Genomic DNA, 57,116 nt, shown 5'->3' with positions numbered 1-57,116 from the left:
GCAGCGGGCGGCCATCGCGAGGTCGGTTCCGGGGCCGGGGCTGCGGCGTCGGCGGATTTCGTCGGGGTACCAGTCGGCGTACGCCGGGACCAGCGCCGGCACCGGCGTGCCGTCGATGCTGGCGTAGCACCAGTCGACCAGCACCACGCCGTGCTGGTCGGGCTCGATGAGGACGTGGTCGGGTAGCACCGCGCCGTGGACCAGCCCGGCGCGGTGGGCGAAGCCGAGCGCGACCAGCAGCCGCCGCCACATCCAGGCCGCGTCCCGGGCGTCGACCCCGTCGGGGTACGCCCGACGGACCTCGGCGAGGCTGCGCAGCCCGGCGGCGGTGCCCAGCGCGGTGACCTGCCGGACGGCGCCGGTGCCGGTGTCGCGGTGCCGGAACTCGTCCACCACCCGGGGCACGTACGGCAGGTAGCGGGCGTCGCCCCGCTCGGCGAGCCGGGTCAGCGCGGTCGCCTCCCGGGCGATCAGGTCGTTGTTGGCCGGATCCCGGGGCACCTTCACCAGTTGGTCGTCGCCGTGCCGGTACAGGTCGGCGAGGTCGCCGGTGTAGCGGGCAGTCCGGTCCACGACGTACCGGTGCCGACCGGTGTCGATGGTGACGGTGTCCCGGCCGTCGGCGAGGTGCTCCCGCCACAGCTCGGTCAGCTGCATGAACGCGGCGGTGGCGCGCGGGTCGGGTGTGGCCGCCCCGGCGGTGTCCGGGTGCAGCAGCCGGGCCAGCTGGTGGTAGCGCCGAGTCGTCTGGTCGGTGCCGAAGACCTCGGCCGGGTGGTGCGCGGTCAGGACGAGTTTGATCGCCTCGGTCACGGTCATCTGACCTCCTCCTCCCGGGCGGGTCGCAGCAGCGCCGGGTGCAGCAGCCGGGCGTCGCCGGCCCGGTAGATGCGCGAGCGGGGTCCGCCGCGCGGGCCACCGCGTTCGGTGGTGGCGCCGACGCTTTCCAGGAAGCCGGGTACGGAGAGCACCTTGCGGTGGAAGTTGCCGGCGTGCAGTTCGACACCCCAGACGGTCTGGTAGACGCTGCGCAGCTCGCTGACGGTGAACTCGTCGCCGACGAACCGGGTGGCCAGTGGGGTGTACTCGAGCTTGGCGCGGGCCCGGTCCAGGCCGTCGACGACGATCCGGGCGTGGTCGAAGGCGAGTCGCCGGCTGGTGCCGGGTCGTTGCCGCACCGGCCGGTCGGGGTCGGCCCGTTCGGGTAGGCCGAGCGCGTCCACCGGCACCCAGGCCGCGGCGGCGGCGTCGCTGCCGGCCGCCGGGTGGGGCAGCTCGGGCGCGAAGGCGAGGTACGCCACGGAGACCACCCGCATCCGTGGGTCCCGCTCGGGTGCGCCGTAGCTGGCCAGCTGCTCCAGATGCACCCGGTCCATCGCGGCGGCCCGGCCGGGCCGGGTGTCCAGCCCGGTCTCCTCGGCCAGCTCCCGGGCGGCGGCGGTGGGCAGGTCCTCGTTGGGCTGGACGAAGCCGCCGGGTAGCGCCCAGGCCCCTTCGTGCGGCGGCGCGCCCCGCCGCACGAGCAGCACGTGCAGCTGTGCGTCGCGGATGGTCAGCGCCACCACGTCGACGGTCACGGCGACCGGCGGGAACGCCCGGGGGTCGTAGCTGGCGAGGAACTCGGCCTCCGACATCGCGGTCCTTCTCGTTACTAGAAAGTCTCTGATCAAGAACTACTCAATCTGAGAGTAACCTATCTCATGGTGGACCGGATGTCACCCCAACGTGGCGACTGTCATGTCCGGTGCCGGTGATCGACGATGGAGCCCGGTCGCGGCTTAGGTTAGCCTCGGCTCACCGGTAGCCGGTCGGTGAGCCGGCCCGTCACCGACCCCGCCGGAGAGAGACCCGCCGTGCCCGTACCCCGTCCCGCCCCGCTGACCGCGGCCCGGCTGCTGCGGCGCACCCTGCGCCGGCACCGCGGCCGGCTCACCGCCGGCGTCGTACTGCTCAGTCTGCACCAGGCGGCCGAAGCGGCGGTACCGCTGGCCATCGGACTGATCGTCGAGCAGGCCGTCGCGACCGGCGACTGGACCGCGCTCGCGGTCTCGGTGGCCGGACTGGCCGCTCTGTTCACCGTCCTTACCTTCGCCTGGCGGTTCGGTGCCCGGCTGACCGAGACCGCGATCCACCGGGAGACCCACCGGCTCCGGGTGGAGGTCGCCGGGCGGGCACTCGACCCACGCGGGCACCGCACCGGGCTTCGCTCCGGCGAGCTGCTCGCCATCGCCGCCGCCGACGCCGAACGGACCGCGTTGATCATCCGGGCCGCCACGGTCGCCGTCGCCGCCGTGGCGGCGCTGGCGGTCTCGTCCGTGGTCCTGCTCACCATCGACGTGCCGCTCGGCCTTGGTGTCCTGCTCGGCGTGCCGGCGCTGGTGCTGGCCCTGCAGGCGCTCGCCCCAGTGGTCACCCGACGTACCGGCGCGCAGCAGGCCGCCGCCGGGGCGACCACCGCGCTCGCCACCGACCTGGTCGACGGGCTACGCGCGCTGCGCGGGTTCGGCGCGCAGCGCAACGCGGCCCGGCGCTACCGCGAGTCGAGCCGGCACACCCTCCAGGTGACCCTGCGGGCGACCACCATGGCCGGCGTCTACCAGGGAGTCACCGCTGGCGCCAGCGGGCTGCTCCTGGCCGGCGTCGCTGGCGCGGCCGGCGTGATGGCGGTCCGGGGCCGGATCGGCGTCGGTGAGTTCATCACCGTGGTTGGTCTGGCTCAGTTCATCGCCGAGCCGGTCCGTGTACTCGGCTTCTGTGGCCAGCTCGCCGCCGCCGCGCGGGCCTCGGCCGAACGGGTCGCCCGGGTGCTCGCCGCGCCGCCCGCCGTGCTGCCCGGTCAGCGTCCGGCGCCCCGGCCGCAGCCGGCGCGCCTGGCTCTGACCGCGGTCAGCTACCGCTCGCTGCGCGACGTCGATCTGCGGCTGGCAGCGGGGGAGCTGCTCGCAGTGGTGGCGTACGAGCCGCGCGACGCCGAAGCGCTGCTCGACCTGCTGCGCGGCGCCGTCGCCGCCGACGACCATCGGGGATCGGTGGCGGTGGACGGCGTACCGGTCGCTGAGCTGACCCTCGACGGCCTGCGCGAACGGGTCCTGGTCGAACCGCACGACACGGCGCTGTTCGCCGGCACGCTACGCAGTAACCTGCTGATCCGACCCGGCCAGGCAGCGGATCCGTTGCCTGCTGCGATCGGCGCGGCGTGCGCGGACGACATCGTCGCGGCGCATCACGCCGGGCTCGACCATCCGGTCACCGACCGGGGCGCCAGTCTCTCCGGCGGCCAGCGACAGCGGATCGGGCTGGCCCGGGCGCTGGCCGCCGACCCGCCGATCCTGGTGCTGCACGACCCGACGACGGCGGTCGACGCGACCACCGAGGAACGGCTGGCGGCCGGTCTGCGAGCGGCCCGCCACGGCGGTCGTACGGTGGATCCGACCGTCCCGGCCGAGGCCCCGGCCACCCTGGTGGTGACCAGCAGCCCGGCGCTGCTCAGCCGGGCCGACCGGGTCTGCGTCCTGGCCGCTGGTCGGGTGGTGGGCACCGCGCCGCACCACGATCTCGTTCGGACCGATCCGACCTACCGCGCGGCGGTGCTGCGATGACCGGCCGCGCCCGCGACCGGCTGCCGACCGCCACCGGCGGGCGCACCTGGGCGGTGCTCGGCGGGCAGCTGCGCCGCGCCGGTGCGCTGAGCGGATCCGCGCTGGTGACCGTCCTGGCGGCCAGCGCCTCTGGGCTGGTCGCGCCCTGGGTGCTCGGCGTCATGGTCGACGACATCCGGGCCGGCACCGGCACCGGGCAGGTGGTCCGTTCGGTGGTGCTGATCGTGCTCGCGGCCACGGTCGGCGCCGTACTGACCGGTCTAGGCGCCGCGCTGGTCGCCCGGACCGGCGAGACCGTGCTGGCCCGGTTGCGCGAACGGGTGCTCGACCGGGCCCTGCACCTGCCCGGCCGGACGCTGGACCGCACCGGCACCGGCGACCTGCTGGCCCGGGTCGGTGACGACGTGTCGGTGGTGACCCGGGTCATCACCGACACCGCGCCGGTGCTGGTGTCCGCGCTGCTGACCGTCGGGCTCACCATCGCCGGACTGTTCGCGCTGGACTGGCGGCTTGGCCTGGCCGGGTTGACCGCGGTGCCGATGTACCTGCTCGCGTTGCGCTGGTACCTGCCCCGCTCCGGGCCGAACTACGCGCGGGAACGGGTGGTCACCGGGGAACGGTCCGAGGCGATGATCGGCGCGTTGCGCGGCGCGGCGACGGTCCGCGCGTACCGGCTGGAGGCGGCACACCTCGCCGCGATCGAGCAGCGCTCGGCGGCGTCGCGCGACCTGTCGGTGTCCGTGCTGCGGATGTTCACCCGGTTCGGCTCCCGGCTCAACCGGGCCGAGTGCGTCGGTCTGACCTCGGTGCTGGTGGTCGGCTTCCTGTTGGTGCGGGCGGACCTGGTGACGGTCGGGGCTACCACGGCCGCTGCGCTGTACTTCCACCGGCTGTTCAATCCTCTCGGCGCGCTGGTCGCCGAGTTCGACCAGGTCCAGCAGGCCGGGGCCAGCCTGGCGCGCCTGGTGGGGGTGGCCGATCTGCCCCCGGCACCGGCCGTGACCGGGCCGGTCGTGTCAGCCGACACCGGGCTCGAGATCGACGGCGTCAGCCACCGGTACGACGACGGCCCGTTGGTGCTGTGCGACGTGACGCTGCGGGTCGAGCCGGGGCAACGGGTGGCGCTGGTCGGGGTCAGCGGCGCGGGCAAGAGCACCCTGGCCGGCGTGGTCGCCGGGCTGCTCCGGCCGACCGCGGGCACGGTCCGGCTCGGCGGGGTGCCGGTCGCCGGGCCGGATCGTGCCGGTCACCCGGGGCTCGCCGGTCGGATCGCGCTGGTCAGTCAGGACGTGCACGTGTTCGCCGGTCCGTTGACCGAGGATCTGCGGCTGGCCCGCGCCGACGCCACCACCGACGAGATCACCGATGCGCTGGCCACGGTGGGCGCGCTCGGTTGGGTCCGGGCATTGCCCGACGGCGTCGACAGCGTAGTCGGTGAGGGCGGTCACCAGCCGACCGCCGCTCAGGCGCAGCAGCTCGCTCTGGCCCGGTTGGTGCTGGCCGATCCGGACGTGGCGATCCTCGACGAGGCGACGGCGGAGGCGGGCAGCGCCGGCGCGCGGGACCTGGAACGGGCCGCGTTCGCCGCGACCGCCGGTCGGACGACTCTGATCGTCGCGCACCGGCTCACCCAGGCCCGGCGGGCCGACCGGATCGTGGTGCTCGACGCCGGCCGGGTCGTGGCCTCGGGTACGCACGACGAGCTGATCGCCGCCGGCAGCGACTACCGGCGGCTGTGGGACAGCTGGACCGGTGGTCCCACCTTGTCGGTTGACCCTACTGAGAATCTTGTTTAACGTCGCACGTCGATGTGTTGTGCCCGCTGACCTGAGGGAGGGCGTCGTGCGCCGTTGGAGTTTCGTCGTCGCGGCCGGAGGGCTCGCGGCGGCCGTCGTCGGGGCGGTGGCCCTGCTCGCACCGTCGGCCAGTGCCGCCACCGCGGCCTTCGTGAAGGTCAACGACTGGGGCAGCGGCTACGAGGGCCGGTTCACCGTCACCAACGACACGGCCGGCACCATCACCTCCTGGCAGGTGGGCTTCGACCTGCCGACCGGCAGCCGGATCAGTTCGTCGTGGAACGCGCGGTCGGCCGCCGTCGGCAACCGGTACACGTTCGACAACGCCAGCTGGAACGGCACCATCGCGGCCGGCGGCAGCACGACGTTCGGGTTCATCGTCGTCGGCAGCGGCACACCCGGCAACTGTACGGTCAACGGGGCCGACTGCGCGGGTGGACCGGCTCCGACCACCCCACCGCCGACCACTGTGGCTCCGACCACGCCACCGCCGACCACCCCGCCGCCGACGACGGCTCCGCCGACCGGCACCACGCCGGTCGCGATCAACGGTCAGTTGCGGGTCTGCGGAGTCAACCTGTGCAACCAGCACGGCCGCCCGATCCAGTTGCGCGGCATGAGCACGCACGGACTGCAGTGGTACGCCCACTGCCTCGACGACACCTCGCTGGACACGCTCGCCACCGACTGGCGGGCCGACGTCCTGCGGATCTCGATGTACATCCAGGAGGACGGCTACGAGACCGATCCGCGCGGCTTCACCGACCGGGTGCACGGACTGATCGACGAGGCGACCGCCCGCGGCATGTACGCCATTGTCGACTGGCACCTGCTGACCCCGGGTGACCCAAACTACAACCTGGACCGGGCCAGGACCTTCTTCGCTGAGATCGCCCAGCGGCACGCCGGCAAGCCAAACGTGCTCTACGAGATCGCCAATGAGCCGAACGGGGTCGACTGGGCCGGTATCAAGATCTACGCCGAGCAGGTCATCCCGGTGATCAGGGCGGCCGACCCGGACGGCGTCGTGCTGGTCGGCACACGGGCCTGGTCGTCGCTGGGTGTGTCGGAAGGCGGCAGCGAGGCCGAGGTCATCGCCAATCCGGTGAACGCGACCAACATCATGTACACCTTCCACTTCTACGCCGGCTCGCATCACGACGCGTACCGCTCGGCGCTGTCGCGGGCGGCGGATCAGCTACCGATGTTCGTCACCGAATTCGGCGTCCAGACCTACACCGGAGACGGGGCCAACGATCTGGTCAACGCCCAGTTGTGGATCGACCTGCTGGAATCGCGCAAAATCAGCTGGGTGAACTGGAACTATTCCGACGACTTCCGGTCCGGGGCGGTCTTCCGAACCGGGGTGTGCGGCAGCGGCTCCTACGCCGGTACCGCCCCGCTCAAGGAGGCAGGTGTCTGGATTCGGGAACGGATTCGCAGTGCGGACGACTTCCCGACCCACTGAAAGCCGGCATTAGCCACCGAGCGGGAGTATTCGCGTCGGTCGGTGGGGTGCCGTGAGGCCGAACCGGAAGGTCGGCACGGTGCCCCACCGCCTTTCCGGCATGTGCCGCATAGGAACTATGCGGCGTAGGGGAGCGGGAGTACCTGTTGTCGGAAATAGTCGTCACGCAAAGTTAGATGTTTCCACCTCTGCCTATTTGACATAGCCTCTCTGGGTGATGGTCCGATCGCGGTGAGTTTGTGGTCGTGTCGATCGGCGGCGCGCCGTCGCCAGGGGAGGACAGCGGAATGGCATCCGAACGTGTCCAGGCCGGCGACGGGACGGCGGCATCCACCCGGGTGGCCCCGACCGTGGCGACCTACCGCACGTCCTGTGTCGGCGCCCGGACGTCGATCGACGAAGCCCAGGCGGTCGTCTTCGGAGCGCTCGCCGCGCTGGAGACCGCGGCCCGGTTGGACCGGCCGGTGCCGATCCGGTCGACCACGGCGACGCTCGGCCTCGACCTGATCGACCCCCCTGAGCAGCTGCGCCATCTGGCTGGACCGGCGGTCCGCTCCTGGCTGTCCCGGCGGCTGCGCCCGGTGGATCTGCTGCCGGAGCGGCGGGACGCCCTGCTGGTGCGGGCGACCACCGGGGTGGCGGCTCCGCCCGGCCCACCCACGGCCCGCATCGACTGGCGGGTCACCGCGAACCACCTGACCATCCACGCCAGCTGCCCCGGCGGGGACCCGTGGCGGCGCTGCCTGCCGGCGGTCGCCGAGCTGTACGCGGAGGTGCTGCGCGAGCTGGTCGACGAACCCGGCCAGGCCAGCTGGCGTACCGCCGGCGTCAGCGGTACCTCGCGTGACCTGTTGCTCGACCGGTACGCCGGTCGTCGGGTGGACCGCGGGCCGTTCCGTCCGCTGCACCTGCTGGTCGAGCAGGCGGTGGACCGGCATCCCCAGCGGGTCGCGGTCAGTGGCGCGGGAGGCCGCCTCACCTACCGTGAACTGGACGACGCCGCCAACGGACTGGCTGCGACCCTGGCCGACGTCGGCGTCCGGCCCGGCGACCCGGTGCCGGTACTGCTCGCCGCCGGCCCGGCGCTGCCGGTGGCCAGTCTCGCGCTGCTCAAGATCGGGGCCGTCCATGTCACCATCGATCCACGCTGGTCACCGGCCAGGCTGCGGCCTGTGCTGGCATCGGTACCCGGTGCGCCTGTGCTCGCCGCCGCGCCGTCCGGGGACCCAGCGCTGTCCGGCGCCCGCGTGATCGACGTACGGCCGGGTCAGGTCCCCTCATCCCGCCGGCGCCCGGAACCGGCGGCGACGCCCGACGACCTGGCGCACGCGCTGGTCACCGCCGACGCGGACGGGGTACCGCGCTGCACCGTCAGTCGGCATGTCGCCCTGACGGACCGGGTGCACTTCATGACCCGCTTCTTCGCCGCCACCGGCGGTGAGGTCGTGCTGCCGGGCGGCCCCGGGCCCGCTCCGTCGGTCGGCAACCTCATCTGGCCGTTGACCACCGGCGGGCGGCTGGTGCTGGCGTCCCCCGGCTCCGGCCGGCCGGATCTGTCCACCATGGTCGCCGTCATCGCGGCCGAGCAGGTGACGATGATCGACACGGAGCCGGACACGTTCGACACGATGGTGGCGGCGATCGAGCGGGACGCCGCGGTCGCCGGGCGTCTCGCCAGTCTGCGCCATGTCGTGGTGCCGGGTCCGGGGCTGCGGCCGGCCAGTGCCCGCCGACTGCGACGCCTGCTGCCGCAGGTCGAGGTCAGCACCGGGTACGGCCCGGTCGGGACGGTCGCCGTCGCCTACCACCGGGTGGGTGAGACCGACGGCGACGCCATCCCGGTCGGCCAGCCGGTCGACAACTGCCACCTGCTCGTCGCCGACGACCGGCTGCGGCTGCTACCGCCCGGTGCCACCGGCGCCATCCTGATCGGCGGGGCGGGTGTCGGCGCCGGCCGGCACGGCACGCCGTGGCGCGCCGCCGCTGGGTACGTTGCCAACCCGTTTCCGGAGATCCCGGGTGACCTGCTATACCGCAGCGGGGACCTGGGCCGCTTCGACGAGGACGGCCGGCTGCATCTGGTCGGCCGCGGTGACCGCCGGACCGACGGCGACGAGACACCCGAACGGTCCGGGGCGGCCCGGGCCGGCGAGCCGGCGCCTGACGTCCGGCTGCGCGGCGAGAACCGGGTGGTGGCGGCCAGCGCGGGTGTCGCCGGTCGTGGTGGCGGCCCCGGGCCGGGGTGACCCCCGCCGACATCGATCGGCAGGCGGGCTACCGCTCGGCGGCCGCGTACCGGATGATCGACACCGGTGGACCGGACACGGAACGCGGACGGGAGGGCGGCCACGGTGACGGTACGGCAGACCGGCGGCGACGGGGAGGCCACGGGGACGGCCCCGACGCTGTGGGCGATCAGCGATCTGCACATCGCGTACCCGGAGAACCGCCAGATCGTCGCCGACCTGGCGGCGCCGGCGCCGCAGGACTGGCTGATCGTCGCCGGCGACGTCGCCGAGACGATCGCCGACGTGCGGTGGGCGCTGGCCACGCTGCGCGAGCGGTTCGCCGAGGTGATCTGGTCGCCGGGCAACCACGAACTGTGGACCACCGCGCACGACCCGGTACAGCTGCGCGGCGTGGAGCGCTACGCGCACCTGGTGGACCTCTGCCGGTCGCTCGACGTGCGGACCCCGGAGGACCCGTACCTGATCTGGTCCGGTGCCGGCGGACCGGCGGCGGTGGCACCGTTGTTCACCCTGTACGACTACAGCTTCCTGCCGCCGGGCACCAGCACCAAGGCGGAAGGGCTCGCGTACGCACACCGCACCGGCATCGTCTGCACCGACGAGGCGATGCTGCATCCGGACCCGTTCCCGACCCGGGAGCAGTGGTGCTGGCGACGGCTGGCGGAGACCGAAGAGCGTCTCGCCGAGTTGGGACCGCAACTGCCCACCGTCCTGATCAACCACTACCCGCTGGTCCGGACACCGATGGACGTGCTGCGCTACCCGGAGTTCGCCATGTGGTGCGGCACCGACCGGACCGCCGACTGGCACCTGCGGTACCGGGCGGCGGTGATGGTCTACGGCCACCTGCACATCCCGCGCACCACCGTCTACGACGGCGTGCGCTTCGAGGAGGTGTCGGTCGGCTACCCCCGGGAGTGGCGTCGCCGCCTGGCGGTGCCCGGCCAGCTGCGCCGGATCCTGCCCGGCCCGCAGCCGGGCTGATCAGCGTCCGGTCGCCCGGGCTGGTCAGCTGCCGGTCAGCCTTGGCCGCTCGACCGGTCGGTGCCGCCGTCGGCCGGGCCGGTGAACGCCGCCAGCAACTGCGCCGCAGCCTGCGCGGGGGTGATTTCCCCGGCGAGCACCCGTTTCTCGGTCTGCGGGGTCAGCGCGACCACCGCCGGATGCCCGCGCAACTGGTCCAGCAACCCGTCGCGCACCATCGCCCAGACCCAGCGCAGCTGCTGCTGCCGGCGGTGCCGGTCCAGCTCACCGCTGGCCCGCCGCCGGTCCTGGTGGGCGGTCACCTGCTGCCACACCTCGGCCAGCCCGGTCCCGTCCCGGCCGCTGGCGGTGAGCACCGGGACGGCCCAGTCGTCGTGCCCGCCGCGTAGCATCCGTAACGCCCCGGCCAGCTCACGTGCGGCGGAACGGGCCTCCGCCGCGTGCGCGCCGTCGGCCTTGTTGACCACCACGACGTCGGCGAGCTCCAGCACACCCTTCTTGATGCCCTGCAACTGGTCACCGGTGCGGGCCAGGGTAAGCAGCAGGAACGTGTCGACCATCTCGGCAACGGTGGTCTCGGACTGTCCCACCCCGACGGTCTCCACCAGCACCACGTCGTAGCCAGCGGCCTCCACCACCACCATCGCTTCCCGGGTGGCGCGGGCCACCCCGCCGAGCGTGCCGGCGGTCGGCGAGGGGCGGACGAACGCGGCCGGGTCGGCGGCCAGCCGAGCCATCCGGGTCTTGTCACCGAGGATGCTGCCGCCGCTGCGGGCCGACGACGGGTCGACGGCCAGCACCGCGACCCGGTGCCCGTCGCCGGTCAGCCGGGACCCGAGCGCGTCGATGAAGGTGGACTTGCCGACCCCGGGGACGCCGGTCACCCCGACCCGCCGGGCCAGCCCGGCGTACGGTGTCAGCGCGACCAGCAAGTGCTGGGCGTGCGTCCGGTGGTCGGGCCGGGTCGACTCGACCAGGGTGATCGCCCGGGCCAGCCATGCGGGTGCCGCCGCCCGTACCCCGGCGACATAGTCGGCCACCGGGGGCAGCCCGCGCCGTACGCCGGTCATCCGGCCTCGGCGGTGTCGTGCCCCAGCCGATGGGACAGCTCGGCGAGCAGGTCCACCGCGGCGTCGGCCAGCACCGTGCCGGGTGGGAAAATCGCCGCCGCACCGGCGGCGCGCAGCGCGTCGAAGTCCTGCGGCGGCACCACCCCGCCGACGATCACCATGATGTCGTCCCGGTCGAGGGCAGCCAGTTCATCGCGCAGCGCCGGCACCAGGGTCAGGTGACCGGCGGCGAGGGAGTTGACGCCGACCAGGTGCACGTCGGCCTCGACGGCCTGCCGGGCGACCTCGGCCGGGGTCTGGAACAGCGGACCCACGTCGACGTCGAAGCCCAGGTCGGCGAAGGCGGTGGCGACCACCTTCTGCCCCCGGTCGTGCCCGTCCTGGCCCATCTTCGCGACCAGGATCCGGGGCCGGCGTCCCTCGGCGACGGCGAACGCGTCGGTTGCGGCCCGGGCACGGTCGATCCCGGCCACCGCGCCCGCCTCCTGTCGGTACACCCCGCTGATGGTACGGATCTGCGCGGCGTGCCGGCCGTACACCTGCTCCAGCGCGGTGGAGATCTCCCCGACGGTGGCACCGGCCCGCGCGGCGTCGACCGCCAACGCGAGCAGGTTGCCGGACAGCCCGTCACCGCCGGCGTCGGGTCCGGCGTCGGCGGCGCGGGTCAGCGCCGCCAGCGCCGCGTCGCACGCCGGCCCGTCCCGCTCGGCGCGCAGCCGCCGCAGCTTGTCCAGCTGCGCGGCCCGTACCGCGGTGTTGTCGACCTTGAGCACCTCGATCGGCTCGTCGGCGTCCGGCCGGAACCGGTTGACGCCGATCACCGGCTGGCGACCGGAGTCGATTCGGGCCTGGGCGCGGGCGGCGGCCTCCTCGATCCGCAGCTTGGGCAGCCCTTCGTCGATTGCCCGTGCCATGCCACCGGCGGCCTCCACCTCCTGGATGTGCTGCCACGCCCGGTGCGCCAGGTCGTGGGTGAGCCGCTCCAGGTAGTAGCTGCCGCCCCACGGGTCGATCACCCGGTTGGTCCCGGACTCCTGGGCCAGCAGCAACTGGGTGTTGCGGGCGATCCTCGCGGAGAAATCGGTGGGCAGGGCCAGTGCCTCGTCCAACGCGTTGGTGTGCAGCGACTGGGTGTGCCCCTGGGTGGCCGCCATCGCCTCGACGCAGGTGCGGACCACGTTGGTGAACACGTCCTGCGCGGTCAGCGACCAGCCGGAGGTCTGGCAGTGGGTGCGCAGACTCAACGACTTCGGGTTGGTGGCGCCGGAGTCGCGGACCAGCCGGGCCCACAGCAGCCGGGCGGCCCGCAACTTGGCGACCTCCATGAAGAAGTTCATCCCGATCGCCCAGAAGAACGACAGCCGGGGCGCGAAGGTGTCCACTGCCAGCCCGGCGGTCTGCCCGGCCCGCAGGTACTCGACGCCGTCGGCGAGGGTGTACGCCAGCTCCAGATCGGCGGTCGCCCCGGCCTCCTGGATGTGGTAGCCGGAGATGGAGATCGAGTTGAACCGGGGCATCCGTGCCGAGGTGTAGGCGAAGATGTCGGAGATGATCCGCATCGACGGCCCCGGCGGGTAGATGTAGGTGTTGCGGACCATGAACTCCTTGAGGATGTCGTTCTGGATGGTCCCGGTGAGTTTCTCCGGCGGTACGCCCTGCTCCTCGGCGGCGACGATGTACAACGCCAGGACCGGCAGCACCGCACCGTTCATGGTCATCGACACGCTCATCCGGTCCAGCGGGATGCCGTCGAACAGCTGCCGCATGTCGTAGATGGAGTCCACCGCGACCCCGGCCATCCCCACGTCCCCGGCGACCCGGGGGTGGTCGGAGTCGTACCCCCGGTGGGTGGCCAGGTCGAAGGCGATGGACAGGCCCTTTTGCCCGGCGGCCAGGTTGCGCCGGTAGAAGGCGTTGGACTCCTCGGCGGTGGAGAACCCGGCGTACTGGCGAATCGTCCACGGCTGGGTGGTGTACATCGTCGGGTACGGTCCGCGCAGGTACGGCGGGACGCCGGGCACCGTGTCGAGGAAGGTCAGGTCGGCGGTGTCCGCCGCGGTGTACAGCGGCGCGACCTCGATCCCCTCCGGCGTGTGCCAGGTCGGACCGGGCGGCTGCGCACCCGACGCCGCGGCCGGCCCGCCGTCGCCGCACCGACCGTCCTGCGGCAGCAGTGTGGCCTGCGAGAAGTCCGGGATCATCGGGGGACCTCCAGGTCGTCGAACGTGGCGTCGAGGACGGCCATCGCGTCGCAGCCGGTGTATAGGTAGCCGTCGACGTGGTCGTGGCCGGCTGGCCGGCCGGCCAGCCAGACCCGCCGGGCCCCGGCGGCGGTCAGCGCGGCGGCCAGCGGCGCTGCGGCCGCCGGGTAGCTGGCGTCGGTGCCGCAGATGCAGGCCACGGTGGACGGATCGGCGGCGAAGGCGGCGGCGATCGCCGCCGGGTCGTCGGCCGGGTCGCCACCCCGGGTGGTGGCGATCCCACCGGCGGCGAAGAGGTTGCCGGCGAACCCGGCGCGGGCGCTGTGCGCCGCGAGTGGCCCCAGGGTGGCCAGGAAGACGCTCGGCCGGGCGCCGGTGGCCGCCAGGTACGCGTCGGCCCGGTCCCGCCGAGCCTCGAACCCCCCGGCGTGGAACCGTCGCGGCAGGCCTCCGCCGGGCGTTACGGGCGCCGGGGTACGGGCGGGCAGCCGCTCGTCCAGATTGGGGAACTCGCTGACCCCGGTCACCGGGTCCCGTCGGTGCGCCAGATTGCCGGCCCGACGTTGCCAGGTCGCGTCGATCCGGTCGGCGATCAGCCCGGCGGACAGCGCGGCGGCGGCACCGCCGACCCGCTCGATCTCGGTGAACCAGTCCCAGGCGGTCGCCGCCAGATCCGAAGTGATCTGTTCGACGTACCAGGACCCGCCGGCCGGGTCCAGTACCCGACCGAGGTGAGTCTCGGCGAGCAGCACCGACTGGGTGTTGCGGGCGATCCGCCGGGCGAAGCCGTCCGGCAGCCCCAGCCGGGCGTCGAACGGCGCGACGGTGACCGCGTCCGCCCCGCCGACCCCGGCCGCGAAGCAGGCCACTGTGGTGCGCAGCATGTTCACCCACGGGTCCCGGGCGGTCATCATCGCTGCGGAGGTGACCGCGTGCTGCCGCTGCCGACCCGCCTCGGGTACGCCGCAGAGCTGCCCGACGCGGGCCCAGGCCTGCCGGGCGGCGCGCAGCTTGGCGATGGTGGCGAACTGGTCGGTGGTGGCGGCGAAGCGGAACTCCAGCTGCCCGAAGGCGGCCGGCAGGTCGAGCCCGGCGTCGGTGAGGGCCCGGAGATAGGCCAGCCCGGTGGCCAGGGCACAGCCGATCTCTTGGGCGTCGCTACCGCCCGCGTCGTGGTACGCGGTGGCGTCCACAGTGACCGCGCGCAGGCCCGGTGACCGGGCGGCGTACCCGGCGAGGACGCCGAGCTGCGCGAGGTCACCGGCCTGGCCGGTGCGGGCCTGCCAGCCGAGCGGGTCGGCGCCCAGACAGCCGGCCAGAGCGCCGCGTTCGACGCCCCGGTCGTCGGCGAGCGTGAGCAGCGCCTTGGCCGCGGCGACGCTGACCGCGCCGGCGTCAAGCACCACTGGGGCCAGCTCGAGGTGGACCCCGTCGAGCACCTCCGGCAGGTCGGACGGGTGCAGGCCACCGGCGGTCAGGTCGATCCAGACCGAGGTGCAACCGTTGGCGAGGTCGGTCAGCACCGCCTCGCGGACCGCCTTCGGATCCGGGTCGGCGTACCGCTGCCGGACGTCCCAGCCGGCCACCGTCTCGGCCGGGTCGGTGCCGCCCGCGCCGCCGCCGTCGCGTCGGGCCTGGGCCCCGCGCACGTACGGTGCCGTCCCGGGCACCCCGACGTCCGGTGGGGCCGCCGGCCGGGTGTGCAGCGGGGCGACCCGGATGCCGTCGTAGGTGGTGGTGGCCAGCAGTTCGTCCACGGATCCGGCCGGGGTGTCCGGGCCTGCGGCGCCCGACTTGCGCAGGACGCCGAGCGCGAGCCGTCGCCAGTCGTCCGGCGTGGCCGGTGGGAATCCAGCGGCCGGGTCGAGGCTCTCGGATGGCACCGTCATGCACGGGATGTTAAGGGTGCGTCGCACTGATGGTCGGACTCGTACCCGGACTGTGACCACATCCACCGAACGTGATCGACTCAGTGTGCCTGCTCGACTACGACGATTCCTGGGTGTGGCGGCCGGGTTGCGTCGTGACCGGGCCGAGCCGGGTGATGTCGTACCCGTCCGGATACGTGGGTGTGCGGATACCGTCGGCGAACAGCGGGGTCCGCCGCGGTCGGCCGGCCCAGCGCAGCAGCGCGGCGCGTAGCAGCAGCCCGGCGTGCAGACCCGCGCGTACCGCCGGGTTCGGCGTGGCCACCCCGGTCGCGGCCCGCAGTCGGTCGTCGTAGATGGCGGCGACCAACGCGTCACCGAACGGCGCGAGTGACCGTGGGATTTTCCCGCGCAGCAGCGCCCGGGTGGCCCGCTCGATTGACGCGGCGTCGTCGTTGTAGCGCAGGTGCGTCCGGTCGTGGTCGTCGAACCAGGTGTCGAACTCGCGGAAGGAGCCCGGGATGTCCCGGATGCCCATCCGTCGACCCAGTTCGCGATAGTAGTGGTAGGTGGCGTTCCGTTCATGGCAGCAGGGCCGCCGCCAGCCGTACCGCTCCAGCCAGCGGATCGGGACGACCACCAGACAACCGAGGACGTAGCGATAGTCGTCGTCGGCGATGTCGTAGTGGCGGTGGATCTGATTGGTCCGCCGGATCGCGTCGCGACCGCGCGGGGCGTCGAGACCGTGCAGGATCATCTCGTACATCAGCAGTCCGGTGTCGTCGATCCGCTTGCGGGTGTGGTGCAGCAGCTCCCCGGTGCGCACGTGCAGGGCGGCGACCCGGGGCAGCGAGAATGACCGGTTGAACGCCAGGTTCAGGCCGAGTTTGCTGTCCCACGGAAACTCGTATCGCACCATCGTCTGATAGATCTCGAGGTAGTCGAGTTGCGGATCGAGGGTGCGGATCCGCCGCAGGTTGGCGTATCGGTTACGTCGGAGGTTGGCGTAGCGGTGCGGCTGCACGAAGGCCCCGTTCAGGATCGGTGTGGCGGTGGTGGCGCGGACCGTGGCTCGGGCGACGACGCGACGGCGGCCAGCACCTGGTCGACCAGCGGGGAGCGGCTGAACCATTCGGTCACCCGACTCAACCAGGCGACTTCGCCAGGATAGCCGTTCGGCGGATCGTGCGGCTCGGAGAAGTCCGGCTCCCGCACCGGCCTGCCGGTTGCGGCCCGCCGCGCTCCGGCGGCGATCATCGCCGCCTCGACCAGCGCCGCACGGTCGGGGCCGGTCAGGCCGGCGGCTGCGGCCAGCCGGTCGGCCGTCGGCGCGATCCGGCGGTCGATGTACGGGCGCAGCGCCAGTCGGCTGTCCCGAATCTCGGTGATCCGACGGTGCAGCGCGTAGTCGATGTCGCGTAGGGCCACCCGCCGGTGGTGGGCCCGGTCGTCGAGGACCAGGTGCGGTTGCGCCGCGCTGACCGCCCGCCACAGTGGTGCCAACCGGTGCCACGACCGGTGCCGCCGCAACCAGGCCTGCCCGGTGTCCATGGTGGGACCCCAGGTCGGCAGGGTGAGACCGATCAGCATGCTGAGCGCACCGACGGTCACCAGGACCGCCGCGATCTGCGGCTCGCCGGCCGGTTCCCGGCCGACCAGGTAGGCGACCAGGTAGCCGGCCTTGGTGGCGCAGTACAGCAGCGCGGCGGCCGCGCCGAACGCGGTGATCCGCAATCCACGACGGAGCCACCGACGTGGCGTGACCAGGGAGAAGCGCCAGCAGAGCCGGGCCAGGTCGGCGGCATAGCAGACAGAGACGATCAGGTAGACGACCAGGTAGCCGGCGACCGCCGGATGAGTGGCGTCCTCGACCACCAACCGGACCGGTGCGGCACCGGCCAACGTGGTCGCCCAGAGTACGGTGAGCAGCCCGAACGCGGTCATCGAGGCGATCACCCGACGCCGGACCCGGTGGGCCGCGACCGCTGGCGGCAGGGCCAGGAACAGCAGCAGGATCTCGGAGTTGGCCGCGACCCCCATCACTCCGGCGTGCGCCAGCAGCTTGGCGAGGTTAGGCAGCCCGGTGATCCGGTCCACCGCCTCGGCGACCGGGCGGACGGCGACGGTCACTCCGGCGGCGAACGAACAGAAGGCGTACACCATCGCTCGCAGCACCCGGTTGTCGCGGTCCCGCCGCAGGTCACCCAGTTTGTAGCCGAAGGCGAGCCAGCCGGCGGCGGCGCAGACCGCGTACAGCGGGATGTCCATCGGCGCTCACCGGGGCGGTGGTTCGAGCCCGTGCCGCAGCCGGGCCTCCAGCGCGGCGTCGGTGACCGGCCCGGCATCGTCGCGGGCGGGTGCCGATCCGAGGTCGGTCTCGCGGGCGGCGGCCTCCAGCAGGATGGTCGCCATCATCTCGGCTTCCTGCTCCTCGCCCCGGCCGTACACCCCGGTGCGGGCGAGTACCCGGTGCACCAGAGTGGGGCGCAGCGCCGGCATCAGCAGCTGGCTGGCCTGTTGGTCGTCGAGGGCAAGGGCGCGGTGGCCGAGCAGGATGTGGCCGATCTCGTGGGCGATGATGTGGTCCCGGTGCACCCGGCTGGTGCGTTCCTCGTAGGCGACGACGTGACCGGCGTCGGTGAAGAAGGTCAGCCCGAACGGCGCACCGGCGGGCATCGGCACGCCGACCAGGGTGATCCGCTGGCCGAGCACCACACCGACCCGCTGGCACAGTTGTGGCGCGTTGAACGGCCGGGGCATCCGCAGGCCCTGTTCCCCGAGCTGACGTAGCCGGTCGCGGCAGGTCCGGCGCAGCGGGGATGACTTCATGTCCGTGCTTCCCTCAGCTTGGTCCGTCCGTCGCCACTGCATGACGATCACAGGTTCTGCTGTCCGTCGGCGCCGTGTCCGCCCTCGGCGTGACGGTTCTCCAGCGCCTGGACCACCCGGTCGAGGATGTCGCCGACCGCGTCGAGTTGTGCCTCGGGCAGCGCGCTCAGCCGGGTCGCCACCGCGCGTACCTTGAGGTTGCGCATTGCCTGCAGCGAATGCAGGTCCCGCTCGATCTCGCTGGAACGGCGCCGGTCGAAGAAGTACGCCGGGTCCACGTCGAAGAAGTCAGCGAGCGCCTCCAGATGCTCCTTGGTCGGGTTGGTCCGCCGCCCGGTGCGCAGCTGCCAGATGTACACGTCGGAGATGGAGCCGCCCCGGTCCCGGATGGCGTCGGCCACCTCCCGTGAGGTGTACGGGGCGCGGCGGGCTGGCCGGACCGTCTCGAAGAGCAGGTTGAGCTTGTCGGCCAGGCTTGATCCCGATCCGGCAGGGGGGGTGGTGCCGCCCGTCACGGCTACCTCCGTCGGATGTGCAGCTGAGATCTGGGGAACTACAGCTAAGATCTGATTGGGAACTGCAGCTAAGATTAGCCACGTTGGCGCTGTGGTTAATTTCGGTTGACGACCATACGCCGAGTCAGTATACGATCACGACCTGAGGCTGACCAACCCGTTGGAGTGGCCGACCTGGAGTGGCCGACCTCGATGCCGCCGGTGGGGTGAGGGGCGCGGAACGGGGGCGCCCCTCACCCCACCGGCCAGCGGCCACCCGGACGGCTGTCACATCGCCCGGGCCACCGCGATCCGGGTGCTGTCCCGCTGGCCGGCTTCGTAGCACAGATACCACCGGCTGCGGTCGGTGCCGAGTTGGAGGAGGCGGCCCGGGCCGACGGGCTCGGCCGGTTCGCCACCTTCTGGCGGATCGCGTTGCCGTAGGCCCGCCCGGCGTTGGGCGCGGTGGCGATCTTTACCTTCCTGCACCGCTGGAACCTCTACCTGGAGCCGGTCGTCTTCCTGTCCGCCCCGGAGAAGTTCACCCTGCCGCAGGCGTTGACCCAGTTCGTCCACGTGTAGAGCGGTCCGATGTAGATCGTGCCGTTGTCCGCGGCGTCGCTGACCGCGTTCCCGGTGCTGATTGTCCTCGTCATCGCCCAGCGGCAGTTTCATATCGAGGGCCTGGCGCACTGCCCTCAAGGGGTGACGCCGTCGTCCCGGGTCCTGTCCGACTGGCCGAGGACGGCTCGGGCTGCGGCGATCGCCTCCGGTGTGTCGGGAAAGACCCGGCCGAGTCCGTCCAGCCGGGGCAGCAGTCCGAACGCGGTGAGCGCCTTGTGATGTCCGGGTCGCAACCCGGAGAGGTAGACGACGATGCCGCGCCGCTCCAATCGCTCCACCACGTCGCACAGCACCAACGCGCCGGAGGCATCGATGGTGGACACCCGCGACATCCGCAGGATCACTACCCGTACGTCGGCGACCTCGGAAAGCTCCAGCAGGAACCGGTGCGCGGCGGCGAAGAACAACGGCCCGTCCAGCCGGTACGCCACGATGTGCTCGGCCAGCAGCGCCTGCTCCTCGGCGTGGTGGTCGCCGGTGTCCAGCGGCACCCGGTCCAGCCGTACCGCCTGGGCGATCCTGCGCAGCGCCAGCCCGCCAGCCAGGACCAGACCCACCAGCACCGCGGTAACCAGGTCCAGCAGTACGGTGGTCGCTGCAGTGAGTGCCATTACCAGCCCGTCGGAACGCGAGGCTCGGGCCAGCGCGGCCAGCGCGCTCACCTCGACCATCCGAATGGCGGTGGCGATCAGCACCCCGGCCAGCGCGGCCAGTGGAATGTGGCTGACCAGCGGAGCCGCCACGACCATGAGTAGCGCGAGGATCAGCGCGTGTGACAGCGCGGCCAGTCGGGAACCGGCACCTGCTCGGACGTTGACCGCCGTTCGGGCGATCGCCGCGGTGGCCGGCACCCCGCCGAACAGCGGCGTCACCAGGTTGGCCACGCCCTGGCCGAACAGCTCCCGGTCGGGATCGTGTCGCTGACCGACCGACATGCCGTCCGCCACCGTGGCCGAGAGCAGGCTCTCCAAGGCGGCCAAGGCGGCGACCGCGATCGCCGAGGTCGCCAGCGCCGGCACCGCCGCCAGGTCCAGGAAGGCCAGCGACGGTGCCGGCAGGCTGGCCGGCAGTACGCCGATGGTCGGCACCGGCAACCCGGACAACGCCGTCGTCACGGTCGCTGCGGCGACAGCCAGCAGCGAGAACGGCACGGTTGGCCGCCACCGTGCTCCGGCCAGCATCGCAGCGGCGACGGCGGTGGCGATCAGCAGCGACGGCCACTGCGGCTGTCGGACGAACGCCGCCACCGCCTGCCCGGTCAGCGCAAGCACCCGCTCGCCCTGGACGTGCACGCCGAGCGCCGTCGGGATCTGCTGCAGCAGGATCACCCCGGCGATGCCGGCGGTGAAGCCCTCGATCACCGGGGCCGGCATGTACCGGGCGACCTGACCTGCCCGCACCAGCGCCAGCAGGATCAGGATCAGCCCGGCCAGCAGCCCGACGGTGAGTACCCCGCCGGGCCCGAACTGGGCCACGATCGGCACCAGTACCACCGTCATCGCGCCGGTGGGTCCGGAGACCTGCAGGTTCGATCCGCCGAAGACCGCAGCGAGGGCACCGGCGACGACGGCGGTGACCAGCCCGGCGGCGGCGCCCAACCCGGAGGCGACACCGAAGCCGAGGGCGAGCGGCAGGGCCACGACCGCCACGGTGAGCCCGGCCAGCAGATCCCGGCCCGGTTGCCGGCGGACGGCCCGCCAGTCTGCGGTCTGCGGCAGCAGCCGGCGCGCCCCGGCCCCGGTGCTCATCCGCGCCCCGACGGGGCGTGGGCCGACGCGTCCCGCAGTTCGGCCAGCAACTCGGTCTGGTCGACCAGCATCTCGGTGAGGATTCGCCGGGCCGCCCGCATCAGGTCCGCGACGTCCGGCCCGGCCAGGGCGTAGGTGACGGCGGAGCCGTCCCGGCTGGAGACCACGATCCCGGCCCGGCGCAGCACCGCGAGCTGTTGGGACAGGTTCGACGCCTCGACGTCGATCTCGGCGAGCAGTTCGCGGACCTGGCGGGGGCGCTCGCCGAGCAGTTCGAGCACCCGGATCCGCACCGGGTGGCCGAGCATCCGGAAAAACTCGGCCTTCTTCTGGTAGAGCGGCACTGGCATGTGTGCAATTGAAGACTTCTTCAAGTCATCATCTGCTGGCGGGGGCCCGTGCTGTGCGAGTCGTCACGTTGGGTCCGGCCTGCTGGGTGCGCCGCGAGGCTCGGCCAGCGGGACGCGCTATGAGCGAAATGGGATAGGTGTACATCGATTAAGTTGCCCTACGGTGAGCGATACCAGTCGATACCGACCGGTATCGCGGCCCGTTCCCAAGGAGCCATGCCATGCCGAGACAACGCACCGTCCGGGCGATCCTCGCGACGGTCACCGTCATCCTGTCGCTGATCGGTGTCCAGGTCGTGGCCACCGCGCCGGCCTCGGCCGCAGTGACCACGATCTACTACGACGCGAGCCGCGCCGGCCAGTTCGCGACCAACTTCGCCCAGGCCGCGCAGATCTGGAACAGCAGCGTGGACAACGTCCGGCTGCAGCCGGGCAGCCCGGCGTCGGTCGTGATCTACGTCGACAGCGGCTGGCCCCGGGCGTACGTCACCCGGCTGGGCGCCGGCCGGATCTACATGGGTACCCAGGCAGTGGATCAGGGCTACGACCGGACCCGGATCGCCACCCACGAGTGGGGACACATCCTCGGGCTGCCGGACCGGCGTACCGGGCTCTGCTCCGACCTGATGTCCGGCAGCAGCGCGCCGGTGTCCTGCCGCAATGCCTACCCGAGTGCAGCCGAGGCGGCCCGGGTCGACCAACTGTTCGTCCGCGCCGCCGCGACGGCCACCGACGCCGCCACCACCGGCAGGTCCTACGTGTGGGCCGGCAACTGAACCGACTGCGGTCCCGCCACCGGCCCCGCCGGTGGCGGGACCGTCGCCGATCAGGCGCCGAGCGGTAACCGGCCCAGCACGACCGGTGTGACATCCGGGGTACGCACGTCGTAGCGGTAGCTGGTCACCTCACCGGTGCCGGTGTCCAGGACGCTGAACACCGAGTAGTCGTTGCTCTGCACGAACGGCAACGGCGGACCGGCCGGGACCGACCCGACAGCGGGTGGAACGCGCCGCACGAGTTGCCCACGTTGGAAGTCTCCAGGTATAATGGGTGCCGGCGACGTCACGGGCCAGCACGTTGTCCGCCGCGGGTAGTCGTACCGGACCAGGGTGTTGCCGTCGACCGTCGGTCTGCTCGGTGCGCACCGGGTCGGCGAACAGCGGGTTGACGTTGTCGCCCAGCCCGTGCGGGCCCTCGTGCAGCATCACCACCGTGTACCTCACGTCCGGAACTGCCGGCTGGCCAGGGAGAAGATCTCCTTGTACGTCTCGGTGTTGAACGAGTTCCCCAGAATCCAGCGTTGCTTGATCCTACGGTGTTGCGGGGTTCACCTGCCGGGCGACCTTGGGGTACGCCGCCTGGGCCACCTCACGCAGCACCGGCGCGTTGAACGACTCGTTCAGCGTCGGCAGTCCACCGCGGCCCTGCAGCGCCGGGAAGGTGCCGATGGCTGCTGCGATGGCTGTGACTGCTGCGACCTGGGACTGTTCTCGACCCTGTCGACCGTCGGCGCGCTGACGGTGACCGCCGCCCGGGGACCCGTGCCGGACCGGGCGAGGCCGCCATCCGTGGCTACCGGCGCTGGCTGTCGCCGCCCGGCTGCGCCGCTGCCGTCCGCACGTGCCGCACGGCACCGGATCTACGGTGCCGTGCGGCACCCGCTGACGAACTGGCCGGCGCCTAGCCATCCCGTCGCCGGCGGCCGGGTCAACCGGCGGCCGGGCCGGCCGAGGCAGCCGCGCGGGCGGCCGTTGCGTCCGGCGCGGCCAGCGCGGCACGGGCCAGCCGCTGACAGTCGGCCAGGGTATGCGCGGCGAGTGCGGCCCGCACCGCCGGCACCGACCGGGCCGACATCGACAGGCTGGACACCCCGAGCCCGGTCAACACCACGGCCAGGGCCGGGTCGGCGGCCGCCTCACCGCAGACCCCGACCGGTTTGCCGGCGGCCGCGCCGGCCTGCGCGCAGATGGCGATCAGCTCCAGCAGCACCGGCTGCCACGGGTCGAGCAGATCGGCCAGGTCGCCGCAGAGGCGGTCGGCGGCGAACGCGTACTGGCTCAGGTCGTTGGTCCCGATGCTGAGGAAATCGACGTGCCGCAGCAGCGCCTCGGCCCGCAGCGCGGCCGCCGGCACCTCCACCATCACGCCCACCGTGGGTAGCCCGACCGCGCGGGCCAGCTCGGCGAACTGGGCCGCCTCCGCCGGCGTGGTCACCATCGGTGCCATCACCCACACCTCGGTGCCGGTGGCCCCAGCGGCCTGTGCGATCGCGTCGAGCTGGGTGCGCAGCACCTCGGGGCGGCGCCGGGCGGTCCGCAGTCCGCGTACGCCGAGCGCCGGGTTCGGCTCTTCGCCGGTGTGCAGGAACGGCAACGGTTTGTCCGCGCCGGCGTCCAGGGTCCGCAGCACCACCTTGCGGTCACCGGCGGCGGTAAACACCTTCGCGTACGCGGTGACCTGCTCGTCGTGACCGGGCGGCTCGGCGCGGTCCAGGTAGAGCAGTTCGGTGCGGAACAGGCCGACGCCTTCCACATCGTCGACGAGGTCGGCGGCGGAGCCGACGTTGGCCAGCAGGGTCACCGGATGTCCGTCGGCGGTGCGTCCCGGGCCGCTGGTCGCCGTCAGTTCCGCCCGGCGGTGCTGTTCCCGCCGGCAGGTCTCGGCGACAGTGTCGTCGTCGACTCCGGCGGTGACGTCGCCGGTTGTGCCGTCCACAGTGACCAGGGTGCCGTCCGGTACGTCGAGAATGCCCGGGCATCGCACGACCGCCGGCAACCCGAGCGCCCGGGCCACGATGGTGGTGTGGCTGGTCGGCCCGCCGGCTGCGGTGACCAGGGCGAGCACCCGGGCCGGGTCGAGCCCGGCGGTGTCGGCCGGGGCCAGGTCCCGGGCGCTGAGGATGAACGGCACGCCCGGGTCGGGCACGCCGGGCATCGGTTCGCCCAGGCAGACCGCGACCGCACGGTCGCGCAGGTCGTCCAGGTCGGCGACCCGTTCGGCGAGGTACCCGCCGGCGGCCGCGAACGCCGCCCGGTGCTCGGCGAGCGCGGCGTCGATGGCGTGCGGCGCGTCGGCACCGGCGGCCACGCGGGCTCGTGCCGCCTCGTGCAGCACCGGGTCCTCGGCCATCATCACCTGCGCCCGCAGGATCTCCGCCGCCGTCGGGTCGGTCGCGGTGCCCGCCCGCCGGCCCAGTTCGGTGGCGACCGCCACCAGGGCAGCGACCGCCCGGTCCGCCTCGGCGGCCGGGTCGTCGACCGGCACCGGCGCGGGCAGCCGGGGTGCCTCGGCCACCCGGTGCACCGGGCCGGCGGCCAGCCCGGTGCTGACGCCGAGCCCGGTGTGCAGCTCAGCCACGACCGGCCGCCGTGGCACCGGCGCCGTCACCGCCGGGCTCGGCGTCGAGGTCGCGGGCGAGCAACGCGACCAGCTCGTCGAGCGCGGCGTCGGCGCCGTCACCGTCGGCCTCCAGGGTCACCTCGGTGCCCTGCTTCGCGCCGAGGGAAAGCACCGAGAGCATGCTGCGGGCCGGCACCGCCGGGCGACCGGCGGTGCTGATCATCACCGGCACCGGTGCGGTTGCGGCGGCGGCGACGAACAACGCGGCGGGCCGGGCGTGCAGGCCGCTGGCGGAGCCGACGGTGACGGTACGGGTAGGCATGTCTGCCTCCTTTGTCCCTGGTGGGGGTCAGGGCTCGATGGATTCCTGGGTCAGGGTTCGATGGTGACTTTGATGGCTTCGCCTCGGGCGACCACGTCGAAGGCGTCGAGGGCCTGATCCAGCGGCAGCCGGTGGGTGATCAGGTCGGCGACCGGGACCGCGCCACTGGCGATCAGAGTGAGCGCCTCGGCGTTGTGTGACGGGCTGGAGCCGTTGGCGCCGACGATGGTCAGCTCCCGGTAGTGCACCAGGTTGGAGTCGCAGGCGATGACCGGTTTGTCCTTGGGTAGACCGCCGAAGAAGCTGATCCGGCCCTGCCGGGCGGTCATCTGCAGCGCCTGTTCCTGAGCGACGCCGGCAGCGGTCGCGGTGATCACCACGTCGGCGCCGCGTCCGTCGGTCAACTTCTTGATCTCGTCGATCACGTCGGTTTCGGCGCCGCAGACGGTGGCGTCGGGATGCACCAGCGCGGCGGCCAGGTCGAGCCGCTCACGGTTGACGTCAACCAGGAAGACCCGGGCGGCACCGCGCGAGCGGGCCAGCCGGACGTGCAGGCAGCCGATCGGGCCGGAGCCCATGATGACGACGTCGTCGCCCGGGCCGACCCGGGCCAGGTTCTGCCCGTTGAGTACGCAGGCGAGCGGCTCGGCCACCGACGCCTCGGCGTAGCTGACCCCGTCCGGGATGCGGTTGAGCCCGTTGACGGCGAGCACCTTGGCTGGGACCACCATGTGCTCGGCGAACCCACCGTCGTAGTGGTAGCCCATTGACTCCTGGTTGGGGCAGACCGTCATCCGGCCGCGCCGGCATTCGCCGCAGGTGCCGCACGGGATGGCTGCGATCACCTGGACCCGGTCGTCGGCCTGCCATCCGGCGACCTCGGCGCCGACCTCGACGACCTCGCCGGCGATCTCGTGGCCCATCACCCGGGGCGGCGCGATGTGGTGGTGACCGTAGTTGCGGATCTTGACATCGGTGCCGCAGGTCGAACAGGCCCGGACGCGGATCAACACGTCGCCGGGGCCGGGCTGCGGCGGCGGTGCCTCCTCGATCCGGACGTCGCCGGGGGAGTGGAACCGGACGACCTTCATGTGGAGCTCTCCTCTCCTACCGGCGCGAGCAGCCGGAGCACGTCGTCGATCTCGGTGGCCTCACGCAGCTCGCGGGCCTGTTCCGGGTCGAGCAGGATCTGGGCGAGGGCGGCGAGCAGCTCCACGTGGCCGTCGCCGCGCGCCGCGATCGCCACGCAGACGCTGACCGGGGATCCGGCCCAGTCCACCCCGTCTGGGAAGCGCAGCACGGCGAGCGCGTCGCGGCGTACCGCCTCCTTGCCGGACAGGGTGCCGTGCGGGATCGCCACACCTTCCCCGACGTAGGTGGAGATGGACTGCTCGCGCTGCAGCATCGCGGCGACGTACTCCTCGGTGACCGCACCGAGCTCGACCAGCACCTCGCCGCAGCGGCGCACGGCGGCGACCCGATCGCCGGCCTGTTCGGTCAACCGGACGGCCCGGCGCTCGAGCAGAGCGCCGGGGTCCGTTTGTGGTTCAGCCATCGAGTTGGCCGCCCTGCTGCACCACGGCCACCAGCCGGGCGACGGCCGGGTCGCCGAGGAAGATCTGCACCGGGACGACCACCTTGCCGGGCGCGCTGACGCGGGCCCGGTCGGCGAGCCCCTGGTGGCAGACGACGACGTCGGCGTCGGCCGGGATGGAGTTGACCGGGGTGTGCTCGACGGTCACCTGCTGCTTCTTGAGCTGCTTGCGCAGCTGGCTGGCGAGCATGACGCTGCTGCCCATGCCGGCGTCGCAGGCGACGACGACCTTGCGGATGCTCTGGGCGTCGATGGTGGCCATCGTCATGCCTCCGTGGCGGTCGGCCGGTGGGTACCGGCGGTCGGGGTGGCGTGGTACGCGTGCGCGGCGGCGGGTGCGTCCGTGGTGGCGGCCTGCGGACCGGTGTTCTCCTCGACCGGTTCCTTGCCCTCGCCACGGCCGAAGCCGAGCAGCACCGAGGCGACCGCGAAGGAGACCGCCGCCGAGATGATCACGCCGAGCAGGACCGGGAACCAGCCGCCTCGCGGGGTGACCGCCAGGTAGGCGAAGATGCTGCCCGGAGACGGGGTGGCAACCAGACCGGCACCGGTGACCATGAAGGTCCAGACACCGGCCGCGCCGCCGGCGATCATGGCGAGGATCAGCCGCGGCTTCATCAGCACGTACGGGAAGTAGATCTCGTGGATGCCGCCGAGGAAGTGGATGATGATCGCCGCTGGGGTGCTGGCGCGCAGCAGCCGGGGCCCGAACAGCAGGAAGGCGACCAGCAGGCCGAGGCCCGGCCCGGGGTTCGACTCAATCATGAACAGGATGGACTTGCCGTCTTCGGCGGCTTCGGCGACGCCCAGCGGACCGAACACGCCGTGGTTGATCGCGTTGTTGAGAAACAGCACCTTGGCCGGCTCGACCAGGATGGACACGAACGGCAGCAGGCTGTGACCGACCATCCAGTCCACCGCGGAGCCGGCGGCGTCGGTGACGGCCTGCACCACTGGGCCGATCACCCAGATACCGACCAGTGCCATGCCACCGCCGATGATGCCGGCGGAGAAGTTGTTGATCAACATCTCGAAGCCGGCCGGGATCTTGTCCTCGACTAGGCCGTCGAAGAGCTTCAGCAGGTACGCGGTCAGCGGGCCGATGATCATCGCACCGAGGAACATCGGTACGTCGGCGCCGACGATGATGCCGACCGTGGCGACCGCGCCGACCACCGCGCCGCGCTGACCGTGCACGAGCCGGCCGCCGGTGTAGCCGATCAGGATCGGCAGCAGCATCGTGATCATCGGCCCGACCAGTTCGGCCATGGTCGCGTTGGGGATCCATCCGGTGGGGATGAACAGCGCGGTGATCAGACCCCAGGCGATGAACGCGCCGATGTTGGGCATCACCATGCCGGCGAGATATCCGCCGAGTCTCTGGATTGTGGCCTTTACCCCGGTGCCCTGCACCTGGGGTGTGTAGTCGGTGGCCATGCTCTACTGCTCCTTCTATGTGCGGGGGTAGGGAGTAGGCGATCGGTCTGGGTATCGAGGTGACGGGTCATCCTTGGATGGCGAGTTGTTGCAGGTCATCCGGTCGGGGGTGCAGTCGTACGGTGTGCCGGCGCAGATCGGCCGGCCCCGGCATCCGGCTGCCCGGCAGGCTGACCGCCGCCGCCCCCCAGGCCAGCCCTTCGGCGAGGGCGTCCGGCCCGCTGGCACCGGCGGCGAGGAAACCGGCGAGCAGCGCGTCACCGGCGCCGACCGTGCTGCGCGGCTGGTCGACCGGGGAGTCGCCGGTGCGCATTCCGTCGGCGTCGACCAGCACGGCACCCTGCGCCCCGAGGCTGGCCAGCACGGTGCCGGCACCCCAGGCGCGGACCTGTTGGGCGGCGTCGACCACGTCGCCGAGGCCGTCCAGCGGCCGCCCGACGGCCTCGGCCAGCTCCTCCCGGTTGGGTTTGACCAAATCGGCTCCGGCCTCAGCGGCGGCCCGCAGCGGTGGGCCGCTGGTGTCGACGGCGAGCCGGAGCCCGGCGTCGAGCAACTGCCGGCACAGCGCGGTGAACCCGTCCACCGGCAGCCCCGGTGGCAGACTGCCGCAGACCACCACCCAGTCGGCCTGGTGCGCGGTGTCCAGCAGCCGGGTGGTGATCGCGTCGAACTCGTCCCGGCTCAGGGTGGGCCCGGGCTCGTTCACCTTGGTGACGGTGCCGTCCGGCTCGGCGAGGGTGATGTTGGACCGGGTCCGCCCGGCGATCGGCACGGCGACCACCTCGACCCCCTCGGCAGCCAGCAGCCGGACGAGTTGACCGCCCTCGTCGCCGCCGCAGGGCAGCACGGCGACCGACGGTACGCCGTTGGCGAGCAGCGCCCGGGAAACGTTGACGCCTTTGCCGCCGGGGTCCAGGCGGGCACCGGTGGCCCGGATGACCTCGCCGCGGACCAGGTCGTCGATCTCGACGGCGCGGTCCAGACTGGGGTTGAGGGTGAGGGTGAGGATCATGCCCGTACCACCCGTGGTCCGGCCGCCTCCACCTCGGCGACGAGGTCCGCGTTGAGGCTGTTGTCGGTGATCAGTGTGTCGATGTCGGCGAGCCGGCCGAACCGGGCCAGGTAGTCGTTGCCGATCTTGGTGTGGTCGGCCAGTACGACGGATCGGCGGGCGGCGCCGATCATGGCCCGCTTGACTGCCGCCTCGGCCGGGTCAGGTGTGGTCAGGCCACGCTCGACGGAACAGCCGTTGGTGCCGATGAAGGCCACGTCGACGTACACGTCGGCGAGCGGACGAAGCGCCCAGTCGTCGACGGTGGCCATCGTGCGACCGCGTACCCGGCCGCCCAGCAGCAGGACGTTGAGGTTGCTGCGGGCACCGAGGACGGTGGCCAGCGTCGGCGAGTTGATCACGACGGTGAGTTCCCGGTCGGCCGGCAGGATCGCGGCCAGCCGGGCGGTGGTGGTGCCGGCGTCCAGGATGATCGCGCCCTCGTGAGGCAGCTCGGCCAGCGCGGCCTTGGCGATCCGTTCCTTTTCGGTGGTCAGCACCGCGTCCCGGGTGGCGAGCGCGGGCTCGAAGCCGATCCGTTCGACCGGGATCGCACCGCCATGCACCCGACGCAGCACGCCGGCCCGCTCGAGGGTGGTGAGATCGCGCCGGATCGTCTCGGCGGTCACGTTGAGCGACTCGGCGAGCGCGGTCACGTCGACCCGCCCGTCGGCCCGGGCCAGTCGGACGATCTCCTGCTGCCGTTCCTCGGCGTACATGTGGTTTCACCGCCGTTTCGTTTTGCTTCAGGTTTGTTTACGCCCGACCTTGTGGGATGTCAAGAGGGGCGTCGAACGAATTTGGATCTTGGCCGCTCGGCTGACCTGCGGAACCGGCGGTGCCGCTCCTTGGCCGGTAGGCCGGCCGCAACCGGGAACTCGCTCATCCACCGGCCGTCCGCCGGTCGCCCACCCGAAAATGGCTGTCTGCCTGGCCGCGCCGGCCGTAGCGAATGGGGTAGGTCCGACCGGCGGCGCCGGTCGGCCGGGGTTAGGCCGGGTGGCCGTGACCCGTGCCCGCCGGGGCGGGGCCGGGCCTGACCAGGTCGGGTCGGGCCGCCTCCAACACCGCCGCCATGGCGAGGACGGTGCGGTCGCCGCCCGGCCGCGCGCCGAGCTGCATCCCGATCGGCATCCCGGCGTCGTCGCGCCCCCAGGGCAGACTGATTGCCGGCCGCCGGTCACGTTGAACATCCCCACGAAGGGCGAGATCGCGAGGATCTCCTGAAACGCTCGCCGGTTGGCCGGTCGGTGTGCAGCTGCCCCAGCGGTGGTGCCGCCCGCGCGGTGGTCGGGCTGAGCAGCCGGTCGATGCGTCGAGAGCGGCAGCCAGCTCACCGGCGAGCCGGCGCAGTGAGCAGCCCGACCCGCAGGGCCCGGCCGGGCCCGTCGAACCGGCCCACCGGAATCCGTCCACCGGGTACGGCTCGCCAGCGGCCGACCCGCTGCTGACGGCCAGCAACAACGCGGAGCCGGCGACGGTGCGGGTGATGGCGTGCTCGTGGCTGAGCCCCGACCAGTCGTTCACCCGGTACGGCCCGGCCGGGTTGCGGGCCTCGGGTCGGCTTGAAGCCGATGACGCCGCACCAGGCCGACGGGATCCGGATGAACCCGCCGCTGTCGCTGGCGTGCGCCGCCGGCACCATCCCCGCGGCCACCGCGTCGAGCCCGGCGTCACGCTCCTCGATGCGGCGTACCGCCGCCTCGATCAGCTTCGCCGCCAGCGACTGCGCCACCGCGCGGGCAGGGCGCCGTACCGGGTGCGGAACAGCGCTCCAAGAACGCCCGGTGCAGCTGCCGCGGGGACACCGCCAGCCGGCCGGCCAACCACGGCACCGACAACGCCGGTTCGGTCAGCGAGTGATCGAGCAGCCGTTCCGCCGCGGTGCGCAGCGCGGCCACCGGGTCGGCGTCGACGGCGACGCCGGCACCGTGCAGCGTGGCGGTGAGGGCGGTGTCGACCATGGCGGCGACCGCTGGCCGCTGTCCGGCCCTGGCGGCTGCGGCCGCGGTCATCAGGTGCGGCGACTGCCGGCACAACGCCCGGCCCACCGGGTCCAACGTCGCGGAGCACCGGCCCCTCGATGCCGGGGAAGCGGGCCGTGACGAGTGCGCGGGGCAGTGCCACGAACAGCGCGTGGGCCGGTGCCGGTTGATCGACGTCGAACGCCTCCCAGCTGGGGACGACGACCAGCCGGTGCGGGCCGATCGGGTCGGTGCCGCCCCGATGCGTGATGCTGCCGGTGGCCCACTGGCCGAGCAGCAGGAACACCCCCGCCCGCGGCGTCGGGTCCGGTGGTGTCGTGCGGTCGGCGGGAGGAGGGCAGGGCGGCGACTGCGGCGGAGATGAGCCGCGAGGGTCCCAGTGGCACTTCGGTGATGCGAGCGCGGAACCGGCTCGGTTCGCGGATCGTGACGGTCTGCTGCACCAGGGTGTGTCGCAGCGCGGAGTTGAACTCGCGCAGCCCGGCCGGTCCGTCGAAACCCCGGCGTCGCAGCGGCACGCGTCCCTCCCTCTGCCGGCCCGGTCGGTGCTGCTGACCTGCGGATCAGCGTACCGGTCCGGGTCCCGTCCTCACTCGAGCCGACGGCCATGACTCAACCAATGTTCCGATTTACGGCGAAAGACACGCTTAGTCGTATTCATTCTGTTACAAAGCTTTTGTCACTTGAGCAGCTACTACTGGAGGCCCGTCCATGACCTCGCCAGCGGCCCGCCTCGCAGCCGAACCGACGATGCCGACCAGTCGTCCCCGCCGCTACGACCGGGTCAAGCGGGTGTTCGACGTCGTGGGCGCGGCGACCGCCCTGGTCGTCGGCGCGCCGCTGTTGGCGGGGGTCGCCCTACTTATCCTCGTCACGCTGGGCCGGCCGGTGTTCTTCCGGCAGCTGCGACCCGGCCGGGACGGCGAACTCTTCGAGATGGTCAAGTTCCGCACCATGCTCAAGGTGGATCCGGCCCGCGGCCTGGTCACCGACGCCGACCGGCTCACGCCTGTCGGCCGCTGGCTGCGCGCCAGCAGCCTCGACGAACTGCCCGAGTTGTGGAACGTACTGCGTGGTGAGATGAGCCTGGTCGGCCCGCGTCCCCACCTGGTGAAGTACCTGGAGATCTACACGCCCTGGCAGGCCCGACGGCATGAGGTGCGACCCGGTATCACCGGCCTGGCCCAGGTCCGCGGCCGCAACGAGCTGGCCTGGGAGGACAAGTTCGCCTACGACATCGAGTACGTGGACAATCGTAGTCTCCGGCTCGACCTGCGGATCCTGGTCGAGACCGTCCGGGTGGTGGTGCGCCGGGAAGGGATCGCCGCGCCGGGGACGGTCACCTGGCACGAGTTCACCGGGACCCCGACGCCGCCGGACCCCGTCCCGGCGGCCGACCCCGTCCCGGCGGCCGACCCGGTCCCGGCCGCCGCGCCCGACGGTTTGGCAGCAACCTCCCGTCGACCCCGCGGTGACCTGGCCGGCCGGTGCCGCGGTTGAGCCGGGCGAGGATCCTGCTCTTCGGCTCCACCGGACTGCTGGGCCGGCAGATCCACGCTGCGCTCACGGCGGACGCGGTGGTGACCGCACCGACCCGGGCCGACTGCGATCTCGCCACGACGGGCGTGGCCGAACTCGCCCGGCTGCTCGCGGCCGTCCAGCCGGACGTCGTGGTCAACTGCGCCGGCCGTACCGTTGGTGACAACGCCGGGCTGATCCGGATCCACCTACTGGCTGTGGCCGCGCTCGCCGAGGCGATGGCCGACGTCGTGCCCGGCACCCGGCTGGTGCGGATCGGCTCCGCCGCCGAGTACGGCGTCGTGCCCAGTGGCCGGCCGGTGGGCGAGGACGATCCGGCAAGGCCGGTGAGCCCGTACGGGTTCAGCCACCTGGCCGCCACCCAGTTCGGCGAACTGGCCAGCACCGACGGACGGGTCGAGGTCGTCACGTTGCGGGTGTTCAACCCGGTCGGGCCGGGCCTGCCGGCGGACAGCGCTCTGGGGCGGGCGGCCGCTCTGCTGCGCTGCGGCGGGCGGTCACCGCTGGCGGTGCGGCTGCTGGACACCGTGCGCGACTTCGTCGACCTGCGCGACATCGCCGCCGCGGTCCGCGCCGCCGCGCTCGCCACCCGCCTGCCGCACCGGCTGTTCAACGTGGGCAGCGGGCGGCCGGTCGGGGTCCGGGACGCGGTCACCTGTCTGGCCCGGGCCGCTGGTCACAGTGGCGAACTCGGTACGGGGGAGTTTTCCCCGACGGTGAACCGGACCGCCGCCGTCCCCTGGATGTGCGCAGACATCAGCCGTGCCCGGCAGGTGCTCGGCTGGTCACCCAGCTACGACCTGACGGACTCGGTGAAGGCCCTGCTTGCGGATCACCACGACGGCGGCCCCCACAGCCGCAGATAGCGGCGGACCATCGCGTTGGTCTGCCGCGGCACCTCGAACTGGAAGAAGTGGCCCGAGCCCACCACCTGGCCGATCACGGCCTCGGGCACGAGCTCCCGCAGCCGGCCGTAGTCGGCGAATGGTGCCGGGCCACCGATGTAGAGCAGCCGGCGTCCCCACGCGGTCAACGCGGTGTCGCCACCGGCCTCGACGAAGTCGGCGAGACCGTCGAGGGTGGCGGCGGCGACGGTGTCACTCGGCCGCAGCATCTGGTCGATCGTCCAGTCGACCAGCCGGGGGTCCGACTCGGGAATGAAGTACGACCGGATGATGTCGATCCGGGCCTGGCGCGGGTCCGCGCTGCGGACGGACTCCGCCAGCGCGGCCACCTGCTCCGTGGTACCGGGCGGCACGGCCACCGACGCGTCCAGCAGCAGCAGCGCCGCGACCCGGTCGGTCGCCTGCGCGGCTGCGGCCAACGACCAGACCCCGCCCATGCTGTGCCCGATCAGCACGACGTCGTCCATTTCGAGTTCGACCATCAGGTCCCGCAGGTCGGCACCGAGTTCGGGAACGCTGAAGCCGCGGTCTCCGGCGGGGCTTGCACCGTGTCCCCGCATGTCCACCGAGATGATCCGCCGCCGCCAGCTGGCCAAATGGGCGGCGAGTGGCTTCATGAACCGGTGGTTACAGCACCACCCATGTACGAGCAGGACATCCTGTCGGCCGCGGCCGGTCTGCCAGTAGCGCATCCCGGCGGCTGTGCGGTCGTGACTCACGTCGTTGGCCTCCTTCGCTTCGGCACATGCCATGTCCCCGATACGGCCTGTGATCATTCTGCCTCATCTGGTTACTTTCGGCATCCGTGGTCGACGTTCCGTCTCCTGCCGGTCACGGATCACCCGCACCGGGTGATCCGCCGCAGATGGTGGACGGGCCATGCTGGCACCAGGTGAACCGACGGAGGACGACTGAGGGGAGCGGCGATGACCGACGTGATCGGTCAGTTCTTCGACGGTCTCCAGGCGCGCGGCGACGGTCGACTGCCGCCGCCGGTCAGCGGCACGATCCGGTTCAACCTCACCGCCCCGGACGGCGGTATCCGTAGCTGGTCAGTTACGTATCACGACGGGCATGCCGTGCTCGAGCGTGACCCGGAGCAGATCGACTGCACCATCGACACCTCGGAGGAAACCTTCCAGGCCCTGATCGAGGGCCGGGACAACAGCATCTCGTTGCTCCTGCGCAACGGCGTGTCGGTCCGGGGCGATCTGCCGCTGTTCCTGACCTTCCGCCGCCTGCTGCCGCTTCATGCGGACAGCGCCGGGGCGACGTCGAGGGCCCAACCGGTCGCCGAGCCGGTCGGTGCCCGGCCGGCCACCGCGAAGCCGGTCAGCATTCTCTACGGAAACATGTTCATGGTCAGTGACCGGCGGGGAGACATCGAGCCGGTGCCGTCCGCGCCGTTCGGATTGTTCTTCTACGACACCCGCTTCCTGTCCTACTGGCGGCTGACCGTCGACGGGCAACGGATGAACACCCTGTCCATCGACGACCTGCAGTACTTCGAGTCGCGGTTCTTCCAGGTGCCGGGTGAGCCGACGCACTACGTGGACGCCACCATCTCGGTGTTCCGGCACCGCTGGATCGGCGACGCGTTCACCGAGCAGATCGCCGTGTTCAACCACCGGGAGGAGCCCGTCCGGCTGAGCCTGCGCATCGACGCCGGGGCCGACTTCGCCGAGGTGCTGGAGGTCAAGGACAGTTTCCACACCGAGCGCGAAATCGAGGTTACGGTCGAGCCTGACGCGCTGCGGTTCCGCTACGAGCGGGGCACCTATTTCCGTGAAACGATCCTGTCCAGCAGTGTGCCGGCCCGCATTGATCCCGGCAGCTTGACCTTCGAGCTGGCCCTTGACGCCCACGACACCTGGTGCACCGATCTGACGGTGAAGACCTTCGTCCGTGGGGCCGGCAACCGCGATCTGCGCGAGAGTCTGCGCAGCTACGCCGAGCGGCCCAAGCCCGAAGTGCACCGGGAACTCGACGAGTGGATGGCCCGGGCACCGAAACTCACCTGTGACCATGAACCGCTACGGGAGGCGTACCAGCAGAGCGTCGTCGATCTGGCGGCGCTGCGCTACAAGGGCGTCAACTTCCGCGACATGCTGCCGGCGGCGGGGATGCCCTGGTTCATGACGTTCTTCGGCCGGGACAGCCTGATCAGCTGCCTGCAGGCGCTACCGTTCCTGCCCGCCACCACCGTGCCCGCGTTGGCGATCATGGCGCTGGCCCAGGGCACCCGCGAGGATCCGTTTCGGGCCGAACAGCCGGGTAAGATCCCCCAGGAGAGCCGGTATGCGGAGGCTGCGTTGTTCAACGAGGTCTCGCACGCCGCAGACTTCTCTGCCGCCGACACCACTCCGCTGTTCATCGTGCTGCTTGACGAGTACGAACGGTGGACCGGCGACACCGCTCTGGTGCGCGACATAGAGTTCCAGGCCCGCGCGGCGCTGGACTGGATCGACCGACACGCGGATCTGGTCGGCACCGGCTACGTCTGGTACGGGCCCCGGCCGACCCGCACCGGGCTGTTCAACCAGAGCTGGAAGTGCTCACCGGGCGCGATCAGCTTTCACGACGGGCGGGAGGCGGCCTTCCCGCAGGCGACCTGCGAGATCCAGGGATACGTCTATGACGCGCGGATGCGCGGCGCCCGGTTGGCCCGGACCTGCTGGGGTGACCACGCCTTCGCGGACCGGCTCGAACAGCAGGCGACCGAGCTACGGGACCGGTTCAACCGAGACTTCTGGATCGCCGACCGCGGCTACTACGCCCACGCGCTACAGGCCGACGGCGGCCAGGTTGACGCGCTCACCTCCAACATCGGGCACCTGCTGTGGAGCGGCATCGCGGAACCCACCAAGGCACGGTCGGTCGTCCGGCATCTGATGAGTCCGCAACTGTTCGGCGGCTGGGGGATCCGCACGCTCGGCACCGGGGCACGGCGGTTCAACCCGGTGGGTTACCACACCGGCTCGATCTGGCCGTTCGACAACTCGCTGATCGCCTGGGGATTGTGGCGGTACGGTTACCGGGAGGAGGCAGCCCGGGTGGCCGGGGCGGTGCTGGAGGCGTCGCAGTACTTCGGGGCCCGGCTGCCCGAGTGCTTCGCCGGCTACGATCGGTCGTTGACCAAGTACCCCGTCCCATACTCCGCCGCAGGCAGCCCGCACGCCACCTCGGCCGGCGCGACGCTACTGTTCCTGCGGGTGCTGCTCGGTCTCGACCCGTACGACGGCGACCTGATCATCGACCCGGCCGTTCCGGAGGGGATGGGACACATCGAGCTGCATGACATCCCGGGACGCTGGGGCCTGCTCGACGCCTTGGGCCGGGGCCGGTGTGACCTGGCCCGGCCGCGTCGCCGCACCCGCCGTCCCGGTGATCCGCTGCGGGCGGCGCTGTGACCTCGCCGCCTGTCACCGCTACCACGACCTGGCGCAACTGGTCCGGTGGGTTGACCTTCGAGCCGGCCATGGTGGCCCGGCCGGAGTCGGTCGCCGCACTGTGCCGCGTCCTGCGCGCCGCCGCCGAGCAGACGGTGACGGTACGGCCGGTTGGCGCCGGGCACTCATCCGCGCCGCTCGTGCAGACCGGGGACGTCCTGCTTAGCCTGGACCGGCTGCCCACCGGGGTACTCGAACCGCCGCACAACCGGCAGATCTGGGTCGGTGCCGGCACCCGGCTGCACGACCTGGGTCGTCAGTTGCGCCACCACGGATTCGCGATGCCGAACCTCGGCGACGTTGACACCCAGGCGTTCGCCGGTGCCGTCTCGACCGGCACCCACGGCAGCGGCCTGGGCCTGCCGAATTTGTCCGCCCAGGTGACTGGGGTCCGACTGGTCACCGCGGCCGGACAACCGGTGCAGATCGACGCCGACAGCGACCCCGACCTGTTGCCGGCCGCCCAGGTGTCGCTCGGCGTGCTGGGTGTATTCACCGCGTTGCGGACCCGGCTGGTCCCCGCGTTCCAGGCCCGGCGGCGGGAGTGGGGCCTGCCGGTGGAGGCGTGCCTGACCACGTTCGACGAACTGCTGACGGTCAACCGTAACGTCGACTTCTACTGGTACCCGCGGCGTGACGACGCGCACCTGCGGACGGTGAACCCGGTTGCCGACGATCCCGGCCCGGATACGCTGCCCGGCAGCGGCTGCACCGAGGAACGGACCGGCTCCAGCGACGCCGCGCTGATCAAACGGCGGTCCCTGCGTTTCCACGAGATCGAGTACTTCGTTCCGGCTGCGGCCGGTCCGGCCTGCTTCCGAGAGGTCCGGCACCGGATCCGGACCCGGCACCGGGAGCACGCCGCCTGGCGGGTGCTCTACCGGTATGTGGCTGCCGATCAGGCGTTCCTCAGCCCGGCGTACGGTCGGGACAGCATCACCATCTCGGTGCACCAGAACGCGACGCTGCCGTACCGCGAGTTCTTCGCCGATGTGGAACCGATCTTCCTGGCCCATGATGGTCGGCCGCACTGGGCGAAGATCCACCGGCTGGAAGGCCGGGATCTGCTTGCCCGCTACCCACAGGCGGACCGGTTCCTCGCCGTCCGTGAGCGACTCGATCCCGACGGGCGGTTCCTCACCGACTACCTGCGTCGGCTGCTGGGCCTGTGACCGAACTGCTCGACTGCTGGTGGGGCTGGTGACCGGGCTTGCGGTCCGGCCCGGCCGGCGGGCCTAAGATTGCCCCGTCCCGCAACCGGGTAGCAGGGGCACCGTCCGCCGCATCGACGGGCCGCAGAAACTCGCCGCGCCACGGGCGGGCAGGAACTGGAATGGGGAGCCGTGCGACCGACCGCAGCCAGCAACGAACCGTCCACCGACCAGCCGGGTGGCACGCCATTCGGGACCTCGCGCCGGGCGTTGATCGCCGTCGCCGTCATCGCCGCCCTGCTGGTGGCGGCGACGATCGTGGCGGCGGTGGTGAACGCAGTGGGCTCACGCCCGGCTACCGACGGCGACGTGGCGTGGACGGTGCAGACACCGCGCGAGGGGTGGACCGAGGCGCGGCTGGAGATCCCCGACAGCGCACCAGGGATTCAGGTGGTAGCCGCCGACCTCGGTGATCAGCTGCTGCGGGCGGAGACTCCGGTCGGCGGTGCGGCCGCGCCGGAGGTGACCACCGCCGACGGCGTGGTCCGGGTCGGACTGACCGGTACCGGGTACGACGGTGCCGGCGAGCTGCGAGTCACTGTCCACAGCGATCTGCTCTGGTCGGTCCGGGTGGTGGGCGGGGCGACCAGCACCCGGGTCGATCTGACCGGTGCCCGGGTCTCCCAGGTGGACGTCGCAGGTGGCGCCAGCGCGTTGGACCTGGCGCTGCCTGAGCCGTCCGGCACGGTCGGCGTCCGGATGTCCGGCGGCGTCAGCACCTGGCGGATCGAGTTGCCGGAGCGGACGCCGGTGCGGATCCGACTGGGCTCCGGCGCGGGCAGCGTCGACCTGGACGGCGAGCGGCGCGACGGGGTCGCTGGCGGCGAGTCGGTGAGCTCGACGGACTGGGATGAGGCCACCGACCGCTATGACATCGACGCCGCCGCCGGGGTCGCCGACCTCGCGGTGACCCGACGGTAACCAGGCTTCCCCGCCGGTCGGGGCTCCGCCTTGGTGAACGGCGCTGGCCGGCTCAGCGGCGCGTCGGAAGGTCCTGTCGTTCAGCGGCATGCGCGCCGAGCGTCGGTGCGCCGCCGTGCAGGAGCGCCTGAGCGGTGCGGACGGCAGCATCCGGGGCCTCCTCCGGCGCGGGGAACGCCGGCAGGTGCCGGTCGGCCCGGCCGGCAAACAGTGCCACCTCGTAGGCCACCGAGTCCATGTCGGAGCCGGCGTCGAAGACGGCTGCGATGATGGCACCACCGGGTGTCGCGGCGATGAACAGGAACGCCGTACCCATCTGGACGACGATCTGTCGCACCCGGCCGGTGTCGGCGTGTTGACCGACCGCGACGGCGAGGGCGCGCAGACCCGCCACCAGGCCGGACAGCTGTTCGCCCAGTTCGTGGTCGACCCCTTTGGAGCAGGCCAGAAGGATGCCGTCGGGAGAGAGCGCCACCGCCTGTTGCGCCTGCGGCACCCGGTCCACCAGGTCGTCCAGCAGCCGGGAGACGTCACCAGTGGTGACCACGGGGTATGCCATGGAGGGTCTCTCTTTCGGTCGGTGCGCGTTCCCGGCCAAACAGTACCCTCGACCCGACCCGTCAGGGCGTAACGGCACGAACCACCGGAATAGATTTCTGATCCATGGTGGAGGCGCGGGCCGCGCCTGCGGCGAGTGGGACGACGAGCGGGGTGCCGCTGGCCGGGTCCTCGATGACCATCACCCGCAGCCCGAACACCTCCCGGACCAGCTCTGGAGTCAGGATCTCGCCCGGTGCACCGCTGGCCAGCACCTGTCCGTCCTTCATCGCGACCAGATGTCGGGCGTAGCGCGCGGCGAGATTGAGATCGTGCAGCACCATCACCACGGTGCGGCCGCCCTCCCGGTGCAGCCGGTCCACCAGTTCGAGTACGTCGATCTGGTGCGCCAGGTCGAGATAGGTGGTCGGCTCGTCGAGCAGCAGGATGTCGGTGCCCTGGGCGAGCGCCATGGAGATCCAGGCCCGTTGCCGCTGGCCGCCGGAGAGCGTGTCCAACGGATGTTCGGCCAGGTCGTTGAGGCCGGTCCAGGCCAGTGCCTGGGCGACGACCTCCTCATCGGCCCGGGACCACTGGCGCAGCCAGGTCTGGTGCGGCTGGCGGCCACGTGCGACCAGGTCCGCCACGGTGAGCCCGTCGGGCGCGGTCGGAGCCTGCGGCAGGATGCCGAGTCGGCGGGCGACCTCCCGGGTCGGCAACCGCTGGATTCGCTCGCCGTCGAGTAGTACCTCCCCGGCGGTGGGCCGCAGCAGCCGGCCAAGGGCGCGGAGCAAGGTCGATTTTCCGCAGCCGTTCGGCCCGACGATCGCGGTGACCGATCCGTCGACGATGTCTAGGTCCAGGTGCGGGACGACCACCTGGTGGCCGTACCCGAGCCGCAGGGCCCGGGTCCGTAGCCGGGATGCATTTCCGGTAGGTCGGATTTCGCGCGGTTCTGGTCCGGGCACAGTCACCGGCAGTTCAGCGAGGTCGGTCATGGGCTACTCCTCGTCGTCGGTCGGCGAGTCCCGGGTTCCATGAAGGGTAGCCTTACCGAAGCTCCGGTTCCACATCGAGGCCGGGTGGTGAGTCTCCACCAGCTAGGTACTCTCGGTAGTGGCCCGTCGAGTTTCTGCGGCGTTCGATGGCCTGAACTGGGCATCTGTTTCCCGTTCTGACTACTCGAGGTGACCTTCGTTCGTTGAAGGGCTCCGTTCGCCGGCCTGGTCGCACCCTTGACGCCTCTCGTGGTGCCCAGTAGCGTCTCAGAATAAGAACCTAGAACCACAATATGAGTCGCAATGAACTGGGGTTAGCCATGAGATTGCGTACCTTGCGGGTGGTCGGCGCCGCGTTGCTGGTCACCGCCGTCGCCGCGGCCTGTGCCGAGAATCAGGACCCGGGTAGTGAACCCGGCACACCGGCCGAGACGACGACCATCGACTTCGGGGTCGGCGTCGATCCCGCGTACTCGCCGATCTACCTGGCCGATCAGCAAAACCTGTTCGCCGAGGCCGGGATCGACGTCACCGTCACGCAGTACCAGGAAGGCACCGGTGGCCTCGACGCGATCCTCGCCCGCGAGGGTCAGGTCACCGCGAGTACCGAGTCGAGCCTGCTGAACCGAGCCACCCGGGGCGACGTCAAGGGCGTTGCGGTCTTCTCCCAGTCGCCCGACTTCATCAAGCTCGTGGTCCGCGACGAGATCGGCGAGGTCGCAGACATCTCGCGGTACGGCGTGGTGACCGGAACGGTCAACGAGTACGCCACCAACAAGATCCTCGACAGCTACGACATCAGCCGCGATGCCGTAGAGTTCGTCACCTCCTCGCCAGCGGAGATGCCGGCGCTGCTGCAGCGCGGCGACATCGACGGCTACATCATGTGGGAGCCGTGGCCCTCGCGCGGTGTCGAGGGCGGCGGCAAGATCCTGCTCACCAGCGGTGACGTCGGCTACGTCTACAACCTGATCATCGGGGTGGACGGAGCCTGGTACGAGGCCAACCAAGAGGCCGCCGCCACCCTGGTGGACACGATCGGCGAGGCATGTGAGCAGATCACCGCCGATCCGCAGGTCGCCGGCACCGCTACCGAGAATGCCATCGAGGTACCTGCGGCCGAGGCCGTCGAACTGCTCGACGGCGTGCAGTGCCAGGTCCGCGACTTCACCGACGAGGACCTGCAGCGCTACGCCGAGATCGCCCAGTTCCAGCAGGACAGCGGGATCGTGTCCGACCCGGCCGACCCGGCCGAGGTGATGATCCGGGGCGTGGCGTGACCGGGCGGACGGCCGCCACCTCCGCCGGACGGGGACCGGAATCCGGTTCCCGTCCGGCGGGCTCCCCGGTGCAGGTCCGCGACGTCGACATCCGCTTCGACGACTTCGAGGCGGTCGCCGGGGCGACGCTCGACATCGCCGGTGGTGAGTTCGTCTGTCTGCTCGGTCCCAGCGGCTGTGGCAAGTCGACCCTGCTGAACGCGATCGCCGGGTTCGTCCGGCCGGCCGCCGGGCAGGTGCTGTGCGCGGGCGCGCCGGTTACCGGCCCGGACGTCAGCCGGGGCGTGGTGTTCCAGAGCGCCGAGGCCCTGTTCCCGTGGCTGACCGTACGCCAGAACGTGGCGTTCGGCCCCCGGATGCGGGGTGTGCCGCGTGCGCAGCGGGCCGGGATCGTCGACCGCTACCTGACCATGGTCGGCCTCAGCCACAGCGGCGACCGGTTCCCCAGCCAACTATCCGGCGGCATGCGCCAGCGGGCCCAGCTCGCCCGGGTGCTGGCGAACGAACCGTCGGTGGTGCTGATGGACGAGCCGTTCGGCGCGCTGGACGCCCAGACCCGGCTGGTCATGCAGGCCGAACTCGACCGCATCTGGCGCCAGTCCCGGCCCACCATCCTGTTCGTCACCCACGACATCGGCGAGGCGATCCTGCTCGCCGACCGGATCGTCACCATGACCGCAGGCCCGGCGGCCCGGATCAAGCAGGTGTACCCGGTGGACCTGCCCCGGCCCCGGGAGCTGACCGATCCGGCCGCCGCCGGGCTGTTCCGTGTGCTGCGCGAGGACATCGGCACCGAGGTCGCCCAGACCCTGCGCGCCCAGGGTCTGGACGACGGGCACGGCCTGAACGGAGGGGGCGGCTGATGGCCGTCGATGTGCAACGTCCACCGGCCGCTCGCGCGGCGGGGCCCCGCCCACGCCGCTTCGCCGGCCGGCGTCGGCACACCCGCGTCGTGCTGTCGGTGCTGTCGGTGCTGCTCGGCCTGCTCATCTGGGATCTGGTCAGCCGCAACTACACCGCGTTCTTCCTACCCTCACCCCGGTTGACCGGGCAGGGGGCGGTGGAGCTGGCGACCAACGGGACGCTGTGGGACTCCGTCTGGGCGTCCAGCCAACGCATCCTCAGCGGCTGGGGGCTGGGCGTACTGATCGGGGTGCCGGTCGGGTTGCTGATGGGCCGCAGCCGGCTGCTGCGGCTGATGCTCGACCCGTACATCCAGTTCTTCCGGTTCGTGCCGCCGATCGCCTTCGTCACCCTGGCGATCATCTGGCTCGGCCCGGGTGAGGCCTCGAAGATCGCATTGATCTTCTACACCACGGTCTTCATCGTGGCGCTGAACACCCTTGCCGGGGTGCTCGCCGTCGACGAGCTGAAGCTGCGGGCGGCTCGGGCGCTGGGCGCCGGGCCGGTTCGCACCCTGGCCTCGGTGATCCTGCCCGCCACGGTGCCGTACGCCGTCACCGGCGCCCGGCTGGCGATGGGCAACTCGTTCCTCACCATCGTCTCCGCGGAGATCGTCGCGGCGCAGAGCGGCCTCGGCTCGCTGATCTGGACCGCCCGCAACTACGCCAAGACCGAGTGGGTGTTCGTCGGCATCATCGCCCTCGGCCTGCTCGGCTACCTGTTCGACTGGGTGCTGCGCACGGTCACCCGCGCCAGCCTGCGCCGCTACGGCGTCACCTTCTGACCGGTTCGGGTTCCGGGGCGCGGGTCGACGCAGTCGGTACCCGCCCCGGTGACGTGACCCATCTGACCGAAAGGTTCCCTCATGCTGTGCATCGGCGTCGACATCGGCGGAACTTTCACCGATGTCATCGTGTACGAACCGGCCACCGGCCGGCTCGCCGAGGCCAAGACGCTGTCCACCCCGGCGGACCCGGCGGCGGCGATCCTCGACGGCCTGACCAAGCTCGACGTCCACCTGTCGGACGTCGAGCGGTTCGTACACGGCACCACCAGGGTCACCAACGCCCTGCTGGAAGGTGCCGGCGAACCGGTCGCGGTAGTCACCACCGAGGGTTTCCGGGACGTGTTGGAGATGGGCCTGGGCCACCGCCCCCGCCTGTACAGCGTCAAGGAGGCCGCCCGCCCGGCGCTCACCCCACGCCGGATGCGGCACACCGTTCAGGAACGGGTGACTGCCGCCGGCGACATCGCTGTCCCGCTGGACATGACCGGTCTCGACGAGGTGACCGACCGGCTGGCCGCCACCGGGGCCACCGCCGTCGCGATCTGCTTCCTGCACTCCTACCGCAACGCCGGGCACGAGCGGGCCGCCGCCGACCGGATCAGCCGTCGCCACCCGCAGTTGGCCTGCAGCATCTCCGCCGAAGTGGTCCCGGAACACGGCGAGTACGAGCGGTTCGCCACCACCGTGCTCAACGCCAGCGTCCGAGGGCCGGTCAGCGCGTACCTGTCGGGCCTCGGCTCGACCCTGGCCGGCAGCGGCTACCGCCACCCGCTAGCGATCATGACCAGCAGCGGCGGCGTGGTCTCCACCGACCAGGCCGGCCGGCTGCCGATCAACCTCGCGTTGTCCGGCCCCGCTGGCGGCGTGGCGGCCAGCGCGTACGTCGCCGGCCTGGCCGGCTTCGACAACGTCATCACCTGCGACATCGGCGGCACGAGCACGGACGTCTGCCTGATCAAGGACGGCGTGCCGCTGATGACCAACCACGGCACCATCGCCGGGCATCCGAACCGGACCTTCCAGATCGAGATCAACACGATCGGTGCTGGTGGCGGCTCGATCGCCTGGCGCGACCGGGGCGGCGAGCTGCGGGTCGGCCCGCGCAGCGCCGGCTCCGATCCCGGTCCGGCCTGCTACGGCCGGGGCGGCGTGGAACCGACGACCACCGACGCCCACCTGGTGGTCGGCCATCTCGACCCGCACGGGCGGCTGGGCGGCGAGGTCACCCCGCAGCTCGACGCGGCGCGTGCCGCTCTCGGGCGGCTGGCCGCCGAACTCGGTGACGGCCTGACCGAGACCGAACTCGCGTACGGCATCCTTCGCCTGGCCACGGTCAAGATGACCAGCGCGATCAAGGAGATCTCGGTGGCCCGCGGCCACGACCCGCGGGAATTCGTGCTGATGCCGTTCGGCGGCGCCGGACCGATGCACGCCACCGCACTCGCCGACGAGCTGGGAATCCCACGGGTCCTGGTTCCACCGGTGCCGGGAAACTTCTCGGCGCTCGGCTTCGTCGCCGCCCGGGCCCGTCACGACTACGTCCGTACCGCGCTGGTCCCCGCCGACTCCGCCGGCCTGGCGACGGCCCGCGGGCTGGTCGAGGAGCTGAAAGCGGCCGCCCGCGACCAGCTCAAGGCCGAGGACGCGGTGGAGGCCGACCAGGTCACCTTCCGGCTGTCGATGGGGATGCGTTTCCGTGGCCAGAGCTTCGACCTGGCCGTGCCGCTGGACGAGCTGCCCGACGAACCCGCCGATCTGATCCGCGCCTTCCACGCCGCCTACCAGGAGCGGTACGCCTACCTGCGTTCGGAGCACCCGGCCGAGATCGTGAACTGCCGGCTCACCGCGTTCGGGCCACAGCCCGCCGTGACCTTCGCCGCGCCACCTGACGGCCCGGCGCCCGAGCCCGGCACCCTGCCGGTGTGGGGGCCGGAGGGCTGGACCGATGCCGCCGTCTGGCAGCGTGGCGAGCTGACCGCCGGCGTACGGGTCAGCGGCCCGGCGGTCGTCCGGGAGAGCGGAAGCACCACAGTGGTCGGCGCCGGATGGTGGGGGCGGGTGGATCCGCACGGGAACCTGCTGCTGGAGCGCTCCTGATGGCTCCCGTCGATCTGCCGGCGTACGACGCCGTGCTGCTGGGGCAGGCCCGGCGACAGCCGGACCGGCCGCTGTTCGCCGTCGCCGGCCGGCCCGCCGTCACCGCTGGCGAGTACGCGGCGCTCGCCGCCCGGACCGCCAGCGTGCTCGCCGCCGCCGGTGTCGGCCGCGGCGACCGGATCGCCGTGTGGGCCGAGAACAGCATCGCCTGGCTGGTGCTGCTCGCCGCCGCGGCCTGGCGCGGAGCCGCCCTGGTCACCGTGCACCCCGCCGCGACGGAGCCGGAGCTGGCCGCCGCGTTGCGTCGGACCCGGCCGGTCCGGCTGTTCGCCGCGCGAGAAATCCGGGACCGCGACGTGACGTCGTCCGCCCGGCGTGCGGCGACCGGGCCGGTCACCTTCCTGCCGGCGGACCAGGCCGGTGACGCACTCGCCGGCCTGCCCGGTTGGGCCGGGCCGCCACCGGAGCCGGCCCACGACCCCGATGCCCCGCTGAACGTCCAGTTCACCTCGGGATCGACGGGCACCCCGAAAATGGTCGTCCTGACCGGGCGGAACCTGGTCCGCAACGCGACCTGGACGGCGCAGGCCGCCGGGATCGGCCCGGCCGACCGGATCTGCTGTCCGTTGCCGTTCGCCCACGCCGCCGGCCTCAGCAGCGGCGTGGTGCTGGCGGCGGTCACCGGGGCGCAGCTGTTCCCGGTGCCGCGGTTCCGTCCCGACGACGTGCTCGACGTCGTGCACCGGCACCAGTGCACAGTCGTTCAACTGGTGCCGACGATGGCGACCATGCTCGCCGACCGGCTCGACGAGCAGCCCCGGCGGTGGGACCTGACCGCGCTGCGCCTGGGCTTCCTCGGTGGTGCCAGCTGCCCACCCGCACTGCGCGCGCGGGTACGCGACACGCTGCGGCTGCGGCGGTTGGCGGTCGTCTACGGGCAGACCGAGGCCGGTCCGACCATCAGCGTCGACCCCGACGACGGCAGCTGCCCACCGGACGGCTCCACCGTCGGGCGGGTACTCCCCGGGTTGCGGGCCCGGATCGTCGCGGTGGACGCGGGCGGGTCGACCCGGCCGCTCCCTGCCGGAGCAGAAGGTGAGCTGCAGGTCCGCGGCGAGTCGGTGAGCCCCGGCTATCTCGACGATCCGGCGGCGAACCGGGCGGCGTACGACCCGCAGGGGTGGTTGCGCACCGGTGACCTGGGCCGGCGCGCCGCCGACGGCACTCTGACCCTGACCGGCCGGGTGAAGGACCTGATCATCCGGGGCGGGGAGAACGTCAGCCCGGCCGAGGTCGAGGCGTTCCTGCTCACCTGCGAGGGCGTCGCGCAGGCGTGCGTCGTCGGGGTCGCGTCCCCGCGCTGGGGCGAGGAGGTGGTCGCGGTTGTGGTCGCCACCCCGGGGGCGACCCTGCGCTGCACCGAACTGGCTGCGGCCGCCGCAGGCAGCCTGTCCCGGCACAAGGTGCCGACCGACTGGCACGTCGTGACGGAACTGCCACTGCTGCCGTCGGGCAAGGTGGACCGGCGGGCGGTCACGGCCATGATCGACGGGGTGGCACGGTGAACCCGCTCAGCTCCTGCTTCCTCGACTCGTTGACGGTGACCAGCTTCTTCGGCAACGCCGAGATGCGTGGGGTGTTCAACGACCGGCAGCTGATGCAGGCGTGGCTCGATGTGGAAGCGGCACTTGCCGGGGCCCAGGGCGACGCGGGCGTCATTCCGGCCGCAGCGGCGGCGCAGATTACCGCTGCCGCCCGGGTCGAGTCGCTGGACCTGGCTGCGGTGGCCGCCGACGCCGCCGACACCGTGCATCCGCTGGTGCCGCTGGTACGGGCCCTGACCAGGGCGGCCGGCGACGGCGGCCGCTACGTCCATCTCGGCGCCACCACCCAGGACGTCATGGACACCGGGTTCGTGCTGCGCGCCCGAGCCGGACTGGACATCGTCAGCCGGCAGATCGACGAGCTGATCCGCGTACTGCGCCGGCTCGCCCTGCGGCACCGGGACACGGCGATGGCGGCCCGAACCCACGGTCAGCAGGCCCTACCGACCACGTTCGGGCTGCGCTGCGCGGTCTGGCAGAGCGAGCTGCAGCGCCACCGGGAGCGGTTGGCCCAGCTCCGGCCCCGGTTGCTGGTGGTCAGCATGGGCGGGGCGGCCGGCACCATGGCCGGTTACGGGCCACGGGCCTTCGACATCGAACGCGCCGTCGCCGACCGGCTCGGGTTGGGCGTCGCCTCGACCCCCTGGCACGCCACCCCGGACCGGGTGGTGGAGTGTCTCACCCTGCTCGGCCTGGTCGCCTCCACCGCCGAGAAGCTGGCTCGCGAGGTGTACTTCCTCGGCCGTACCGAGATCGGCGAGGCACACGAGCTGCAGCGCGATACCCAGGTGGGCAGCAGCACGATGCCGCACAAGCGCAATCCGATCCGCTGCGAGGCGGTCATCGCCGCGGCCGGCACGGTCCGTGCGCAGGTGCCGCTGGCGATGCAGACGATGGTGTCCCAGGACGACCGGGACATGGGCGTCGGAATGGCGCTGTGGAAGCTGGTGCCGGAGTGCTTCATCCTCGTCGGGGGCGCACTGCAGCGCCTCAACGAGGTCTTCGCCGGGCTCCGCGTTGACGTCGCCCGGATGCGCGTCAACTTGTCCACCACCGGCGGCCTGGTGCTGTCGGAGTCCGTGATGCTGCGCCTGGCCGGCCCACTGGGCCGGGAACAGGCGCACCACCTGGTGATGCGAATCGTGCGGGACAGCCTCGACCATGATCGGCCGTTCGCCGAGCTGCTGCGCGCCGATCCGCAGGTCAGGGCGGCTCTGCCGGAGGCGGAGCTGACCCGGCTGCTCGATCCGCTCAGCTACGTCGGACACGCCGCGGCCCTGGTCGACCGCGCCCTACTGCAATCGGAGGCGACGTGACATCGGTACACCTGCAGCGTGCGGGGCGGCTAGCGGTGGTGACCCTGGACCGCACCGCTCGGCGCAACAGCTTCGATCTGGACATGCTCGGGCAGTTCGAACAGGTGCTGCACGACCTCGGCCGCGACGACACCGTCGAGGTGGTGCTGCTGACCGGTGCCGGCACCGCCTTCTGCGCCGGCACCGACCTGGCTGAGCTGGCCACCCTCGACGCCGCCACCACGATGAGCGTGCAGCGGCGCACCGCCGAGCTGGTCGAGCGCTGGTACCGCCTGGAGCAGACCACGGTGACCGCGTTCAACGGGCCGGCGATCGGCTCCGGGGCGATCCTCGGGCTGGCCAGCGACCTGCGCCTCGCCGCCGACACCTGCTTCTTCACGTTCCCCGAGGTGGGCTTTGGTATCCCCTTGACCTGGGGCGGCATGGCGATCCTCGCCGACCTGGTCGGTGCCGACCGGGCCAAACGCTGGCTGCTGCTCGGCGAGCGGATCGACGCGGCCCGGCTGCACCAGCTGGAGTTGGTGACCGAGGTGGTGCCGCCCGACCGGGTAACCGACGCCGGCACCGAACTGGCCCACCGGCTGCTGGCGGTGCCGGCGCTGGGTCGGTCGATGACCAAACGGACTGCCCGGCTGGCCGGCCCGCGCTTCGACGCAGTGGCCACCGACTCCTATCTGGGTGCGCTGAGCGTCGCGCTGCGTCCCGCCGGCCCGTACCGCCGTCCGGAGGCGGACCGGCACCCGGGGGCGGACCGGTGAAGGTCTACCAGGCGATCGCGGACGTGTTGGTCGAGCACGGGGTGGACACCGTGTTCGGCCTGCTCGGCGACGCGAACATGTTCCTGGTGGCCGACCTGGTCGCCCGGCACGGGGTCCGGTTCGTGGCGGCCCGCAACGAGAACGCCGCGGTGATGATGGCCGACGGATGGGCGCGGGTCACCGGCCGGTGCGCGGTGGCCACGGTCACCCAGGGTCCGGGCCTGGCAGCCGCCGGCCCGGCGTTGACCATCGCCCGGCACGCGGGGACACCGCTGCTGCTGCTCGCCGGGGACACCCCGGCGAGTGACCCGCTGCATGTGCAGAACTTTCCGCAGCAGCCGTTCGCCCTGGCCACCGCCGGTGCCTTCGTGTCGATGACCGGCGCGTCGACGGTCTCGCGCGACGTCGCCGCCGCGGTGCGCGAGGCCGTGGGGCGACCGGGGCCGGTGGTCCTCGACATCCCGTTGGATCTGCAGGACGAGCCGGCCGGGGACCGGCCGGCCGTACCGCTCGGGGCCGCTGTCGCGCCGGCCGGACCGCTGCCACTGGCACCCGACCCGACGGCGGTCGCCGCGTTGGCGCACCGCCTGCGTCGGGCCCGCCGCCCGGTGATCCTCGCCGGCCGGGGCGCGGTGCACGCCGGACCGGAGCTGACCGCGTTGGCCGACCACGCCGGAGCCGTGCTGGTCACCAGCCTGATGGCCGCAGGCCTGTTCGCGGGCCATCCGTACGCCCTCGGCGTCGCCGGTGGGCTGGCCCGTCCGCTGACCCGGGACGTGCTGTGCGAGGCGGATCTCGTCGTGACATTCGGTGCCGGCCTGAACCGGTGGACCGCCGACCACGGACAGTTGTTCGGCGCCGCGCAGGTGTACAGCGTCGACCGGGATCCGGCGGCGATCGGTGCCCGCTGGCCGGTGCACGGTGGGCTGGTTGGCGACGCGGCGCTGGTGGCCCGGGCACTGACCGGGGCGCTGGAGTCGGCGCGGCCCGGGCCGGAGCTGCCCGGCTGGCGTACGCTGCGGCTGGCCCGGGCGATTCGCGACGCCGACCCGTTCGCCGAGCTCGGCCCGGAGCCCGCAGACGCCCGGCACGTCGACCCCCGCCGGCTGATGGCGATCTGCGCCCGTCGGCTGCCGCTGCCCCGTACGACGGTCGTCGGGGTCGGCCACTTCGGCGGCTGGCCCAACCTCTACCTGGACTCGCCAGCGGTGGACCGGTCGCTGGTCGCGCCGTGGGAGTTCGGCAGTATCGGCGTCGGTGTGGCGTACGCGATCGGCGCCGCGCTCGGCCGACCGGACCGCCCGGTGGTGGCGTTCGAGGGCGACGGCAGTCTGCTGACCGCGTTGGGTGAGCTGGACACTCTGGCCCGGGTCGGCGCCCCGGTGCTGGTGATCGTGCTGGACGACGGCGCGTACGGGGCGGAGGTGCGCAAGCTGCGACCCGCCGGCGCTGACCCGGCCATCGCCCGCTTTCCGTACCGGGACCTGGCCGCGGTGGCCGGCGCGCTCGGCGTCAGCGCGTACCAGGCGCATGACGAGGCAACCGTTTCGGCGGCGTTCGACGCGCTGCTGCCGCTGACCGGGCCAGTGCTGCTGCACGTGAAGGTTGATCCGGATGTCGTGCAGCAGCACTTCTGAGCCGGTCGCCGGTCAACTGCCCCAGATCTGCCCGACGCCGTGGCCGAGCTGGCGGGACAGCTCGTCGGCGGTGCGGACCGCGGCGGCGGCGAGCGCGGTGACCCGTTGCGGGCTGTCCAGCCGGAAGATCGGGCCGGAGACGCTGATCGACGCGGTCACCGCGCCGAGCCGGTCCCGCACCGGCGCGCCGACGACTCGCAGGCCGTCTTCGCTCTCCTCGTCGTTGAGCGCCCAGCCGTGTTCCCGCACCCCGGCGAGATCGGCCAGGAAGACGTCGATGTCGGTGATCGTACGCCGGGTCAGCCGGGTCCAGGCCGCATCGGCCAGCAGCTCACGGACCTGGTCGTCGTCCATGTCGATTAACAGCGCCTTGCCGGCGGCGCTGCACCACAACGGGATGCGTCGGCCCAGCCGGGAGACCAGCTGCAGGCTGTGCGACCCGGTTACCAGGTCGATCGAGATCGCGTCCAGGCCGTCGCGGATGGCCAGGTTCACCGACTCGCCCTGCTCCTCGGCCAGCTGGTGCAGCAGCGGTCGGGCGATGGCGTGCATGTCGAGCCCGGCCAGGAAGCGGGCGCCGAGGTCGAACACGGTGACTCCCAGCCGGTACGCGCCGGTCTCCTCGTTGCGCTGCAGGAAGCCGGCGTCGGCGAGCGCCCGGAACAACCGGCTGGCGGTCGACTTGTGCAGCCCGAGCTCCCGGCTGACGTCACTGACCTTGCGTTCGGGGGTGTCGCGCCGGAACGCGAGCAGCACGGCCAGCGCGCGGTCGAGCGCCTGGGTGCCGGACTCGCGGCCCGGGTCGGTGACAGACGACATCTTGCCTTCCCATCCCTGAAGTTGGTAGGTTCATAATATAACACAAGGCTCATATGATGGTCCATCACCTGGTGATGGTCCGTCCGGTAGGTGCCCGTCCCTGTCAGCATTGCGAGGCCCCGCATGTCCCTGAACCCGATCGATCTCGAGATCGTCACCGAAGGGTTGATCTCGATCGTGCGGGAGATGCGCCAGACGATCTTCCGCACGGCGCACTCCCCGGTGATCGCCGACGCGCAGGACTTCTCGTGCGCGTTGTTCAACGCGGACGGCGAGATGGTCGCCCAGGGCCGCGACATGCCCGGCCATGTCATCGCGATGCCGGCATCGGTGAAGGAGATCTTCGCCGACTACCGCGACGAGTTCCGGCCCGGTGACATCTACCTGGTCAACGACCCGTACCGGGGCGGCAGCCACCTCAACGACGTCACCCTGATCAGCCCGGTGTTCGTCGGGGGAGAGCTGTTCCTGTTCCCCTGCGTCCGCATGCACTGGGCCGACATCGGCGGCATGACACCCGGCAGCGTCTCCGGGAAGGCCACCGAGATCCTGCAGGAAGGGCTGCGGGTCCCGCCGATCCGACTGGTCGACGCGGGCCAGCCCAACATCGCCGCGATGCGGATCCTGTTCGCCAACGTCCGGATGGCCGACGAACGTCAGGGAGACCTGGAGTCCAGCATCGCCGCCTGCCACACCGCACAGCGGCGGCTACGCGAACTCGTCGACCGGTACGGTCGCGACCTGATTCTCGGCTGCGTCGAGGCCAACATGGACCGCACCGAGCGGCGACTACGCGACCAGATCCGCGACCTGCCGGACGGCACCTACCACTACGAGGACTACCTCGACCTGTACACCGACGGCGAGTACGACGCCGCACTGGTGCGCTGCGCGTTGACCGTCACCGGTGACCAACTCGTCGCCGACTTCCGCGGCTCCTCTCCACAGGTCGCCGCCGTCGTCAACTCGTCGCTCGCGATGACCACCGCCGGGGTCTTCATCGCCGTCAAGTCCGCCTTGGATCCTGGCGGGCTGGTCAACCACGGCGCCTTCCGGCCACTGACCGTGCGCACCGACCCGGGAACCGTCGTACACGTCACCTACCCGGCACCGGCCAACGCACACAGCGAGGTCCGCAAGCGGGTCATCTCCGCGGTGATGGCCGCCCTCAGCCAGGTCGCACCGGACCTGATCGCCGCCGACCAGTTCGGTACGACCTTCCAGAACCTGATCGGCGGCGTCGACGAACACACCGGCCAGCCGTACCTCTACTACGACTACCCGGCCGGCGGCAACGGAGGCTTCCTCGGCTCCGACGGCCCGAGCGCGATGAACCCCGTTGACCTCGGCGACATCTCCACGATCCAGTCGGTCGAACGGCTGGAAACCGAGATCCCGATCCTCGTCGAAGCCTGTGAGCTGCGTACCGGATCCGGCGGCGCCGGCCGGCACCGCGGTGGCCTCGGTGTCCGACGGGCCACCCGGCTGCTGGCCACAAGCGGCGCCTACTCGGTGCAGACCGACCGCACCACCGTCGCGCCGTACGGACTGTCCACCGGCGCGCCCGGCGCCCCCACCGCCACCTATCTGCGCCGCGCCGGCCGGCGGATCGACTTCGACACCCCCGGCAAGGTAGCCGGACACCGGATGCGCGAAGGCGACGTACTGGTGATGGAATCAGCCGGCGGCGGCGGCTGGGGCGACCCGCTCACCCGCGACCCCGACCTGGTGGCCGCCGACGTCGCAGCCGGCTATCTCACCACCGACCAGGCCCTCGACCGCTACGGCGTGGTGTGCGACGACACCGGTCTCCTCGACGAAGTGGCCACCGGTGCCGCCCGCGACCAGGCCCGCGCCGCTCGTCGCTGGTACCAGGTCACCACCACCGCCGAGCCAACCTACACCGGTCAGCGGGGCCGCCGTCGCCTCGTCTACACCAACCCCGCCGACGGTCTGCCCGCCGACATGCTGATCGAACTGCACGGCACCCACCCCGCACCGCTGCGTGCCTGGGTAAGCCACGACCCCGGCGTCGCTCGGCACCAGGCCGCGCTCGATGACGACGGGCTGCGGATTCTCGGCACCCAGCCCGGTGACCGCTGCCTGCTGCGGATCCTGCGCGACGCCCCGGCCTTGACAGGAGAACCGCGATGAGCAAGGTGTTCCGACTACCCGTACCGACCCGGGGCACCACGACCCGTAACCGGCGGCCGGACTCCGCTGACGCTGTCCGCCCCGCTCCGGCAGGCCGCCGACCCGGTATCGTCGCCGGCTACCTCAGCCCGCACCCGCCGCACCTGATCTACGGCGAGAACCCGCCGCAGAACGAACCCCGGTCACAAGGCGGCTGGGAAGTGCTGCGCTGGGCGTACCACCGACTCCGCCGCCGGATCCGCGACGTGCACCGGCCCGACGTGCTGATCGTGCACGCCCCGCACTGGATCACCATGGTCGGCCACCACGTGAACTGCGTGCCCAACCCGCGCGGCGTCTCCGTCGAGCCGATCTTCCCGCATCTGTTCCGCTACCACTACGACTTCCACACCGACGTACCCCTCGCCGAGGCCATCGCCGACGAAGCCGCCGACCTCGGCCTGGTCACCAGCAAGCTGCGCGATCCCGGGGTACGGGTCGACTACGCCACCATCGGCGCACTGCACATGGTCAACCCTGACTGGGACATCCCGGTGGTGTCGCTGTCGGCAAACAACAACCCGTACTTCTACTCCGAGGCGTCCCTCGGCCAGATGGAGGTGCTCGGCGAGGCGACCCGCCGGGCGATCGAGAACACCGGCCGACGCGCCGTGCTGCTCGCCTCCAACTCCCTGTCCCACCTGCACTGGCACGAGGAACCCCAGCTGCCCGAGGACATGGAACGCGAGCACCCGTACAACAACCACCAGTACCGCTGGGACATGAAGCTGCTGGAAACGATCCGCCAGGGTCCGACCAGCCGGCTGCGCGAACTCATCCCCGAACACATCGAAGCCACCGCGTCCGAGACGAAGGCCGGCAGCCTTACCTGGCTGCTGTCCGCGCTCGGCTGGCCGGACATCGCCGGTGACGTGCTCGGCTACGGCACGATCATCGGAACCGGCAACGCGGTGGTCGAGTGGACACCGGAGAACGTCGATGACTGACCGTGGAATCCAGGCCGGCGTACTGCTGCCCGGCATGCCGCACCTGCTCGCCGACAAGCCCGCCACCAGCTGGGCGGCGCTGGCCGACTCCGCCCGTACGGTCGGCGACCGGCTGCGCGCCCTCGAACCGGACGTCGTCCTGCTGCTGTCCACCCAGTGGTTCACCGTGCTCGGCCACCAGTTCCAGTGTGACCCGAACCCGCGTGGGGCGCACACCGACGAGAACTGGTACGCCTACGACTACGGCCACCTCAGCTACGACCTGCGCTTCGACGTCGAGTTCACCGAACGCTGGGCGGCCCGGGTGGACGCCGACGGCATGCAGGCCCGACGCACCCGTTACCAGGGCTTCCCGATCGACACCGGGACCATCGTGACCTCCACGCTGCTCGACCCGCAGTGCACCCTGCGCTGGGCGCAGGTGTCGTGCAACCTGTACGCCGACGCCGACACCCTGGCCCGGGTCGGCCGAGCCGGTGCCGAAGCCGCCCGTGACGCCGGTGTCCGAGCGGCGGTGGTGGTGGTCAGCGGACTGTCCTCCGGCCTCATCCAGCAGTGGATCGAGCCGGACCAGGACCGCATCGCCGAGCCGGCACACGACCGGTGGAACGAACGGATCTTGCAAATGCTGACCGCCGGCGACACCGACAAAGTCCTCGCGGTCCGCGAAGACTACGCCCGCCAGGCCCAGGCCGACAGCCAGTTCCGGGCATTCGCCTTCCTCGCCGGCACCGGAGTCGCCGCTGCCCCGGGGCAACTGCACAGCTACGGACCACTGTGGGGCACCGGCGCTGCCGTCCTGTCCTGGAATCTGCCGGCACCCGAATGAACGGCGCCGGCCCGCACCGCATGACCGACAGCCCGACCAGCGGGCATCCGAAACACCAACGACAGGAGGAACCCGATGCGTAACGCCGCTGCGGGATTCGTCGAAGCCGAAGGATTTATTCCGATCTTTGACGCGGTGGACGCCATGGTCAAGGCGACCGAGGTCGAAGTAACCGGAGTCGTACGCCTCGGCGGCGGAATCGTCGCGGTGGCGGTCCGCGGCGACCTCGCCACCGTGGAAGAAGCCGTCGACATCGGCGAGGAGACCGCCCGAGCCAAGACTGGCCGCCCGGTCCGGTCCATCGTCTTCGCCAGCCCCTGCGACGCAGTCACCGCGCTGGCCATCGCCCCCGGACTCGTCGGCAACTGAGCCGGCCCTGCCGGCGACACAGCCAGAAGGAGAAGTGTCATGTCCTCAGAGAAGGCGATCGGAATCGTGGAGACCCGGGGCATCGTCGCCCTCTCCGCAGGGGTCGAAGCCATGATCAAGACTGCGGACGTACGGTGCATCGCCGTCGAACGGGTCACCAGCGGCTATCTCGCTGCCGCTGTGCAGGGGACCCTGGCAGCCGTACGGCAGGCAGTGTCAGCCGGGGAAGCTGCCATCCGCCAACACGGTGATTTGCGCAGCTCGCAGATCTACCCCAAGCCGCATCCGGCCACCTCGGCGCTGCTGGAGGAGGGCGAGTCGACCCGGATCCGGGCCGTTATGGCGTCGCTGCAGGGTGACAGCTGATGATCCTCGCAGAAGTGCTCGGCAAGGTCTGGCCCGACCGGATTGTCGCGACCCTTCAGGGACGCCGCCTGGTGCTGATTCGCGAGCACCCGGGCGGGCCGCAGCGGGTCGCCGTCGACCTGATGAACGCCGGCACCGGCAGCACCGTACTGGTCGCCACGGATGAGGCAGCCGCCGCCGCGACCGGCGAAGCGACAGTCGACGCTGCCGTCGTGGCCCTGGTCGCTGACCAGGGCAGCGGCGTCGCCACCACGGACTGATCCCGACACATCCCCGCGCACCGGCAACGGAAGGTAGAACATGGCAGCCATCGCACCGACGCCAGCCCTGTGGCACCCCGACCTGTACGCCGGTCGGCCGGCCGCTGACGGCCCCGGTTTGCTGCGCAGTTTCGTCGGCGGCCGGTTCGTTGACGCGGGGAAGCGGTTTGCGAAGGTGTCGCCGGTGTCCGGGGAGACGGTTTTCGAGGTGGCGGAGGCCGATTCTGCGACGGTCGGCGCGGCGGTGGCGGCGGCGCGGTCGGCGTTGCGTGGTCCGTGGGGCGGCATGGCTGAGCGGGACCGGGCGGCGGTGTTGCGGGCGGTGGCCGACGAGTTGGATCGCCGGTTCGATGATCTGGTGGCTGCTGAGGTGGCGGATACCG

At 71.8% G+C, this 57,116-nt stretch carries 53 protein-coding genes (1 of these 53 running past the window's edge); 26 read left to right on the top strand and 27 right to left on the bottom strand.

Annotated elements, in window-relative coordinates:
- Together ACFHWU_RS20115 and ACFHWU_RS20110 are read right to left on the bottom strand one after the other, a co-directional pair.
- A protein-coding gene (locus tag ACFHWU_RS20115) for a serine/threonine protein kinase (protein ID WP_416556408.1) crosses the window boundary here: on the bottom strand, positions 1-819 show its 5' portion. The gene continues 192 nt to the left of window position 1, outside the view; only the first 819 of its 1,011 coding nucleotides appear in the window; it begins with the start codon at positions 817-819; its stop codon lies beyond the left edge, outside the window.
- Entirely contained in the window at positions 816-1,634 is an 819-nt protein-coding gene (locus ACFHWU_RS20110; RefSeq protein WP_416556406.1) for an NUDIX hydrolase, read from the bottom strand. The genes ACFHWU_RS20115 and ACFHWU_RS20110 overlap by 4 nt, the downstream gene beginning before the upstream one ends.
- Positions 1,635-1,853: 219 nt before the next feature.
- Here ACFHWU_RS20110 and ACFHWU_RS20105 point away from each other — a divergent pair, with 219 nt between their 5' ends.
- The 5 genes from ACFHWU_RS20105 to ACFHWU_RS20085 all read left to right on the top strand — a co-directional run bounded on the left by ACFHWU_RS20105 (position 1,854) and on the right by ACFHWU_RS20085 (position 10,096).
- A complete protein-coding gene (locus tag ACFHWU_RS20105) occupies positions 1,854-3,599 on the top strand; it encodes an ABC transporter transmembrane domain-containing protein (protein ID WP_416568832.1) in 1,746 nt (581 codons plus the stop codon).
- Positions 3,596-5,395 (top strand): ABC transporter ATP-binding protein, encoded by a 1,800-nt coding sequence (locus ACFHWU_RS20100; RefSeq protein WP_416591273.1) that lies wholly within the window; start codon positions 3,596-3,598, stop codon positions 5,393-5,395. Before ACFHWU_RS20105 ends, ACFHWU_RS20100 begins: the two co-directional genes overlap by 4 nt.
- 46 nt (positions 5,396-5,441) lie before the next feature.
- The gene (locus tag ACFHWU_RS20095) at positions 5,442-6,863 is read left to right on the top strand and encodes a cellulase family glycosylhydrolase (RefSeq protein ID WP_416591272.1); all 1,422 of its coding nucleotides are present in this window, start codon (positions 5,442-5,444) and stop codon (positions 6,861-6,863) included.
- Positions 6,864-7,150: 287 nt separating this feature from the next.
- The gene (locus ACFHWU_RS20090; protein ID WP_416591271.1) at positions 7,151-9,109 is read left to right on the top strand and encodes an AMP-binding protein; all 1,959 of its coding nucleotides are present in this window, start codon (positions 7,151-7,153) and stop codon (positions 9,107-9,109) included.
- A 105-nt stretch (positions 9,110-9,214) separates the two neighbouring features.
- On the top strand, positions 9,215-10,096 hold the full coding sequence (locus ACFHWU_RS20085) for a metallophosphoesterase family protein (protein WP_416591287.1): 882 nt from the start codon (positions 9,215-9,217) through the stop codon (positions 10,094-10,096).
- Positions 10,097-10,131: 35 nt separating this feature from the next.
- Here ACFHWU_RS20085 and meaB read toward each other — a convergent pair whose 3' ends face one another.
- The 9 genes from meaB to ACFHWU_RS20040 form a co-directional block, all read right to left on the bottom strand.
- Positions 10,132-11,166 carry a methylmalonyl Co-A mutase-associated GTPase MeaB gene (gene meaB, locus ACFHWU_RS20080; RefSeq protein ID WP_416556401.1) on the bottom strand — a complete coding sequence of 345 codons (1,035 nt, stop codon included), beginning with the start codon at positions 11,164-11,166 and terminating at the stop codon, positions 10,132-10,134.
- A complete protein-coding gene (gene scpA, locus ACFHWU_RS20075) occupies positions 11,163-13,367 on the bottom strand; it encodes a methylmalonyl-CoA mutase (RefSeq protein ID WP_416568829.1) in 2,205 nt (734 codons plus the stop codon). The genes meaB and scpA overlap by 4 nt, the downstream gene beginning before the upstream one ends.
- Positions 13,364-15,256, bottom strand: coding sequence for a methylmalonyl-CoA mutase subunit beta (locus ACFHWU_RS20070; RefSeq protein ID WP_416591270.1), 1,893 nt, complete (start codon positions 15,254-15,256; stop codon positions 13,364-13,366). The genes scpA and ACFHWU_RS20070 overlap by 4 nt, the downstream gene beginning before the upstream one ends.
- A 97-nt stretch (positions 15,257-15,353) precedes the next feature.
- A complete protein-coding gene (locus ACFHWU_RS20065; protein WP_416591269.1) occupies positions 15,354-16,259 on the bottom strand; it encodes an oxygenase MpaB family protein in 906 nt (301 codons plus the stop codon).
- A gap of 11 nt (positions 16,260-16,270) precedes the next feature.
- Entirely contained in the window at positions 16,271-17,503 is a 1,233-nt protein-coding gene (locus tag ACFHWU_RS20060) for an MAB_1171c family putative transporter (protein ID WP_416556397.1), read from the bottom strand.
- A 6-nt stretch (positions 17,504-17,509) separates the two neighbouring features.
- Complete coding sequence (locus ACFHWU_RS20055) at positions 17,510-18,064, bottom strand: hypothetical protein (RefSeq protein ID WP_416556396.1); 555 nt, start codon at positions 18,062-18,064, stop codon at positions 17,510-17,512.
- A 47-nt stretch (positions 18,065-18,111) separates the two neighbouring features.
- Complete coding sequence (locus ACFHWU_RS20050; protein WP_416556395.1) at positions 18,112-18,579, bottom strand: helix-turn-helix domain-containing protein; 468 nt, start codon at positions 18,577-18,579, stop codon at positions 18,112-18,114.
- A 677-nt stretch (positions 18,580-19,256) separates the two neighbouring features.
- Positions 19,257-20,930: a SulP family inorganic anion transporter gene (locus tag ACFHWU_RS20045; RefSeq protein WP_416556394.1), complete on the bottom strand. Its 1,674-nt coding sequence runs from the start codon at positions 20,928-20,930 to the stop codon at positions 19,257-19,259.
- On the bottom strand, positions 20,927-21,280 hold the full coding sequence (locus ACFHWU_RS20040) for an ArsR/SmtB family transcription factor (RefSeq protein ID WP_416591268.1): 354 nt from the start codon (positions 21,278-21,280) through the stop codon (positions 20,927-20,929). The genes ACFHWU_RS20045 and ACFHWU_RS20040 overlap by 4 nt, the downstream gene beginning before the upstream one ends.
- 221 nt (positions 21,281-21,501) lie before the next feature.
- Between ACFHWU_RS20040 and ACFHWU_RS20035 the strand changes: the two genes are divergently transcribed.
- Complete coding sequence (locus ACFHWU_RS20035) at positions 21,502-22,056, top strand: snapalysin family zinc-dependent metalloprotease (RefSeq protein ID WP_416556392.1); 555 nt, start codon at positions 21,502-21,504, stop codon at positions 22,054-22,056.
- Positions 22,057-22,106: 50 nt separating this feature from the next.
- Here the strand turns inward: ACFHWU_RS20035 and ACFHWU_RS20030 are convergent, their stop codons facing one another.
- From ACFHWU_RS20030 to ACFHWU_RS19975, 12 genes are all read right to left on the bottom strand, one after another.
- The gene (locus ACFHWU_RS20030) at positions 22,107-22,295 is read right to left on the bottom strand and encodes a hypothetical protein (RefSeq protein WP_416556391.1); all 189 of its coding nucleotides are present in this window, start codon (positions 22,293-22,295) and stop codon (positions 22,107-22,109) included.
- 692 nt (positions 22,296-22,987) lie between these two features.
- The gene (gene ptsP, locus ACFHWU_RS20025) at positions 22,988-24,637 is read right to left on the bottom strand and encodes a phosphoenolpyruvate--protein phosphotransferase (RefSeq protein ID WP_416556390.1); all 1,650 of its coding nucleotides are present in this window, start codon (positions 24,635-24,637) and stop codon (positions 22,988-22,990) included.
- The gene (locus ACFHWU_RS20020; RefSeq protein WP_416556389.1) at positions 24,630-24,941 is read right to left on the bottom strand and encodes an HPr family phosphocarrier protein; all 312 of its coding nucleotides are present in this window, start codon (positions 24,939-24,941) and stop codon (positions 24,630-24,632) included. The genes ptsP and ACFHWU_RS20020 overlap by 8 nt, the downstream gene beginning before the upstream one ends.
- A 50-nt stretch (positions 24,942-24,991) precedes the next feature.
- Positions 24,992-26,032: a zinc-dependent dehydrogenase gene (locus ACFHWU_RS20015; protein WP_416591267.1), complete on the bottom strand. Its 1,041-nt coding sequence runs from the start codon at positions 26,030-26,032 to the stop codon at positions 24,992-24,994.
- Positions 26,029-26,496 carry a PTS sugar transporter subunit IIA gene (locus ACFHWU_RS20010; RefSeq protein WP_416591266.1) on the bottom strand — a complete coding sequence of 156 codons (468 nt, stop codon included), beginning with the start codon at positions 26,494-26,496 and terminating at the stop codon, positions 26,029-26,031. The genes ACFHWU_RS20015 and ACFHWU_RS20010 overlap by 4 nt, the downstream gene beginning before the upstream one ends.
- Positions 26,489-26,797: a PTS lactose transporter subunit IIB gene (locus ACFHWU_RS20005; RefSeq protein WP_282230893.1), complete on the bottom strand. Its 309-nt coding sequence runs from the start codon at positions 26,795-26,797 to the stop codon at positions 26,489-26,491. Before ACFHWU_RS20005 ends, ACFHWU_RS20010 begins: the two co-directional genes overlap by 8 nt.
- A 2-nt stretch (positions 26,798-26,799) precedes the next feature.
- Entirely contained in the window at positions 26,800-27,972 is a 1,173-nt protein-coding gene (gene mtlA, locus ACFHWU_RS20000; protein ID WP_416556386.1) for a mannitol-specific PTS transporter subunit IIC, read from the bottom strand.
- A gap of 67 nt (positions 27,973-28,039) precedes the next feature.
- On the bottom strand, positions 28,040-28,984 hold the full coding sequence (gene pfkB / locus ACFHWU_RS19995; protein WP_416556385.1) for a 1-phosphofructokinase: 945 nt from the start codon (positions 28,982-28,984) through the stop codon (positions 28,040-28,042).
- Entirely contained in the window at positions 28,981-29,742 is a 762-nt protein-coding gene (locus ACFHWU_RS19990; RefSeq protein ID WP_416556384.1) for a DeoR/GlpR family DNA-binding transcription regulator, read from the bottom strand. The genes pfkB and ACFHWU_RS19990 overlap by 4 nt, the downstream gene beginning before the upstream one ends.
- Before the next feature lie 271 nt (positions 29,743-30,013).
- Complete coding sequence (locus tag ACFHWU_RS19985) at positions 30,014-30,157, bottom strand: hypothetical protein (protein WP_416556383.1); 144 nt, start codon at positions 30,155-30,157, stop codon at positions 30,014-30,016.
- A gap of 199 nt (positions 30,158-30,356) precedes the next feature.
- Positions 30,357-30,758 carry an amidase family protein gene (locus ACFHWU_RS19980; RefSeq protein ID WP_416591265.1) on the bottom strand — a complete coding sequence of 134 codons (402 nt, stop codon included), beginning with the start codon at positions 30,756-30,758 and terminating at the stop codon, positions 30,357-30,359.
- Entirely contained in the window at positions 30,697-31,074 is a 378-nt protein-coding gene (locus tag ACFHWU_RS19975; protein ID WP_416591264.1) for a hypothetical protein, read from the bottom strand. Before ACFHWU_RS19975 ends, ACFHWU_RS19980 begins: the two co-directional genes overlap by 62 nt.
- Positions 31,075-31,719: 645 nt before the next feature.
- Here ACFHWU_RS19975 and ACFHWU_RS19970 point away from each other — a divergent pair.
- A complete protein-coding gene (locus ACFHWU_RS19970) occupies positions 31,720-32,508 on the top strand; it encodes a sugar transferase (RefSeq protein WP_416591263.1) in 789 nt (262 codons plus the stop codon).
- Positions 32,505-33,413 (top strand): NAD-dependent epimerase/dehydratase family protein, encoded by a 909-nt coding sequence (locus tag ACFHWU_RS19965; RefSeq protein ID WP_416556379.1) that lies wholly within the window; start codon positions 32,505-32,507, stop codon positions 33,411-33,413. Before ACFHWU_RS19970 ends, ACFHWU_RS19965 begins: the two co-directional genes overlap by 4 nt.
- Here ACFHWU_RS19965 and ACFHWU_RS19960 read toward each other — a convergent pair.
- Entirely contained in the window at positions 33,380-34,144 is a 765-nt protein-coding gene (locus ACFHWU_RS19960; RefSeq protein WP_416591286.1) for an alpha/beta fold hydrolase, read from the bottom strand. The two genes, ACFHWU_RS19965 and ACFHWU_RS19960, sit on opposite strands and share 34 nt — an antisense overlap.
- A 234-nt stretch (positions 34,145-34,378) precedes the next feature.
- On the opposite strand from ACFHWU_RS19960, the gene ACFHWU_RS19955 reads away from it, so the two are divergent.
- The 3 genes from ACFHWU_RS19955 (at position 34,379) to ACFHWU_RS19945 (ending at position 39,033) form a co-directional block, all read left to right on the top strand.
- Positions 34,379-36,862, top strand: a complete 2,484-nt coding sequence (locus ACFHWU_RS19955; protein ID WP_416591262.1) for a glycogen debranching N-terminal domain-containing protein — start codon at positions 34,379-34,381, stop codon at positions 36,860-36,862.
- Positions 36,859-38,073 (top strand): D-arabinono-1,4-lactone oxidase, encoded by a 1,215-nt coding sequence (locus ACFHWU_RS19950; protein WP_416591261.1) that lies wholly within the window; start codon positions 36,859-36,861, stop codon positions 38,071-38,073. The genes ACFHWU_RS19955 and ACFHWU_RS19950 overlap by 4 nt, the downstream gene beginning before the upstream one ends.
- 171 nt (positions 38,074-38,244) lie before the next feature.
- Positions 38,245-39,033 carry a hypothetical protein gene (locus ACFHWU_RS19945; RefSeq protein ID WP_416556376.1) on the top strand — a complete coding sequence of 263 codons (789 nt, stop codon included), beginning with the start codon at positions 38,245-38,247 and terminating at the stop codon, positions 39,031-39,033.
- Positions 39,034-39,085: 52 nt separating this feature from the next.
- On the opposite strand, the gene ACFHWU_RS19940 is transcribed toward ACFHWU_RS19945, so the two are convergent.
- Positions 39,086-39,592, bottom strand: a complete 507-nt coding sequence (locus ACFHWU_RS19940; RefSeq protein ID WP_416591260.1) for a roadblock/LC7 domain-containing protein — start codon at positions 39,590-39,592, stop codon at positions 39,086-39,088.
- Between the two features lie 61 nt (positions 39,593-39,653).
- Positions 39,654-40,568, bottom strand: coding sequence for an ABC transporter ATP-binding protein (locus ACFHWU_RS19935; RefSeq protein ID WP_416591259.1), 915 nt, complete (start codon positions 40,566-40,568; stop codon positions 39,654-39,656).
- A gap of 320 nt (positions 40,569-40,888) precedes the next feature.
- On the opposite strand from ACFHWU_RS19935, the gene ACFHWU_RS19930 reads away from it, so the two are divergent.
- The 8 genes from ACFHWU_RS19930 (at position 40,889) to ACFHWU_RS19895 (ending at position 50,950) form a co-directional block, all read left to right on the top strand.
- Positions 40,889-41,848 (top strand): ABC transporter substrate-binding protein, encoded by a 960-nt coding sequence (locus tag ACFHWU_RS19930; protein WP_416591258.1) that lies wholly within the window; start codon positions 40,889-40,891, stop codon positions 41,846-41,848.
- Positions 41,845-42,711, top strand: a complete 867-nt coding sequence (locus tag ACFHWU_RS19925; RefSeq protein WP_416556372.1) for an ABC transporter ATP-binding protein — start codon at positions 41,845-41,847, stop codon at positions 42,709-42,711. Before ACFHWU_RS19930 ends, ACFHWU_RS19925 begins: the two co-directional genes overlap by 4 nt.
- Positions 42,711-43,535 carry an ABC transporter permease gene (locus ACFHWU_RS19920; protein ID WP_416556371.1) on the top strand — a complete coding sequence of 275 codons (825 nt, stop codon included), beginning with the start codon at positions 42,711-42,713 and terminating at the stop codon, positions 43,533-43,535. The genes ACFHWU_RS19925 and ACFHWU_RS19920 overlap by 1 nt, the downstream gene beginning before the upstream one ends.
- A gap of 81 nt (positions 43,536-43,616) precedes the next feature.
- Positions 43,617-45,635 (top strand): hydantoinase/oxoprolinase family protein, encoded by a 2,019-nt coding sequence (locus tag ACFHWU_RS19915; protein WP_416591257.1) that lies wholly within the window; start codon positions 43,617-43,619, stop codon positions 45,633-45,635.
- Positions 45,635-47,200 (top strand): class I adenylate-forming enzyme family protein, encoded by a 1,566-nt coding sequence (locus ACFHWU_RS19910; protein ID WP_416591256.1) that lies wholly within the window; start codon positions 45,635-45,637, stop codon positions 47,198-47,200. The genes ACFHWU_RS19915 and ACFHWU_RS19910 overlap by 1 nt, the downstream gene beginning before the upstream one ends.
- Entirely contained in the window at positions 47,197-48,555 is a 1,359-nt protein-coding gene (gene purB, locus ACFHWU_RS19905) for an adenylosuccinate lyase (protein ID WP_416591255.1), read from the top strand. The genes ACFHWU_RS19910 and purB overlap by 4 nt, the downstream gene beginning before the upstream one ends.
- A complete protein-coding gene (locus ACFHWU_RS19900) occupies positions 48,552-49,313 on the top strand; it encodes an enoyl-CoA hydratase/isomerase family protein (protein WP_416591254.1) in 762 nt (253 codons plus the stop codon). The genes purB and ACFHWU_RS19900 overlap by 4 nt, the downstream gene beginning before the upstream one ends.
- A complete protein-coding gene (locus tag ACFHWU_RS19895; RefSeq protein ID WP_416591253.1) occupies positions 49,310-50,950 on the top strand; it encodes a thiamine pyrophosphate-binding protein in 1,641 nt (546 codons plus the stop codon). Before ACFHWU_RS19900 ends, ACFHWU_RS19895 begins: the two co-directional genes overlap by 4 nt.
- A gap of 12 nt (positions 50,951-50,962) precedes the next feature.
- On the opposite strand, the gene ACFHWU_RS19890 is transcribed toward ACFHWU_RS19895, so the two are convergent.
- Positions 50,963-51,769: an IclR family transcriptional regulator gene (locus tag ACFHWU_RS19890; RefSeq protein WP_416556365.1), complete on the bottom strand. Its 807-nt coding sequence runs from the start codon at positions 51,767-51,769 to the stop codon at positions 50,963-50,965.
- Positions 51,770-51,892: 123 nt separating this feature from the next.
- Between ACFHWU_RS19890 and ACFHWU_RS19885 the strand changes: the two genes are divergently transcribed.
- The 7 genes from ACFHWU_RS19885 to ACFHWU_RS19855 all read left to right on the top strand — a co-directional run.
- Positions 51,893-53,923, top strand: coding sequence for a hydantoinase B/oxoprolinase family protein (locus ACFHWU_RS19885; protein ID WP_416591252.1), 2,031 nt, complete (start codon positions 51,893-51,895; stop codon positions 53,921-53,923).
- Positions 53,920-54,909, top strand: coding sequence for a tRNA U-34 5-methylaminomethyl-2-thiouridine biosynthesis protein (locus ACFHWU_RS19880; RefSeq protein WP_416556363.1), 990 nt, complete (start codon positions 53,920-53,922; stop codon positions 54,907-54,909). The genes ACFHWU_RS19885 and ACFHWU_RS19880 overlap by 4 nt, the downstream gene beginning before the upstream one ends.
- Positions 54,902-55,738, top strand: a complete 837-nt coding sequence (locus ACFHWU_RS19875; protein WP_416568816.1) for a 2-amino-5-chlorophenol 1,6-dioxygenase subunit alpha — start codon at positions 54,902-54,904, stop codon at positions 55,736-55,738. The genes ACFHWU_RS19880 and ACFHWU_RS19875 overlap by 8 nt, the downstream gene beginning before the upstream one ends.
- A gap of 75 nt (positions 55,739-55,813) precedes the next feature.
- Positions 55,814-56,107, top strand: coding sequence for a BMC domain-containing protein (locus ACFHWU_RS19870; protein WP_416556361.1), 294 nt, complete (start codon positions 55,814-55,816; stop codon positions 56,105-56,107).
- A gap of 39 nt (positions 56,108-56,146) precedes the next feature.
- Positions 56,147-56,473 (top strand): BMC domain-containing protein, encoded by a 327-nt coding sequence (locus ACFHWU_RS19865; protein ID WP_416556360.1) that lies wholly within the window; start codon positions 56,147-56,149, stop codon positions 56,471-56,473.
- Positions 56,473-56,733, top strand: a complete 261-nt coding sequence (locus tag ACFHWU_RS19860; protein WP_416556359.1) for a EutN/CcmL family microcompartment protein — start codon at positions 56,473-56,475, stop codon at positions 56,731-56,733. Before ACFHWU_RS19865 ends, ACFHWU_RS19860 begins: the two co-directional genes overlap by 1 nt.
- A 40-nt stretch (positions 56,734-56,773) precedes the next feature.
- A partial coding sequence (locus tag ACFHWU_RS19855) for an aldehyde dehydrogenase family protein (protein ID WP_416591251.1) occupies positions 56,774-57,116 on the top strand: 343 nt, incomplete at its 3' end.

The organism is Micromonospora sp. LOL_015, from assembly GCF_048060275.1.
In the GTDB taxonomy this organism is placed as follows: Bacteria; Actinomycetota; Actinomycetes; order Mycobacteriales; family Micromonosporaceae; genus Micromonospora_E.
Note: the sequence above shows the minus strand (reverse complement) of the source record. Positions and strands in the feature narration are given on the sequence as shown.

Bases quoted from the DNA above. Each gene is read 5' to 3' on its own strand.
- ACFHWU_RS19985 (WP_416556383.1), bottom strand. From the start codon at position 30,157: ATGCCGATCGGGATGCAGCTCGGCGCGCGGCCGGGCGGCGACCGCACC.
- ACFHWU_RS19885 (WP_416591252.1), top strand. From the start codon at position 51,893: ATGTCCCTGAACCCGATCGATCTCGAGATCGTCACCGAAGGGTTGATC.
- meaB (WP_416556401.1), bottom strand. From the start codon at position 11,166: ATGACCGGCGTACGGCGCGGGCTGCCCCCGGTGGCCGACTATGTCGCC.
- ACFHWU_RS20100 (WP_416591273.1), top strand. From the start codon at position 3,596: ATGACCGGCCGCGCCCGCGACCGGCTGCCGACCGCCACCGGCGGGCGC.
- ACFHWU_RS20060 (WP_416556397.1), bottom strand. From the start codon at position 17,503: ATGGACATCCCGCTGTACGCGGTCTGCGCCGCCGCCGGCTGGCTCGCC.
- ACFHWU_RS20090 (WP_416591271.1), top strand. From the start codon at position 7,151: ATGGCATCCGAACGTGTCCAGGCCGGCGACGGGACGGCGGCATCCACC.
- pfkB (WP_416556385.1), bottom strand. From the start codon at position 28,984: ATGATCCTCACCCTCACCCTCAACCCCAGTCTGGACCGCGCCGTCGAG.
- ACFHWU_RS19860 (WP_416556359.1), top strand. From the start codon at position 56,473: ATGATCCTCGCAGAAGTGCTCGGCAAGGTCTGGCCCGACCGGATTGTC.
- ACFHWU_RS19915 (WP_416591257.1), top strand. From the start codon at position 43,617: ATGCTGTGCATCGGCGTCGACATCGGCGGAACTTTCACCGATGTCATC.
- ACFHWU_RS20020 (WP_416556389.1), bottom strand. From the start codon at position 24,941: ATGCCTACCCGTACCGTCACCGTCGGCTCCGCCAGCGGCCTGCACGCC.
- ACFHWU_RS19920 (WP_416556371.1), top strand. From the start codon at position 42,711: ATGGCCGTCGATGTGCAACGTCCACCGGCCGCTCGCGCGGCGGGGCCC.
- ACFHWU_RS19910 (WP_416591256.1), top strand. From the start codon at position 45,635: ATGGCTCCCGTCGATCTGCCGGCGTACGACGCCGTGCTGCTGGGGCAG.
- ACFHWU_RS19940 (WP_416591260.1), bottom strand. From the start codon at position 39,592: ATGGCATACCCCGTGGTCACCACTGGTGACGTCTCCCGGCTGCTGGAC.
- ACFHWU_RS19960 (WP_416591286.1), bottom strand. From the start codon at position 34,144: ATGCGCTACTGGCAGACCGGCCGCGGCCGACAGGATGTCCTGCTCGTA.
- ACFHWU_RS20035 (WP_416556392.1), top strand. From the start codon at position 21,502: ATGCCGAGACAACGCACCGTCCGGGCGATCCTCGCGACGGTCACCGTC.
- scpA (WP_416568829.1), bottom strand. From the start codon at position 13,367: ATGATCCCGGACTTCTCGCAGGCCACACTGCTGCCGCAGGACGGTCGG.
- ACFHWU_RS19990 (WP_416556384.1), bottom strand. From the start codon at position 29,742: ATGTACGCCGAGGAACGGCAGCAGGAGATCGTCCGACTGGCCCGGGCC.
- ACFHWU_RS20040 (WP_416591268.1), bottom strand. From the start codon at position 21,280: ATGCCAGTGCCGCTCTACCAGAAGAAGGCCGAGTTTTTCCGGATGCTC.
- ACFHWU_RS19970 (WP_416591263.1), top strand. From the start codon at position 31,720: ATGACCTCGCCAGCGGCCCGCCTCGCAGCCGAACCGACGATGCCGACC.
- mtlA (WP_416556386.1), bottom strand. From the start codon at position 27,972: ATGGCCACCGACTACACACCCCAGGTGCAGGGCACCGGGGTAAAGGCC.
- ACFHWU_RS20005 (WP_282230893.1), bottom strand. From the start codon at position 26,797: ATGGCCACCATCGACGCCCAGAGCATCCGCAAGGTCGTCGTCGCCTGC.
- ACFHWU_RS19880 (WP_416556363.1), top strand. From the start codon at position 53,920: ATGAGCAAGGTGTTCCGACTACCCGTACCGACCCGGGGCACCACGACC.
- ACFHWU_RS19875 (WP_416568816.1), top strand. From the start codon at position 54,902: ATGACTGACCGTGGAATCCAGGCCGGCGTACTGCTGCCCGGCATGCCG.
- ACFHWU_RS19935 (WP_416591259.1), bottom strand. From the start codon at position 40,568: ATGACCGACCTCGCTGAACTGCCGGTGACTGTGCCCGGACCAGAACCG.
- ACFHWU_RS19955 (WP_416591262.1), top strand. From the start codon at position 34,379: ATGACCGACGTGATCGGTCAGTTCTTCGACGGTCTCCAGGCGCGCGGC.
- ACFHWU_RS19870 (WP_416556361.1), top strand. From the start codon at position 55,814: ATGCGTAACGCCGCTGCGGGATTCGTCGAAGCCGAAGGATTTATTCCG.
- ACFHWU_RS20055 (WP_416556396.1), bottom strand. From the start codon at position 18,064: ATGAAGTCATCCCCGCTGCGCCGGACCTGCCGCGACCGGCTACGTCAG.
- ACFHWU_RS20045 (WP_416556394.1), bottom strand. From the start codon at position 20,930: ATGAGCACCGGGGCCGGGGCGCGCCGGCTGCTGCCGCAGACCGCAGAC.
- ACFHWU_RS20110 (WP_416556406.1), bottom strand. From the start codon at position 1,634: ATGTCGGAGGCCGAGTTCCTCGCCAGCTACGACCCCCGGGCGTTCCCG.
- ACFHWU_RS19865 (WP_416556360.1), top strand. From the start codon at position 56,147: ATGTCCTCAGAGAAGGCGATCGGAATCGTGGAGACCCGGGGCATCGTC.
- ACFHWU_RS19930 (WP_416591258.1), top strand. From the start codon at position 40,889: ATGAGATTGCGTACCTTGCGGGTGGTCGGCGCCGCGTTGCTGGTCACC.
- ACFHWU_RS20010 (WP_416591266.1), bottom strand. From the start codon at position 26,496: ATGGCTGAACCACAAACGGACCCCGGCGCTCTGCTCGAGCGCCGGGCC.
- ACFHWU_RS19890 (WP_416556365.1), bottom strand. From the start codon at position 51,769: ATGTCGTCTGTCACCGACCCGGGCCGCGAGTCCGGCACCCAGGCGCTC.
- ACFHWU_RS20015 (WP_416591267.1), bottom strand. From the start codon at position 26,032: ATGAAGGTCGTCCGGTTCCACTCCCCCGGCGACGTCCGGATCGAGGAG.
- ACFHWU_RS20070 (WP_416591270.1), bottom strand. From the start codon at position 15,256: ATGACGGTGCCATCCGAGAGCCTCGACCCGGCCGCTGGATTCCCACCG.